This window comes from Bacillus sp. C1 (genome assembly GCF_054570475.1).
In genome coordinates, this window is the sequence record NZ_JBTMZT010000005.1 from 135,109 (window position 1) to 192,779 (window position 57,671).

Annotated in this window: 54 protein-coding genes (1 of these 54 running past the window's edge); 41 read left to right on the top strand and 13 right to left on the bottom strand. The window is 35.4% G+C overall.

The genetic code is table 11. The features are described from left to right. The 8 genes from ACX5JI_RS16720 to ACX5JI_RS16755 form a co-directional block, all read left to right on the top strand. The coding region (locus tag ACX5JI_RS16720) for an SH3 domain-containing protein (protein WP_459502159.1) at nt 1-2,174 on the top strand (2,174 nt) is incomplete at its 5' end. A 63-nt stretch (nt 2,175-2,237) separates the two neighbouring features. Then, nucleotides 2,238-3,116 carry an ROK family protein gene (locus ACX5JI_RS16725; RefSeq protein WP_459502160.1) on the top strand — a complete coding sequence of 293 codons (879 nt, stop codon included), beginning with the start codon at nt 2,238-2,240 and terminating at the stop codon, nt 3,114-3,116. Between the two features lie 128 nt (nt 3,117-3,244). After that, nucleotides 3,245-3,841, top strand: coding sequence for a TerD family protein (locus ACX5JI_RS16730; RefSeq protein WP_459502161.1), 597 nt, complete (start codon nt 3,245-3,247; stop codon nt 3,839-3,841). Nucleotides 3,842-3,864: 23 nt separating this feature from the next. Continuing rightward, the gene (locus ACX5JI_RS16735) at nt 3,865-4,449 is read left to right on the top strand and encodes a TerD family protein (RefSeq protein ID WP_459502162.1); all 585 of its coding nucleotides are present in this window, start codon (nt 3,865-3,867) and stop codon (nt 4,447-4,449) included. Between the two features lie 260 nt (nt 4,450-4,709). Then, nucleotides 4,710-5,288, top strand: coding sequence for a TerD family protein (locus tag ACX5JI_RS16740; protein ID WP_459502163.1), 579 nt, complete (start codon nt 4,710-4,712; stop codon nt 5,286-5,288). A 72-nt stretch (nt 5,289-5,360) separates the two neighbouring features. Next, nucleotides 5,361-6,149, top strand: coding sequence for a TerC family protein (locus ACX5JI_RS16745; protein WP_459502164.1), 789 nt, complete (start codon nt 5,361-5,363; stop codon nt 6,147-6,149). Nucleotides 6,150-6,268: 119 nt separating this feature from the next. Beyond that, on the top strand, nt 6,269-7,900 hold the full coding sequence (locus tag ACX5JI_RS16750) for a YceG family protein (protein ID WP_459502165.1): 1,632 nt from the start codon (nt 6,269-6,271) through the stop codon (nt 7,898-7,900). 18 nt (nt 7,901-7,918) lie between these two features. Continuing rightward, nucleotides 7,919-9,004, top strand: coding sequence for a toxic anion resistance protein (locus tag ACX5JI_RS16755; protein WP_459502166.1), 1,086 nt, complete (start codon nt 7,919-7,921; stop codon nt 9,002-9,004). Between the two features lie 35 nt (nt 9,005-9,039). On the opposite strand, the gene ACX5JI_RS16760 is transcribed toward ACX5JI_RS16755, so the two are convergent. Together ACX5JI_RS16760 and ACX5JI_RS16765 are read right to left on the bottom strand one after the other, a co-directional pair. Further along, nucleotides 9,040-11,706 (bottom strand): cation-translocating P-type ATPase, encoded by a 2,667-nt coding sequence (locus ACX5JI_RS16760; protein ID WP_459502167.1) that lies wholly within the window; start codon nt 11,704-11,706, stop codon nt 9,040-9,042. A 196-nt stretch (nt 11,707-11,902) separates the two neighbouring features. Then, nucleotides 11,903-12,127 carry a DUF1128 domain-containing protein gene (locus ACX5JI_RS16765; RefSeq protein WP_459502168.1) on the bottom strand — a complete coding sequence of 75 codons (225 nt, stop codon included), beginning with the start codon at nt 12,125-12,127 and terminating at the stop codon, nt 11,903-11,905. 171 nt (nt 12,128-12,298) lie between these two features. Between ACX5JI_RS16765 and ACX5JI_RS16770 the strand changes: the two genes are divergently transcribed. Genes ACX5JI_RS16770 through ACX5JI_RS16780 form a run of 3 tightly spaced genes read left to right on the top strand, consistent with a single transcriptional unit; the run spans nt 12,299 to nt 14,151 of the window. Then, nucleotides 12,299-12,763 carry a low molecular weight protein-tyrosine-phosphatase gene (locus ACX5JI_RS16770; RefSeq protein WP_459502169.1) on the top strand — a complete coding sequence of 155 codons (465 nt, stop codon included), beginning with the start codon at nt 12,299-12,301 and terminating at the stop codon, nt 12,761-12,763. A gap of 53 nt (nt 12,764-12,816) precedes the next feature. Further along, nucleotides 12,817-13,275: a DUF4075 domain-containing protein gene (locus tag ACX5JI_RS16775; RefSeq protein WP_459502170.1), complete on the top strand. Its 459-nt coding sequence runs from the start codon at nt 12,817-12,819 to the stop codon at nt 13,273-13,275. A gap of 6 nt (nt 13,276-13,281) precedes the next feature. Next, complete coding sequence (locus tag ACX5JI_RS16780; RefSeq protein ID WP_459502171.1) at nt 13,282-14,151, top strand: YihY/virulence factor BrkB family protein; 870 nt, start codon at nt 13,282-13,284, stop codon at nt 14,149-14,151. A gap of 198 nt (nt 14,152-14,349) precedes the next feature. On the opposite strand, the gene ACX5JI_RS16785 is transcribed toward ACX5JI_RS16780, so the two are convergent. Beyond that, nucleotides 14,350-16,296 (bottom strand): heavy metal translocating P-type ATPase, encoded by a 1,947-nt coding sequence (locus ACX5JI_RS16785; RefSeq protein ID WP_459502172.1) that lies wholly within the window; start codon nt 16,294-16,296, stop codon nt 14,350-14,352. A 250-nt stretch (nt 16,297-16,546) separates the two neighbouring features. Between ACX5JI_RS16785 and ACX5JI_RS16790 the strand changes: the two genes are divergently transcribed. From ACX5JI_RS16790 to ACX5JI_RS16800, 3 genes are all read left to right on the top strand, one after another. Then, nucleotides 16,547-17,497 (top strand): DMT family transporter, encoded by a 951-nt coding sequence (locus tag ACX5JI_RS16790; RefSeq protein ID WP_459502173.1) that lies wholly within the window; start codon nt 16,547-16,549, stop codon nt 17,495-17,497. Nucleotides 17,498-17,627: 130 nt separating this feature from the next. Beyond that, nucleotides 17,628-18,308: a lysoplasmalogenase gene (locus tag ACX5JI_RS16795; RefSeq protein WP_459502174.1), complete on the top strand. Its 681-nt coding sequence runs from the start codon at nt 17,628-17,630 to the stop codon at nt 18,306-18,308. 446 nt (nt 18,309-18,754) lie between these two features. Further along, on the top strand, nt 18,755-19,183 hold the full coding sequence (locus ACX5JI_RS16800; RefSeq protein WP_459502175.1) for a hypothetical protein: 429 nt from the start codon (nt 18,755-18,757) through the stop codon (nt 19,181-19,183). Nucleotides 19,184-19,248: 65 nt separating this feature from the next. On the opposite strand, the gene ACX5JI_RS16805 is transcribed toward ACX5JI_RS16800, so the two are convergent. Next, nucleotides 19,249-22,047, bottom strand: a complete 2,799-nt coding sequence (locus tag ACX5JI_RS16805; protein WP_459502176.1) for a GTP-binding protein — start codon at nt 22,045-22,047, stop codon at nt 19,249-19,251. A 335-nt stretch (nt 22,048-22,382) separates the two neighbouring features. Here ACX5JI_RS16805 and ACX5JI_RS16810 point away from each other — a divergent pair, with 335 nt between their 5' ends. Continuing rightward, nucleotides 22,383-22,979 (top strand): DedA family protein, encoded by a 597-nt coding sequence (locus tag ACX5JI_RS16810; RefSeq protein ID WP_459502177.1) that lies wholly within the window; start codon nt 22,383-22,385, stop codon nt 22,977-22,979. 8 nt (nt 22,980-22,987) lie between these two features. On the opposite strand, the gene ACX5JI_RS16815 is transcribed toward ACX5JI_RS16810, so the two are convergent. The 3 genes from ACX5JI_RS16815 to ACX5JI_RS16825 form a co-directional block, all read right to left on the bottom strand. Further along, on the bottom strand, nt 22,988-23,416 hold the full coding sequence (locus tag ACX5JI_RS16815; protein WP_459502178.1) for an EamA family transporter: 429 nt from the start codon (nt 23,414-23,416) through the stop codon (nt 22,988-22,990). A 120-nt stretch (nt 23,417-23,536) separates the two neighbouring features. After that, nucleotides 23,537-23,686 (bottom strand): BH0509 family protein, encoded by a 150-nt coding sequence (locus tag ACX5JI_RS16820; protein WP_505307673.1) that lies wholly within the window; start codon nt 23,684-23,686, stop codon nt 23,537-23,539. 151 nt (nt 23,687-23,837) lie between these two features. Next, on the bottom strand, nt 23,838-24,254 hold the full coding sequence (locus ACX5JI_RS16825; protein ID WP_459502179.1) for a pyridoxamine 5'-phosphate oxidase family protein: 417 nt from the start codon (nt 24,252-24,254) through the stop codon (nt 23,838-23,840). Nucleotides 24,255-24,441: 187 nt separating this feature from the next. Here ACX5JI_RS16825 and cax point away from each other — a divergent pair, with 187 nt between their 5' ends. Both cax and ACX5JI_RS16835 read left to right on the top strand, forming a co-directional pair. After that, nucleotides 24,442-25,497 (top strand): calcium/proton exchanger, encoded by a 1,056-nt coding sequence (gene cax, locus ACX5JI_RS16830; protein WP_459502180.1) that lies wholly within the window; start codon nt 24,442-24,444, stop codon nt 25,495-25,497. Nucleotides 25,498-25,771: 274 nt separating this feature from the next. Continuing rightward, nucleotides 25,772-26,569 carry a YfkD family protein gene (locus tag ACX5JI_RS16835; protein WP_459502181.1) on the top strand — a complete coding sequence of 266 codons (798 nt, stop codon included), beginning with the start codon at nt 25,772-25,774 and terminating at the stop codon, nt 26,567-26,569. A 33-nt stretch (nt 26,570-26,602) separates the two neighbouring features. Here the strand turns inward: ACX5JI_RS16835 and yfkAB are convergent, their stop codons facing one another. Continuing rightward, the gene (gene yfkAB / locus ACX5JI_RS16840) at nt 26,603-27,730 is read right to left on the bottom strand and encodes a radical SAM/CxCxxxxC motif protein YfkAB (RefSeq protein WP_459502182.1); all 1,128 of its coding nucleotides are present in this window, start codon (nt 27,728-27,730) and stop codon (nt 26,603-26,605) included. A gap of 282 nt (nt 27,731-28,012) precedes the next feature. Here yfkAB and ACX5JI_RS16845 point away from each other — a divergent pair, with 282 nt between their 5' ends. The 9 genes from ACX5JI_RS16845 (at nt 28,013) to truA (ending at nt 36,805) form a co-directional block, all read left to right on the top strand. Then, entirely contained in the window at nt 28,013-28,195 is a 183-nt protein-coding gene (locus tag ACX5JI_RS16845) for an SE1561 family protein (RefSeq protein ID WP_097898737.1), read from the top strand. A 281-nt stretch (nt 28,196-28,476) separates the two neighbouring features. Then, nucleotides 28,477-28,929 carry a hypothetical protein gene (locus ACX5JI_RS16850; RefSeq protein WP_459502183.1) on the top strand — a complete coding sequence of 151 codons (453 nt, stop codon included), beginning with the start codon at nt 28,477-28,479 and terminating at the stop codon, nt 28,927-28,929. Further along, entirely contained in the window at nt 28,910-29,791 is an 882-nt protein-coding gene (locus tag ACX5JI_RS16855) for a tetratricopeptide repeat protein (RefSeq protein ID WP_459502184.1), read from the top strand. The genes ACX5JI_RS16850 and ACX5JI_RS16855 overlap by 20 nt, the downstream gene beginning before the upstream one ends. Before the next feature lie 14 nt (nt 29,792-29,805). Continuing rightward, nucleotides 29,806-31,062 carry an AAA family ATPase gene (locus ACX5JI_RS16860; RefSeq protein ID WP_459502185.1) on the top strand — a complete coding sequence of 419 codons (1,257 nt, stop codon included), beginning with the start codon at nt 29,806-29,808 and terminating at the stop codon, nt 31,060-31,062. Nucleotides 31,063-31,236: 174 nt separating this feature from the next. Next, nucleotides 31,237-32,760, top strand: coding sequence for a class I fumarate hydratase (gene fumA / locus ACX5JI_RS16865; RefSeq protein ID WP_459502186.1), 1,524 nt, complete (start codon nt 31,237-31,239; stop codon nt 32,758-32,760). A 128-nt stretch (nt 32,761-32,888) separates the two neighbouring features. After that, a complete protein-coding gene (gene pdaA, locus ACX5JI_RS16870; RefSeq protein WP_459502187.1) occupies nt 32,889-33,671 on the top strand; it encodes a delta-lactam-biosynthetic de-N-acetylase in 783 nt (260 codons plus the stop codon). Nucleotides 33,672-33,730: 59 nt separating this feature from the next. Further along, on the top strand, nt 33,731-34,594 hold the full coding sequence (locus ACX5JI_RS16875; protein WP_459502188.1) for a DNA-3-methyladenine glycosylase family protein: 864 nt from the start codon (nt 33,731-33,733) through the stop codon (nt 34,592-34,594). A gap of 10 nt (nt 34,595-34,604) precedes the next feature. Then, nucleotides 34,605-35,984, top strand: coding sequence for a 23S rRNA (uracil(1939)-C(5))-methyltransferase RlmD (gene rlmD / locus ACX5JI_RS16880; protein ID WP_459502240.1), 1,380 nt, complete (start codon nt 34,605-34,607; stop codon nt 35,982-35,984). 83 nt (nt 35,985-36,067) lie between these two features. Beyond that, the gene (truA, locus tag ACX5JI_RS16885) at nt 36,068-36,805 is read left to right on the top strand and encodes a tRNA pseudouridine(38-40) synthase TruA (protein ID WP_459502189.1); all 738 of its coding nucleotides are present in this window, start codon (nt 36,068-36,070) and stop codon (nt 36,803-36,805) included. 300 nt (nt 36,806-37,105) lie between these two features. Here truA and ACX5JI_RS16890 read toward each other — a convergent pair whose 3' ends face one another. Further along, nucleotides 37,106-38,512 carry a sigma-54 interaction domain-containing protein gene (locus ACX5JI_RS16890; RefSeq protein ID WP_459502190.1) on the bottom strand — a complete coding sequence of 469 codons (1,407 nt, stop codon included), beginning with the start codon at nt 38,510-38,512 and terminating at the stop codon, nt 37,106-37,108. A gap of 302 nt (nt 38,513-38,814) precedes the next feature. On the opposite strand from ACX5JI_RS16890, the gene ACX5JI_RS16895 reads away from it, so the two are divergent. Both ACX5JI_RS16895 and ACX5JI_RS16900 read left to right on the top strand, forming a co-directional pair. After that, nucleotides 38,815-39,069, top strand: coding sequence for a biotin/lipoyl attachment domain-containing protein (locus ACX5JI_RS16895; protein WP_459502191.1), 255 nt, complete (start codon nt 38,815-38,817; stop codon nt 39,067-39,069). Nucleotides 39,070-39,158: 89 nt separating this feature from the next. Then, nucleotides 39,159-40,580 (top strand): amino acid permease, encoded by a 1,422-nt coding sequence (locus ACX5JI_RS16900; RefSeq protein WP_459502192.1) that lies wholly within the window; start codon nt 39,159-39,161, stop codon nt 40,578-40,580. Between the two features lie 198 nt (nt 40,581-40,778). Here ACX5JI_RS16900 and ACX5JI_RS16905 read toward each other — a convergent pair whose 3' ends face one another. Next, nucleotides 40,779-41,432, bottom strand: coding sequence for a DUF1232 domain-containing protein (locus ACX5JI_RS16905; RefSeq protein ID WP_459502193.1), 654 nt, complete (start codon nt 41,430-41,432; stop codon nt 40,779-40,781). 138 nt (nt 41,433-41,570) lie between these two features. Here ACX5JI_RS16905 and ACX5JI_RS16910 point away from each other — a divergent pair, with 138 nt between their 5' ends. Together ACX5JI_RS16910 and ACX5JI_RS16915 are read left to right on the top strand one after the other, a co-directional pair. Further along, nucleotides 41,571-42,182, top strand: a complete 612-nt coding sequence (locus tag ACX5JI_RS16910; protein WP_459502194.1) for a manganese efflux pump — start codon at nt 41,571-41,573, stop codon at nt 42,180-42,182. A gap of 117 nt (nt 42,183-42,299) precedes the next feature. Continuing rightward, nucleotides 42,300-42,458: a hypothetical protein gene (locus ACX5JI_RS16915; protein ID WP_080743487.1), complete on the top strand. Its 159-nt coding sequence runs from the start codon at nt 42,300-42,302 to the stop codon at nt 42,456-42,458. A 21-nt stretch (nt 42,459-42,479) separates the two neighbouring features. Here ACX5JI_RS16915 and ACX5JI_RS16920 read toward each other — a convergent pair whose 3' ends face one another. From ACX5JI_RS16920 to glsA, 3 genes are all read right to left on the bottom strand, one after another. After that, nucleotides 42,480-42,821, bottom strand: coding sequence for a DUF3969 family protein (locus ACX5JI_RS16920; protein ID WP_459502195.1), 342 nt, complete (start codon nt 42,819-42,821; stop codon nt 42,480-42,482). Nucleotides 42,822-43,021: 200 nt separating this feature from the next. Then, the gene (locus ACX5JI_RS16925; RefSeq protein WP_459502196.1) at nt 43,022-43,558 is read right to left on the bottom strand and encodes an SA1002 family membrane protein; all 537 of its coding nucleotides are present in this window, start codon (nt 43,556-43,558) and stop codon (nt 43,022-43,024) included. A gap of 29 nt (nt 43,559-43,587) precedes the next feature. Then, on the bottom strand, nt 43,588-44,517 hold the full coding sequence (glsA, locus tag ACX5JI_RS16930; protein ID WP_459502197.1) for a glutaminase A: 930 nt from the start codon (nt 44,515-44,517) through the stop codon (nt 43,588-43,590). Between the two features lie 325 nt (nt 44,518-44,842). Between glsA and nagE the strand changes: the two genes are divergently transcribed. From nagE to pflA, 11 genes are all read left to right on the top strand, one after another. After that, nucleotides 44,843-46,345 carry an N-acetylglucosamine-specific PTS transporter subunit IIBC gene (nagE, locus tag ACX5JI_RS16935; RefSeq protein WP_459502198.1) on the top strand — a complete coding sequence of 501 codons (1,503 nt, stop codon included), beginning with the start codon at nt 44,843-44,845 and terminating at the stop codon, nt 46,343-46,345. Between the two features lie 238 nt (nt 46,346-46,583). Beyond that, entirely contained in the window at nt 46,584-47,807 is a 1,224-nt protein-coding gene (locus ACX5JI_RS16940) for a serine hydrolase domain-containing protein (RefSeq protein ID WP_459502199.1), read from the top strand. 90 nt (nt 47,808-47,897) lie between these two features. Continuing rightward, nucleotides 47,898-48,716 (top strand): sugar ABC transporter ATP-binding protein, encoded by an 819-nt coding sequence (locus ACX5JI_RS16945; RefSeq protein ID WP_459502200.1) that lies wholly within the window; start codon nt 47,898-47,900, stop codon nt 48,714-48,716. Between the two features lie 276 nt (nt 48,717-48,992). After that, nucleotides 48,993-49,394, top strand: a complete 402-nt coding sequence (locus tag ACX5JI_RS16950) for an LSm family protein (RefSeq protein ID WP_459502201.1) — start codon at nt 48,993-48,995, stop codon at nt 49,392-49,394. 16 nt (nt 49,395-49,410) lie between these two features. Continuing rightward, the gene (locus tag ACX5JI_RS16955) at nt 49,411-49,605 is read left to right on the top strand and encodes a hypothetical protein (RefSeq protein WP_459502202.1); all 195 of its coding nucleotides are present in this window, start codon (nt 49,411-49,413) and stop codon (nt 49,603-49,605) included. A gap of 12 nt (nt 49,606-49,617) precedes the next feature. After that, on the top strand, nt 49,618-51,162 hold the full coding sequence (locus tag ACX5JI_RS16960; RefSeq protein ID WP_459502203.1) for a glycosyltransferase family 2 protein: 1,545 nt from the start codon (nt 49,618-49,620) through the stop codon (nt 51,160-51,162). Next, nucleotides 51,155-52,399 carry a nucleotide sugar dehydrogenase gene (locus tag ACX5JI_RS16965; RefSeq protein WP_459502205.1) on the top strand — a complete coding sequence of 415 codons (1,245 nt, stop codon included), beginning with the start codon at nt 51,155-51,157 and terminating at the stop codon, nt 52,397-52,399. Before ACX5JI_RS16960 ends, ACX5JI_RS16965 begins: the two co-directional genes overlap by 8 nt. Beyond that, nucleotides 52,396-53,361, top strand: coding sequence for a UDP-N-acetyl-alpha-D-glucosaminuronate decarboxylase (locus ACX5JI_RS16970; RefSeq protein ID WP_459502206.1), 966 nt, complete (start codon nt 52,396-52,398; stop codon nt 53,359-53,361). The genes ACX5JI_RS16965 and ACX5JI_RS16970 overlap by 4 nt, the downstream gene beginning before the upstream one ends. Next, nucleotides 53,354-54,898 carry a glycosyltransferase family 2 protein gene (locus ACX5JI_RS16975; RefSeq protein ID WP_459502207.1) on the top strand — a complete coding sequence of 515 codons (1,545 nt, stop codon included), beginning with the start codon at nt 53,354-53,356 and terminating at the stop codon, nt 54,896-54,898. Before ACX5JI_RS16970 ends, ACX5JI_RS16975 begins: the two co-directional genes overlap by 8 nt. Before the next feature lie 432 nt (nt 54,899-55,330). Further along, nucleotides 55,331-57,580: a formate C-acetyltransferase gene (pflB, locus tag ACX5JI_RS16980; RefSeq protein ID WP_459502208.1), complete on the top strand. Its 2,250-nt coding sequence runs from the start codon at nt 55,331-55,333 to the stop codon at nt 57,578-57,580. 67 nt (nt 57,581-57,647) lie between these two features. Beyond that, nucleotides 57,648-57,671, top strand: partial view of a pyruvate formate-lyase-activating protein gene (gene pflA / locus ACX5JI_RS16985; protein WP_459502209.1) — the 5' end (the start) only. Its footprint extends 708 nt past the window's final position; only the first 24 of its 732 coding nucleotides appear in the window; it begins with the start codon at nt 57,648-57,650; its stop codon lies beyond the right edge, outside the window.

The window sequence follows — 57,671 nt, forward strand, 5'->3', positions numbered from 1 at the left end:
AGTATAAAGGAAAAGAAGGCTATATTTCGCTAGAGTTTGTGAAAGTAGAAGGCGGGAAAACGGAAGAGAAGCCGTCAGAAACAACTGGAAATGGTAAGCAAGAGAGCGGAACGATCAATGCGACGAGCTTACGAGTAAGAAGCGCAGCAAACACAAACAGTGCGATCCTCGGAAGTTTAAAAAATGGAGAAAAAGTAGCGATTGTAGGAAAAGCAAATGGCTGGGCGAAGATAAGTTATAAAGGAAAAGAAGGCTATATCTCGTTAGAGTTTGTGAAAATAGAAGGCGGAAAAGCGGAAGAGAAGCCGTCAGAAACGATCGAGAGTGGTAAGCAAGAGAGCGGAACGATCAATGCGACAAGCTTACGAGTAAGAAGCGGTGCAAACACAAACAGTGCGATTCTCGGAAGCTTGAAAAATGGAGAAAAAGTAACGATTGTAGGAAAAGCAAATGGCTGGGCGAAGATAAGTTATAAAGGAAAAGAAGGCTATATCTCGTTAGAGTTTGTGAAAATAGAAGGCGGAAAAGCGGAAGAGAAGCCGTCAGAAACGATCGAGAGTGGTAAGCAAGAGAGCGGAACGATCAATGCGACAAGCTTACGAGTAAGAAGCGGTGCAAACACAAACAGTGCGATTCTCGGAAGCTTGAAAAATGGAGAAAAAGTAACGATTGTAGGAAAAGCAAATGGCTGGGCGAAGATAAGTTATAAAGGAAAAGAAGGTTATATCTCGCTAGAATTTGTTCAAATTGGAATAGATTCTACAAAACCGACTGTTCCGGAACAAGTTACAGAGGAGAGAGCTGTTGTTAATGCATCTTTATTAAATGTTCGTAAAGAACCATCGACACAGGCTGCAATTATTGGGCATTTAAAAAATAGAGAGAGCGTGACCATTGTAAGTAAAGGAAACGGTTGGGCAAAAATTCATTTTAGCGGTGGTGAAGGCTATGTTTCGCTACAATTTTTGAAATTAAAACAAGGCTCATCCTCTTATGAAATTGTTACTTCATCGCAAAAGATTCAAAAGCCGAACGAATTAGAAGCAGCACAAATTATGCAAGATATGAAAGAAGATGCTTATATTACAAGCGGCGGTAAAACTGTGAATATGAAGCAAGGGTTTGTTCGAGCGAACGGTGTTATTAACATTTACGATATTGCGACTGGGAAGAAGCTTACATATGTAAAAGGTGGAGCTGATTTAAAGTTTATAAAAGCTGTAGGGGATCGTATCCATGTGAAGATTGATGGATTGACAGGATACGTGAATGTAGATGATGTAACATTACATCCAACGATGACAGGTGCAGAAACTTCTTATTATGCAACAAAAAATGGAAAGTTGTATCATTATGTGTATAACTCTTCTACTGGTAAATATGCAACGTATCAAATTGGAAATGCACCAAAGCATTTAAAAGAAGGCGAACGATATGAAGCATTTGATAAAACAAAAATCGGTGGAAAAGATAGTTATCAATATTTTGAATATGTACCGCTACGTGCAACTTCTACATATGTAGGAGAAGAAATTGATAATTTCTTACGTAAATCTAATGCGAATAGTCCTCTTATTGGATTAGGTAAATATTTTGTAAGTGCGGCAGAGAAGTATAAGATGAATGCAGGGTACTTGGTATCACATGCAATTTTAGAGTCTGGCTGGGGAACGAGTCGGATTGCACAAGAAAAGAAAAATTTATTTGGATTTAGAGCAGTAGACTCGGATCCGTATAACGGAGCAACTGCATTTAAAACGTGGGAAGAAGGCATTGATTTCTGCGCAGCATACATCGATAAGCATTATTTAACGCCAAGTGGAAACACGTATAACGGTGGGAACTTAGGTGATAAGGCTCAAGGTATGAACGTTATGTATGCAAGTGATGAGAATTGGGGACAACAAATTGCGTCTCTTATGTATAGAATAGATTCCATGAATGGTAGTAAGGATTTAAATAAATATCAACTTGGAACATTGAAATCAGGTTCAGAAGTATATAAAGGTTTAGCTGGAGAGACAAATGGTTCCACATCTCGAAATATAATGGTAGCGATTAAAGATACGATCCACACTCCGCGAGGATCATATTATGAAATTGTTTCAGATAATAAGGCGTATAGTAGTGTTTATGTAAAAGTTGAATCAGTAAATCTTGTAAACTCTTATTAAGTATGAAATTTCATCATTTCAATGCGAGTAGATAGAAGTCATGATGTTAGAGGAAGTGACGGAATGAAAAAATATATTGCATTTGATATTGGTGGTACGCAAATTAAATATGGGATTGTTTCAGAAGTAGGAACATTACTGGAACACAAAACGGTTTTTACTGAGTCACATTTGGGCGGTGAACAAATTGTTCAAAAGCTAATTTGCTTATCGCAAGAGTTAATGGATCAGCAGTCTATTTTTGGTATCGGTATTAGTACAGCAGGAATTGTTGATATTCATAAAGGAATGGTAACTGGCGGCGTGGATCATATTCCACGCTATGCCAAAATTCCTATTGTTGATAGATTGCAAACTAAGCTAAAGGTCCCTGTTTCAATTGAAAATGATGTAAATTGTGCAGCACTAGGAGAGAAATGGAGCGGCATAGGCAAAAAGAAGAGAAATTTTATTATGCTGACCATTGGGACTGGAATTGGTGGGGCTATTGTTATCAATGAGCAGTTATACCGAGGTCATTCGTTTAGTGCTGGTGAATGGGGAAACATAGTAGTTGAAGGAAAACGATTTGAAGAAATTGCATCTATTTCAGGATTGATCTCCCTTGTGCAGCGATATAAAGGAGATGGTAATTGGAATGGACAAACAATTTTTGAGTTATACGATAAGAAGGATAAAGAAATTGTAAAAGCAGTTGAAATATTCTTGAAACATCTAGCGATTGGAATTAGCAATCTTGCTTATATCTTTAACCCACAAACAATTATTATTGGTGGAGGGATTACAGCGAGAGGTACTAAGTTTTTAGGAGAAGTGAAAGAAGGGGTAAGAGAGTATTTGCAGGCGGATTTTTATAAAACATGTGAGATTAGTCTGGCTCAAAATCGTAATTATGCTGGGATGATTGGTTCTATTTATCACTTCTTACATCCTTATAAGTAAATTGTATAAATGTTTTCATATAATTGAAAATTTATTCTTTTTTTCAATCGACAAATGATGCTACAATATAAGAGAAGAATACAATATTTTCCCATTTGGAAAATACTTTGTAGAAAGGAAGAAACTTCATGCCTATTATTTTAGAAAAAGGACAGAAGATTGATTTAACGAAAGGACAACCAAAAGTAGCGAAATTACAGGTTGGCTTAGGATGGGATCCGATTGGACAATCAGGTGGATTTCTATCGTCTTTATTTGGAAGTAAACCAAACATCGATTGTGATGCATCTGTGATTATGCTAGAAAATGATCGTTTTTTAAATAAAAATGATCTAGTTTATTTTGGAAACAAACTATCCGCTTGTGGAAGTGTTATTCATTCAGGTGATAATGTAACAGGTGAAGGCGAAGGCGATGACGAAACGATTTTCGTAGAATTGCATAAAGTTCCGAACCGTATTAATCGTTTAGTATTTGTTGTAAATATTTATGATTGTGTGAATCGTCGTCAAGATTTTGGGATGATTCAAAATGCATATATTCGTATTCAAAACCCACAAACACGTGAAGAATTAGCACGTTATAATTTATCGGAAAATTATGGTGGGAAAACAACATTAGTTGTAGGGGAAATGTATCGTCATGGCGGCGAATGGAAATTTTCTGCAGTTGGAGAAGGTACGCAAGACAAGAATTTAAGTGAGATTGTATCACGCTATCAATAATACAATTTAAGGAGGAATAATATATGGCATCGATTTCTTTGAAAAAAGGACAGAAGGTAGATTTAACAAAAACAAATCCAGGCCTTTCTAAAGTTCTTGTAGGTCTTGGCTGGGATACAAATCGTTATGATGGACAAAATGATTTTGATTTAGACGTTAGTATTTTCTTAGTAGGAGCAAACGGAAAAGTATCAGGTCCAGAAGACTTTGTTTTTTATAACAATCCAAAGGGAGCAAATGGTTCTGTAGAGCATCTAGGGGATAATCGTACAGGTGAAGGCGAAGGCGATGATGAAGCAATTAAAGTGGACTTGAAAAATGTTCCTGCACACATCGAGCGCATTTGTTTCACGATTACAATTTATGATGGCGAAGGACGTAGCCAAAACTTTGGACAAGTATCTAACTCTTTCGTACGTATTTTAGACGAAGAGAAGAATGCTGAGTTAATTCGTTACGATTTAGGAGAAGACTTCTCTATTGAGACAGCGGTAGTAGTTGGTGAGTTATATCGTCATGCTGGTGAATGGAAGTTTAATGCAATCGGAAGTGGATTCCAAGGTGGATTAGGTGCTTTATGTAATAACTTTGGGTTGGATGTAGAGTAATAAGAATAGATAAATGCAAATGGAAAAATCGACATAAGAGATTTTTTAGGTGGGGGAGCATCTAGCCATGCATAGAAGTGGTCAGATCCTTTTCTGGTTATGCCAAGTGAAAACAACAGGAGAACAGTAAGCGCAAGTTATCTTTTGTTTTCATAACGGCGACTTATACGTCTGAAAATCAAAATGGATTTATATATGATTGAACCGGTATTTTAATTCTGTATATATTTTTAGAATCATAGTATATGAGGTGAAGATAAATGGTTATTCAATTGCAAAAAGGACAGAAAATTGATTTAGGTAAGACAAGCCCAGGTCTTACAAAAGCGGTTATCGGTCTTGGGTGGGATATTAAATCATATGATGGTGGATCTGATTATGATTTAGATGCATCGGCCTTTTTATTAGATGCAAATGGAAAATGTACGAAAGAAACCGATTTTATTTTCTACAACAACTTACAATCTCCATGTGGATCAGTTTTACATACAGGTGATAACCGTACAGGTGAAGGCGAAGGTGACGATGAGCAACTTGTTGTCGATTTAACTAAAGTTCCATCAGATGTGCACAAAATCGCAATTACAGTTACGATTTATGATGCAGAAGGACGCAATCAAAACTTTGGACAAGTTGCAAATGCATTTGTTCGCTTAGCAAACGAAGAAACAAACGAAGAAGTTCTTCGCTTTGATTTAGGGGAAGATTTCTCCATTGAAACAGCAGTTGTCTTTTGTGAGCTATACCGTCATAATGGACAGTGGAAGTTTAATGCAGTAGGAAGTGGATTCCAAGGCGGATTAGGTGCGCTTGTAAGAGCGTATGGCTTGGATGCATAAGAAGGAAACGAACTTCGTTTCCTTTTTTTGACCTTTCTATAAATCTAGCAAAGAATAGGGGAAAACAGTAAGATGAGCATTTTACAAGGAATCCTTGATACATATGCCCAATTTTTTGACTTGGACATGTGGATTAGAGTATTACAAGATCCTGTATCTTGGGGATTAATTGGTACACTTGTTGTACTTGAAGGATTATTATCTGCCGATAACGCCCTTGTGTTAGCGGTAATGGTAAAGCACTTACCAGAAGAAAAACGTAAAAAGGCATTATTTTATGGGTTAATTGGTGCATATGCATTCCGTTTTATTGCAATTGGAATCGGTATGTTCTTAATTAAATTATGGTGGGTAAAAGTTTTAGGCGCATTATACCTTGCATGGCTTTCTATTAAATACTTTATTGATAAACGAAAAGAAAATAGTGAAGAAGAAGAAGAACATGGCATGAATCAAAACAGCGTTCTCTTTAGAATATTTGGTGTATTCTGGGGAACAGTTGTAATGGTTGAGCTAATGGATATTGCATTTTCAGTAGATAGCGTTCTTGCGGCTTTTGGTGTATCTAATGAAGTTTGGATTCTGTTATTAGGTGGAATGCTTGGTATTTTAATGATGCGTGGTATTGCAGGGGTATTCTTAAAATTACTAGAACGTATTCCAGAGCTTGAATCAACGGCATATATTTTAATTTTAATTATTGCAACGAAGATGTTACTATCTGTTATTCATATTGAAGTGCCACACTGGCTATTCTTTGTGATTTTAGTTATCGCATTTGGTGCAACATTTATTCTGCATTACATGCGACAAGGACAAGCTAGAGAAGAGATTGCAGCTACTAAGAAAGAAGATAAATAATTGGAATGGGTTTGCTCGTTATGCGAGCGCCCATTTTTTATAACTTAAAATAGTTTATAATAAAAGAAATACGTATTGTTTATTAGAAAAAAGTAAACGTTCTTTGGAGGTGAACTGTCGTGTTTTCGCGTTTTACACTTCATCCATATACATTAAAAGAAGAAGCAGATTTAAAGCAATTTGAAACGATTTTAGAAAAACGTCCGCAGTATGAATTGACAGAGAGTGAGATGAAATTTAATTATATAGCTTGTCGTATTCTTGGTGTCCCAAACGATGTAGATGAATATTTTAATGAATTATTTGATTATAGTGAAGCAAAAGGAATTCATGTACTGCATGAACAAAATTTAAATAAAGTAATCGATTCTGAGAAGCTTCGTCATATTCAAGAAGTTTTTTCCTTACATCAAGAAGCGCCAAATGGGCTTACGGTAAATAGACTGGTTGCACATTTATCTGGAAAACAATTGTTACCGAAAATTGATAACCCTGATTTGCAACACTATATACACACAACGTTTATTGCTGTATTAAATTTATATGCGAAACAGCATAATCAATCTTTAAAAACAGAAGGTTTTCGACGTTTCTTAATTGATATAATTAAATTAAGCGAAAATTACGTAGCACAATGGTTTTCGACAATTAATTATAAGAAGCAAATGCCCCGCATCGTTTGGTATGGAGATGCAAAGGAGAGTCGTGTTTATTTCTTGTACTTCCTTATTATGCTCGGGTGTGATGTTTTATATTATCATCCAGAAGGAAAAGATGGCTTTGAACATGTTGATGAGGAAGAAAGAACTTTCGTTATTTCTCATCCAGGACGTATTTCACTAGAACCATTTCCAGATCGACGCCGGGAACGTGTCGCAACCGTAGCTTATCAAGCATCGAAAGAAATTGAACAAGTGCTTCATCATGATAACTCTTTATTATATAAACCGTGGCAATTTCGTACATATACACCTGTCGCACGTACGCTAAAAACAACATACGATGAGCTCTTTTTAATTACGAAAGAGAAGGCATTTGTACGCCCAACGTTCTTTGTGGAAAATAAACATATTTATATTCCGTCTTTATTTGCGAAAGTGTCAGGTGTTTCAAAAAATGAGAAAGAATATTTCCAACGATTGAAAGCTGTTACGTCTTTTGATAATAGCTTATTAATTAATACTTTTCCATTTACAAAAGAGCAAAAAGCAAACTTCCAATTTCATTATCGTGATGCATTAGACCGGGCGGGGAATTTGCATCCTGATCAAATTATAAATAGTCATTGGTGGCCGCATAAGCGCTTACCTGAAGGGCTTCAACATGGGATTGCGGAAGCTATTATTCATACGTGTGAAAGTGAACTTTGTAAACCCGTTGGAAAAGAAACGAAACAAGAAGTCGCGCTGTATGTTTTTGCGCAGCTTTCCCAAATTCCACCTAATATTTTAGAGTTGCTTGAGAAATTTGATTATTCGCAAGAAGTACCAAAAATTGTTATATTTAATAATGAAAAGAGTGGAGAATTAACTCGTTCTGATGCTGTCTTGCTGTTATTTTTAAATCAGATTGGAATTGATGTACTCCACTTTAACCCGACAGGAAGAAATGACATTGAACCGTATATTGAAGCGGCGGCATTTGATTCACATTGGTTGGAGGAAGTGAATTTTGATTTAGAATTTCATGGTCCATCTACATATAAAAATTTATCTCAAACAATTAAAGGGCTATTCCGTCCATTTTTATAAAGAAGAGGAGAATGACATATGAATAATAATCCTATCGTATTAGATTCAAAAACAGAATTAAATGAGCAAACTGCGCAAGATCTTCGCATGCAACTGAGAGAAGACACTGAAGTTCAACGTATTTATAATGCTGTTGATATTAAAGATCAATTGGAATTAATTGAGCTTGGTAAAGAGCCTTCTATGGAGATTTCACGTTTTGCGGATCAAATTTTACATACAATGTCTTTATCAAAGATAGAGGATTCTGGTGATTTATTAAAACAACTTGGCAAAATTATGGACAGGTTTGATAGTAAGGATTTTGCAGAGGAGAAAAGTGGATTTTTCTCTCGCATGTTTAAAAAAGCAGATAAAATGATTGAACAAATTTTTAGTAAGTATCAAACGATGGGCCGTGAGATTGACAAAGTATATGTGGAAATTACAAAATACCAAGATGAAATGAAAAAATCGATTGGTACGTTAGATGGTTTATATGAGCAGAACTTAAAATATTATTTAGATTTAGAGAAGTATGTAGTAGCAGGAGAAATGTTACTAGAACGTTTAAATACAGAGTTAGTTCCAATGTATGAAGAGCGTGTGCGTAATAATGATCAGTTGGCAGGCATTGAATTAGAATCTTTGAGAAACTCTGTTGAAATTTTAGAGCAACGCATTGATGATTTAGAGAAAGCACGTATGGTCGCGTTATTAACAGCACCACAAATTCGTATGATTCAGCGTGGTAATAACAAATTAATTGGTAAAATTAATACAGCATTTATTACAACAATTCCTATTTTTAAAAATGGTATTATTCAAGCTGTGAACGCAAAACGTCAAAAGCTTGTTGCGGATTCGATGGCTGAGCTTGATCGTCGTACAAATGAGCTACTTAAGAAAAATGCACAAAATATTGCAACGCAAAGTGTAGAAGTAGCGAGACTATCCGGTTCTTCTAGTATTAAAATGGAAACACTTGAAGAAACATGGAATATTATTTCAAGAGGTATGCAAGAAACGCAGCAAATTGAAGAGCAAAATAAACGTGAACGTGAAGAAAGCCGCAAGCGTATGGCGGAACTTACAGAGAATATAAAAAAAGAATTGCAAGGATAATATAAAAAGGCAATGAGGGGTCCCCTCATTGCCTTTTAATTTTTCTTGAACACTTTTATCATTTCGTTTATAACAAGCGGAATAATACTTAGTAATATAACAAATCCCCAATCTTTTAAAGTTAAAGCATGTACGCCAAATATATTAGCAATTGGTGGGATGGAGATAATACATACTTGCATAAGTACACCGATAAGTAGGGAGAAAACTAAGTATTTATTTGTGAATATACCAATTGAAAAGATTGATTTCGTACGTGATCGTAAGTTAAATGAATGAACGAGTTGAGAAAAACTGAGTACGACAAACGCCATCGTTTGGGCATGTAATAAAGCATCATCATCAATTTGAGATGGGAAGAGTGGGAATATATTCATATCTCCTGTATAGAACTTTGCACCAATAATAAAAGCAATTAAAGTGAGGGTTCCAATCACAATTCCGTTTAAGATAAGAAAAGGAACACTGCCACTAAATAAGCTTTCTTTTGTACGACGCGGTTTTTCTTTCATAACGTCCGGGTCTTCTGGGTCAACCCCAAGTGAGAGAGCTGGGAGTGTATCTGTAATTAAATTCACCCACAAAATATGAATTGGACGAAGTGGAGTAGCCCAGCCGAATAAAATAGCTAAGAAGAGTGCAATAATTTCTCCAAAGTTGCAAGAGAGCAAGAAAAGAATAGCTTTTTTTATATTGCGATAAATATTCCTTCCTTCCTCAACAGCTTTGACAATAGATGAGAAGTTATCATCTGTTAAAACCATGTCAGCCGCACCTTTAGCGACATCTGTTCCTGTAATCCCCATTGCGACTCCGATATCTGCTTGTTTTAAAGATGGCGCATCATTGACACCATCCCCAGTCATAGAAACAATATTTCCTTTTGCACGCAGCGCTCCTACAATTTTAACTTTATGTTCAGGGGAAACACGCGCAAAGACGTTTAAATGATTCATTTCATTTGCTAGTTTTTCGTCTGAAATACAATCTAATTCTGTTCCAACCATGACTTCAGATTCTTTTTCAGCAATACCTAGTTCTTTGGAAATGGCAAAAGCAGTGTCTTTGTGATCTCCTGTAATCATAACGGTACGAATCCCTGCCTTTTTACATTCTGCAATAGATGCTTTTATCTCTGTTCGCGGCGGATCAATCATACCGACAAGTCCGATGAATATAAGGTCTTTTTCTAGATGGTCAATGGAGATGTTTTGCGTGTCGAGCTTTTTGAAAGCGAATGATAGTACGCGTAAAGCTTTTTGAGACATGATTTGAGTAGCTTCTAATATTTGTTTTTTATCTGTATCAGTTAATGGTTCGATTGCACCATCTATAAAAATATGAGAGCAACGAGGTAAAAGCTTATCAATTGCGCCTTTGGTCATACTGTAATAGTTACTACCATACTCATGTAGTGTTGACATCATTTTGCGTTCGGAGTCAAATGGTAATTCGTTCACGCGTCTATATTGGTCTTCTAAAATATCTTTTTGAAGATGAAAGGTGTTGCCGGCAACAAGAAGCGCAATTTCTGTTGGATCCCCAGTTTGTGATTCAGTTGTATAAGATGCGTCGTTACATAAAACCATATTTTCTAATAGTAAATGCTGAGTCGCATTATTTACGTTTAAATTTTCGAGTTTATCGTATGTATGATCACTATAGAAATGAGTAACCGTCATTTTATTTTGTGTTAATGTTCCTGTTTTATCTGAACAAATAATTGTAACAGAACCAAGTGCCTCGACGGCTGGAAGCTTACGAATGATGACGTTTTGTTTAATCATTCGTTGTACACCAATTGCGAGAACGATAGAGACAATGGCTGGTAATCCTTCTGGAATCGCTGCGACTGCCAAGCTAATTGCAGTCATAAACATTTCTAACGTATCTCGGCCTTGGAAATATCCGATGAAGAACATAATGATGCAGATTGCAACGGCTACAAATCCTAAATATTTCCCAACGTGTGCTAAGCTTTTTTGAAGTGGTGTTGTATCGTCGTCAGCTTCATGTAAAAGAATAGCGATTTTTCCAATTTGTGATTTCATGCCTGTTTCAACAGCAACACCAACGCCTCGTCCATAAGTAACGAGTGTGGACATAAATGCCATATTTTTTTGATCACCTAGTGGTACTTGCCCTTCATTTTGGAGAGAAGGATTGTACATTGAATCTTTATCAACAGGAACGGATTCGCCTGTTAAAGCAGATTCTTCAATTTTTAAATTGACAGTTTCGATAAGGCGTAAGTCACACGGAATATAGCGTCCAGCATCAAGCATAATAATATCTCCTGGTACAACTTGTTCGGATGGAATTTCTTTTAATTCACCATCCCGCTTTACAATTGCTTTTGGTGTTGCCATTTTTTTTAATGCTCCTAAAGCTTGTTCTGCCTTCGATTCTTGAATAATACCGATTACAGCATTTAACACAACAACAAGAGCAATAATGCTAGCATCAGCCCATTCACCTACAAAGGCAGAAATAAGAGCGGCAATTAAAAGAACATAGACAAGAACATCATTAATTTGGGAAAAAATACGTTGCCATATAGTTCGTTTTTGTTTTGTGGCGAGTTCGTTTCGACCATATTTTTTTAATCGGATTCCCGCTGTTTCTTCTGTTAAACCATATTGTTTATTTGTTTTAAGTTCAAGTATTGTTTGATCCTTTGTTTTACTATACCAATTGTTCATGAATAAACACCTCCGGTAAACACAGTTAGCAATGACAATACGATACATCTTGCACGGTAAAATGGAATTGGGTGCGTGGTCTATGATGAGGTTCTTTTTTTATTGTACAGCATTTGGAAAATAGATGTAGAAAAGTGAAGGAATGTCATGAAGTTGTTGGAAATAAAAAAGCCCCTTTATATAAAGGGGCTCCTCATTATTTTTTAATTAGCATACCTAATTCTTCTGTAATAGCCTGCATTTCACTAATACTGAATGTTTCACGTTTCATTACATGATCATAAATGTCACGTAGATCTTCATACATCTCGTTGTTAAAGCTTTCAGCTCTCATTGCTCCTGCGTTTACCATACGTAACTTCTCTTTAATAGCCTCTACCATGTATTCAACATTTTCTTTTGATTTTACGGATAAATCCACCGAAGTGTCCCCCTTTGAAATAACATAAGGATATCTTAACATTTTTTATCATTTTCGTTAATGAAACTTTTCACCTCTATTAAATTAGTGGATATTTCCTTTATAATTAATAATTGGTTGTTTATACTATATGTATATATAAGAAGTGCACCAAGAAGGGAAGAAATAAACATGATTCAAGTATTGTTTGTTTGTCTTGGGAACATTTGTCGTTCGCCGATGGCAGAAGCAATTTTTCGTGATCTTGTCGTGCAAGAGGGATTAGAACATAACATTCAAATTGATTCTGCGGGGACGGGTGATTGGCATATCGATCATCCACCTCATGAAGGAACACAAAAAATTTTAAAAGAAAATGAAGTCTCTTTTGAAGGAATTAAAGCACGTCAAGTAGAAAAAGAAGACTTAATAAAGTTTGATTATATTATTGCCATGGATAACAAGAATATAGCCGATTTAGAAAGTTTAGGTAAAGCTGGAGGTTATATTGGTAAATTGTCCGATTTTGTTCCAGACGGTGGCTGGACGGATGTTCCTGACCCTTATTTTACAGGGAACTTTCAAGAAGTATATGACCTTGTAACAGAAGGGTGTACAAAATTGTTAGCATTCATTCGAAATGAGCAAGGAATATGAGAAAGCTTAGAAAGAAATACTTTCTAAAATAAGAAACGAAAGGGTGAAGGAATATGGCAAAGAAGAATAAGATAGCTCGAAATATTGCGATTGGAGTAGCTGCAGGCGTAGCTGTTTCCATGCTTAAGAAAGAAAATCGTGAGAAAGTGAAAAATACAGCAGAAAAAGCAAAATCAAAAATGATTGAAATTGGTGAGAATGCAAAGATTAAAGAAAAAGTGCAAACTGTTACAGATAGAGGACGTGAACTTGCAGATTTTAATGTAGTAAAGGCGAAGGTAGCAGAGATTAAGAAATTGACACCAGCTGTTGTTGAAACATTAAAAGAAACGAAAGAAATTTTTAGTAAGAAGAAGGCTGAGCCAGAAGAAAAGAAAGAAACAATTGAAATTCAAGCAATTTCTCCAGCATTAGAAGAGGTAAAAGGAGAAGAACCAGTGAGTGCTGAGGAAAAAAAAACGGAAGCATATATTGAGTTGAAACAAGATAAAGAAGAGAAGAAAAGCGTATAGAGAAATATGAAAAAATTTCTAGAGAAAGCAAGGGGAAATCATGTTTATTCGTTTGGTAAGGATCTATATGACCGAACGATGCGAGATGACGTAGCGGGCTTAGCAGCACAGCTCGCTTATTTCTTCTTGCTTGCTATTTTTCCTGGGCTTGTTTTTTTAATTACGCTTCTTGGATTTATACCTATTCATACAGAGGATATACTCAGCTTATTAGAGGCTTATGTGCCAGAAGATGCAATGAATCTAATTGAGGTAAATGTTGATAGCGTTGTAAATAAACAAAATGGTGGTTTATTATCATTTGGTTTATTATCTATGTTATGGTTTGCATCAAATGGTGTAAATGCAGTGATGAATGCTTTTAATCGTGCTTATGATGTAAAAGAAACACGTTCTTACATTACAACGAGAGCACTATCTATTGTACTTACGCTAGCAATGATTTTTATGATTGTTTTTGCATTAATTGTTCCAGTGTTTGGCCAAGTAATTGGAGCAGCGGTTTTTAAAGCGCTCGGTTTATCAGAGAGCTTTGCTTTCGTATGGAGCATTACACGATTCGTGGCCAGTTTCTTAGTGTTATTTGCTGTATTCAGCTTTTTATATACATTTGCACCCGATAGAAAGTTAAGAAGAAGAGAGGTCGTATCAGGAGCGTTATTTGCTACGATTGGATGGATTGTGGTATCGTACTCATTTGCTTATTACGTAGATAAGTTTGCAAACTATGCCAATACATATGGTGGTCTTGGTGGTATCATTATTTTAATGTTATGGTTCTATTTAACAGCTTGGGTCATTTTACTTGGTGGAGAAATTAATGGATTACTGCATTTTTATCGAACAAATGACAATAATTCCCGTGATGAAAAATAAAGTTCTGTTCCATAATAAAGAGGAACAGGGGGGATTCAAGATGAGTAACAATAAAAAGAATCATAATAATAAAAACCAGGGTAAACAAAAAAGTAGTTCGCATCCAAAACATAAAACGAGCAGTAGTGCGAATGGACATAATGGTTACCATTAAAAGCTAGATATTAAAGAAAAAAACGGGTTCCCTCTGGGGACCCGTTAGTTATTTACTTTTAATAATCGTAAGCCGTTTAGTATAACAAGGATTGTACTTCCTTCATGACCGATAACACCAAACGGAAGGGCTAAAAATTGCAAGAAGTTAGAGCAAATTAGCATTGCAATTACTGTTAAAGAAAGAATAACATTTTGTTTAACGATACGATTCATTCGTTTTGATAAACGAATGGCCTGTGCAAGGCGAGAAAGTTCATTTTGCATGAGAACAACGTCTGCTGTTTCTAAGGCAACATCTGTTCCTTCACCCATAGCGACGCCAATACTTGCTGTTGCGAGTGCAGGAGCATCGTTAATACCATCGCCAACCATTGCTACTGTACCATATTTTTCTTTTAGTCGTTTCACCGTTTGTACTTTTGTTTCTGGTAAGCATGATGCGTAGTATTCTTTAATGTGGCTTTCCATTGCAATTGCTTTGGCGGTCTGTTCGTTATCACCTGTAATCATGATAGCTTCAACACCGAGGCCTTGTAAATCACGGATAGCAGCAATTGTTTCTTGTCGAAGTGTATCTTTTAAAGCGATAAGTCCAAGAATTCCTTCTGCATTACTAATATAGACAATCGTTTTTCCTTCTTGTTCGAGTGTAGTAGCGATACCGTTATGAAATGTTTTCGTTTCTTCGCCAATAAAATCGGCTTTCCCAATCTTATAAGCTGTACCTTCTAATATTCCTTTTAAGCCAAACCCAGTAACATCTTCTACACTTTCTGGTTTCGTTAATGTAATATCATATGCATGTTTTGCGTACTTGACGATAGCTTCTGCAAGCGGATGTGTAGAATGACTTTCGATAGAAGCTGTAATATACAGTACATCTTTTTCTGTTATTTTATCACGTACGTAAACATCTGTGACAGTTGGTTTTCCTTGTGTTAATGTTCCGGTTTTATCAAAAGCAATTGCTTTCACTGAGGCAAGGCGTTCTAAATGAATACCACCTTTAAATAAAATACCACTTCGCGCGCCGTTAGAAATAGCGGATAATGTTGCTGGTGTAATCGAGGCCACGAGCGCACAAGGAGAAGCAACTACAAGTAAAATCATCGCGCGATAAAATGTTTCGTTCCAGCTCCATTCTAGTAAAAAGTGAGGAACAAATAACATTAGGGCAACGACAATAAGGACGCCTTTTACATATGTTCCTTCAAATTTTTCAATGAAAAGTTGTGACGGTGATTTTTCACTTTGTGCGTTTTGAACGAGACGAATGATTTTTTGGAACAATGTTTGGTCGCTTCTTTTTGTAATTTTAACTTCAATAGCTCCGCGTAAGTTCACGGTTCCAGCGAATACTTCATCACCCAATCTCTTCTCATTTGGGATTGGTTCCCCAGTGATAGCTGCTTCATCGATATTTGTTTCACCACTATGAATGGTACCATCTGCTGGCACGCGTTCACCTGGTTTAATTAAAATGATGTCATTAATTTTTAACTGACCTACTGGAATGCGTTCTTCTGTTCCGTGTGAAATAAGCAAAGCTTCTTCAGGCTGTAAATCAAGCAGTGCTGAGATTTCTTTTTGGCTTTTGCTTAATGTGTAAGATTCCATTGCGCCGCTTAGAGCAAAGATAAATATTAAAATAGCACCTTCTGCCCAATATCCGATCATAGCAGCACCGATGGCAGCGAAGATCATTAACATTTCTACATTTAATTCCTTCTCTTCAATTGTATCTTCAATGCCCTCTTTCGCTTTTGCATATCCTCCAATTATATAAGCGAGGATGTAAAAGGTGATTCCCGTAGTTGTTGCTTCGTTTTTAGTGAATAACCAGCCCGCTAAAATGAAAATACCAGATAAGATAGCAAAGATGAGTTCATGATGCTTTTGAAATGTTTGAATCCAAGATGGACGAGACACATCCTTTTTTGATGGTATTGTTTTTACTTCTGTGTTCATAATTACTCGCTCCTTCCACATTCTGATTGAGAAAAAGAATCATAATCGCAATCCCCATAAAACGACGAAAGCTGCCATCCATACGGATAGCAGCATTTCTATTTAAACCAATTTTATCTATTATTATCTTGTAATTATTCTATAGTATAGCATATGTTTTTAATTGGTGATATGTTTTTGTTTGTGTATAAAATTGAAAAACTTGTTTTTTTTCTTTTCCTTTGGTATATATGAATATTGTTCGTAAAAAGGTCGGAAAGGAAGACAGCAAGTGAAGACAGAGAAATTTTTTACCCATCCGATTGGTGTATTTGTTGCAGCACTGGCAGCGACATTCCTATGGGGAAGTGCATTTCCTTTTATTAAATTAAGTTATGCTGAACTTGGAATTCAGCCACATGAAGTTGGTGAGCAAATATTATTTGCGGGTTATCGCTTTTTCTTATCAGGTGTGATGCTCTTATTCTTTTTTAAAGCGATAGGAAAGGATATGAATTTCAAAAAAGAAACGGGAAAGCAATTAGTACAAATTGGTTTGTTTCAAACATTCCTACAATATGTGTGTTTTTATATTGGAATGAGTTACAGTTCTGGAATTGAAGGTGCTATTATTTCAGGGACATCATCTTTCTTCCAAATTTTAATCGCACATTTTTTGTATAAAGATGATGCATTAAATATTCGAAAAGTGATCGGCGTGTCTATCGGTTTTTGCGGTGTAATTCTTGTGAATGTTCCAAGTGATGGAAGTATGGCATTTCATTTTGGAATTGGTGAATTATTGCTTCTTGGGGCAGCACTGATGTATTCATATGGAAATATATTGGCGAAAGAGGGAAGCAAAACATTAGATGTTGGGTACATGACAGCATACCAGATGATTTTTGGATCTATTGGATTATTATGTATTGGCGTTTGTCAAGTTGGACTTATGCCTTTCATATTCAATATGAAAGCACTATTTATGTTACTATATTTATCCTTCTTATCAGCGGCAGGATTCTGTATTTGGAATACGGTTATGAAATATAACAAGGTTGGCAAAGTATCGATGTATATGTTCTTTATACCAGTATTTGGCGTTTTATTATCCAGCATGATTTTAGGGGAAGCAATTCATTCATTTGTTTTATTTGGCTTAGCGTGCGTGGCGGCGGGGATTATCGTAGTAAATCGAACGCCAAATATACGGAAAATAGAGCAAGAGAAAGAAGCGGCTTAAAGTTAGTGCAGTTATTATAATTTCGTGTAAAAGAGGGACAGAAGTGTCCTTCTTTTTTTAAAATTTTAGAGGATAAAATAAGTTATGGAACGAAAATACATTAGTATCCGTTCATTAAGGAGTATATATTATGAATGAAATCTATATATTATTGATTGGACAAATAATGTTATTTGTTTTCGGTGCGTTTTTTGCAATAAAGCAGACAAAGCAAACTAAAAAAAATGAGCCGTTACCGCTATCAGTTCGGCTCATTCTTAGCTTTTCTTTAACAGGCGGTGCGATTTGGATTTGGTTACAAGATCCAGCTGTAGAATATCGGCAATGGACTGCAATTGGTATGACGTTGTCTACGCTTGGTGACTTGTTTATGGCAGGGCTCATTCCGTTTGGGCATCGTTTAATCGGTGGTATGGTTACATTTGCAATTGCACATTGTTTTTATGTAACAGCATTTTTGCAAACAGGTATTTCATGGAAAGGATTTTGGATTGGGACATGTATATACGGTTTATTTTTAATAATTGGTTGGTTCTTTTTTATTCGGAATCAAAGGCAAGATAAGTTGTTTACAATTGGTGCCCTTGTGTATGGATTATGGGTTGGCGGAATGGCATGCTTTGCGTTTGCCTTATATTATGCAAGTAATGGCATATGGTGGATACCGGCGCTTGGTGGATTGTTATTTGTTATTTCAGATTTTATTATTGGTGTGACGGATATTGGTGGGCGTAAAGTAAAATATGATCCGCTTTGGATCTGGCTTACATATGTTGCAGCACAGATGTGTATTGTTTATACCGAGATATAAGAAATGAAGAACTGCTTATAAGAGCAGTTCTTTTTTTGATGTAATAATTTTATTCAGTATGGGACAGCTTTTGGGGTTTAACGAGCTTACTTACGCTAATCTTTATAGGACATTCAGTTTACTATTATAACTTGTTAGTGTAAGACAAATCGTTTGATTAATTAGTAGGAGGTATGGGATTTATTCACAAAAAAGTTTTATAATAGAAGAAGATAGAAAGAGGAAATAAATAGAAAAGAAAAGTCACTTGCGTGAGCTTTTTGAAATACTGTCCATTACATGCATACTATTTTTTAAAGTGAAAATCTGCGCGTTTTCCCAACAAATGTGCAGGAGGTGTCTATGAGACCCAAGTTGCTAGATGTTAATAAGGTACTTGGGACATTAACTGCAATCTATTATCCGTTTGATCATATGAAAATTGTAAATTAGAAAGAAGGGATAATATGGAGGATATTATTGGACATATTTTAGTAGGAATTGGCCGCGGGGCAATTGCGTTAGGTGAAATATGTGCTGATGCAGGGAAAGGGATTGTTAGAGGAACTGTCAGTGTTGTAAAAGTTGCTGGTGAATTTATGCTAGATGAAGTGGTAGAGGGAACATTAGAAAGATTGGCTGAGCGAGAAGAACGAAAAAAGAAAAGAATAAAGCGGCATCTGGAAAAGCTGAAGCAATATACGTGGTTTAAAGTTTTACATGAGGATAAGCGCTGTCAGGAAGTTTTAAATGATAATGAAATATGTAGGAATTTATTAAATAAACGCCGATATGTTCATAAGTTAATTCATAAAGAAGAAGAGAGAAAAAAGTTCATTGAGCTTGTTAAAATTGAGGCGAAGGTTGAGGATATTATTTGGGAAGAACATAAGTAAAAAACCAAGCAATTGTTACAATTTGCTTGGTTTTTTGCTCATGTCTTGCAATATGGTGCGTTTCTTTAAAAGGTTGGTGTTTCGTCAATGACTACTTTGAAAGGAGGCGTTTCATCATGCTTACTGTTTTTATCTAACATAAATTTGTATTGCAATAGTTGTAATTTAAACAATGTTAAAGGATCATGATATGTTTCCGGACTTGTTCTTAGTATCGTTAATGTACTTTCGTCCTGATCAATCTCTAAATGTGCTGCTTCGACAGTTTGTTTTAATATACTAAGAGGTTCTTTAAAGAACATCATAATGTCACGTTCTAACGCACTCTCGAATAACTCAAATTGCAGGAAGAATTGTTTAGAAATCGTTTTTGTTACTTCGGTATAATCTTCGTTTTCAATATAATCTTTATATTTGTTGTGAAGCATAGATTGATTTTTTTGCATATTTCCAAATAATTTCCCAGCACTTTTTAATAGCAATTGTGTTGGAGTAGAGCGAAGTAATATATTTACATCCGCAACATTAATTCGATTCGTCATCCTTGCAACGTCTCGGCGCCAGTCATCAAGTAATTGGAAATCACATGGTAATTTCATGCGTTCTTCTTTGTATAATTTATTAAATGTCTCACTCATTTCATCTAAATACGATTGACTTTGGATGAATTCATTATGTGCAGTTTCAATCCATTCCTGAATTGAATGAGTAAACTTAGGTAGTATTACTTGTTGTAAATGTTTTTGAATTCTCTCATTCATTGCTACATTGAGCTCTTCGTGAACTTGCTTAAAATCAATGTCTTCCTGAATTAAGTCAGAACAGCTTCGTAATAATTCGGGAATTTGTTCATGAAGATCATGGATAATTGCTTCTTTTGTTAAACGATAGGAATCCGTGATGGAACGAGTTTTATCGTTTTCAATCGCAGTAAGGTTATTAGTAAAGCCGTCTAGTTTCACTAATATATGCTTATTCCAACGAATTGATTTGACTAATGTATTTTCTAATTGTATTCGTTCATTTAAGAGATAAGTAATCGTTTTTTGAATAAACCATAATAGTTTTTTTGTGCGCTCTATTTTTATATCTCTATTTGTAAAGTTTGAAGTGATGGATTCTGTTAAATCACTTAGCTGTTCACTGCTCTCATATAAAGATGAGTAAGGGAATACGCGTGAATTTGGGAAATGTACACGTATTTTAGACTCTGTTTCAATTAACATTGTATTTACTGCTGCATCGCTAACAGTTGTATCGATAGTATTTAAAACAAAGTGAACTTGTAAATTTGGAATGCGTTCCTGCATATACAATAGTGCATCGAGTTCTTTATCTAGTAACGGTGAAGAAGCGTTAAGAATGTATAATAGATTATCAGCTGCATGTACATATTCAAGATTTGCATTTTCTATATTGCTATCTCTGTAAAAATCTGGTGTGACAAAAAATGAGAATTTATTTTTTCGTAAAAATCTACATGGTAATTTAAATTCAATACATTTTTGCTCAGATTCTGATTTTGAAGGAACAGCTGTCATTTCGTAAAATTCATTTAAATTAGAAGTTTTTCGTATTGTTAAATCTGTGAACTCTGTAATTTCTGTCTGTGCATTATCTTTAAACACAATAGCAGATTGAGGGGACACTTCTAGTATGTTTTCTCCTAATATAGAATTAATGAACGATGATTTACTATTATCATCTGTACCTGTAACTAGAATTTGTTGTACATTTATATCAGAAAGTTCTCGAACAAGCCATGTAAAGGAATGGCTTAAGTCCACATCATTTTTCTCCGCCCAAACGGCAATAGTTTCAAAAAGGCTTTTCACTTCGTCCAGGTCAACTGCGTTACATATAGTTGAACTAGAAAGGAGGGTTTCGGCACTTTTTACAAGTAATGTATCAAGGGTCTTAGGTGAAATCTCATTCCATGCTACTGTTGCAGCGCAAACCAATAAAGAATCTTCTGCTTTTGTTAAGCTAAACCAATTCGTTAATAAGTCTGGAATCAGTTCCTGTAGTTCATGCATCAAGTATTGGCCTGCAATTAATTCACAGTATGTTTCTTGATAAAGGGTAACAATTTCATCCAATGCATCGTAAGGATCTACTTCGATGTGTAGGAAAAGATGATTGATTGTTTGGATCCATGCTAAATAAGTTGACTCACCTTTATATATTTTCCAAAGTGATGAGACGAGCTGTTTAAATTGAACTGAATCGACTGTAGATAAAACTTTTAGTGCCTCGTAAAAATAATTTGGTTTCATTTGTTTTGTGAATCCTTGATTCACATAATTTGTTAAAATTTCAAACCAGTGTAATGATTTCGTTCGAATTCCTTCTTGTACAGCAAGGTCAATAGCATTATTCCAATCTTCCTGTTTCTCATAAAAAGAACGAGCAATGGTGGTGATATTTGGATAATCGGGTTGGAATGCAACAGCTTCGCTAATTACTTTAAAAGCAAGCCCTAAACGATTTTGCTCGATGTACAGAGAAAGAAGTTGCAACGAAATTTCCATTGTCAGTGTCGAGTTTTCTGTTTGAATGGATGTATAAATGTCTTCCGCCATTGAAAGAAGTCCTAATTCAAAATAAGAGTCTGCTATATTTTTTTGAGCCCATAGACAAAGTTCATTATTTACTTTTTCCCATTTGAAGATTGCTGTTTCGAAATCTTTATGATGATAATAAATTTCTCCTTGTGCAAAGCGAATGTTAGCGATATTAGAAAACTCATTTTGGGCTTCATTTACATATGCTTCCCCAAGCACTTGAGGAGCTTGAACAGGATCTTGTTCCGTTAAGAATGTTTCATAGTATACTTTGTGAATCAATTGTTTTTCTATGGTCATGTTTTTTCCCCCTGTATAATTTAGAAAAATGATTTGTATGTAAAAGGGTGCATAATACTTTATACGAATAGAAAGTGCAATATATTGTTTCAAAATTTCTTTGGTCACTCATAATCATTTTTCTTGAGAGTCAAACCGATGCTAAATATAACTTTTCTTTATTGTAACAAAAAATCAAGCTTGTGAAGTATAGATTTGTCTACTATATGAATAAATTGAATAGGAGTAGAGTTCATTATAAAAACGATGTATAGTGAATATGTATACCATGTTTGCCTAAAAGAGACAGAGGGCACAATAGGGAATAACGATCGTGCATAGGATGTGTCATCCGAATGGAACAACATATTGGTGAGTTAATCGCACATTATGGATATTTCGGGATTATTATAGCCCTTGCGGGTGGAATAGTAGGTCTCCCAATCCCAGATGAGTTTTTGCTGACGTTTGTTGGTTATAATGTTTCAAAAGGGGTTATGTCAGGGACAGCGGCTTTTTTAAGTGGAATGGCTGGTGCGGTACTTGGAATTACTTTAAGTTACATACTTGGGTTAAAACTTGGACTACCTGTATTAAAAAAGTATGGTTCGAAGATACGGATTAAAGAAAAACAAATTGAAAAAACGCATGTTTTGTTTGAAAAATACGGTCCTTTTTTATTAATAATTGGATATTTTATACCGGGAGTTCGTCATTTAACTGCATATTTTGCTGGGATGTCTAATTTAACGTTTTGGAAATTTTGTCTATATGCATACGGTGGTGCTTTCATTTGGATTAGCGTGTTTATTGGTCTCGGATGGAAGCTTGGAGAGAAGTGGCGTTTTGTTGAATATAGTCTGCATCATTACGGAACGTTGATTTTCATTATCTCAGCAGTAGTCGTATATATTGTATGGCTCTACATAGGAAGAAAAAAAACCGCTAATTAGCGGTTTTTTTAGCTGAAAGCAATGAAGAGAACACCTGCTGTAATACATACAACACCCATGCCAGTCATGAAGTTCAATTTTTCGCCTAATATAATGATTGCAAGAATAATAGAAAAGACAACACTTAATTTGTCTACAGGGGCAACTTGTGAAACCTTCCCTGTTTTTAAAGCGAGAAAATAAAATAGCCATGATGAGGCACCAGCTATCCCACTTAAAGTGATAAACAGAAGTGCTCTTTTATTCAGGAGAACGTCACCAATATTTTGAAATTTTCCTTGTATCATAATGACGCCTATCATGAATAGTGCCATGATAATGGAACGAATAGTTGTTGCCACATTGGCATCGATTCCTTCTAATCCAAATTTCCCAAAAATGGATACAAGTGCTGCAGCAATTGCTGATAATAATGCGAATAATAGCCATGAGCTCATAGTAAAATTCCTCCAGTCTTGTATTATTATATATGAAAATCATTCTCAAGTGTAATGTGTAGCAGGAGGATAATGAGAAAGGCCCACTTAACATTTTTATGTTAAGTGGGCCTTCTTTCATTATTCTGCAATTTCTTCATAGAAAAAGTACGTTACATTATAAATATGTTCTACTTCGTCATCTGTCATAAATAAAAGTTCTTCACGCTCAATTCCTTTTTTCTTTTCAATGAACTCAATCATATTTTTCCGTTCTTCTCTTTTCATCATTTTTTTTCTCCTCCCAATCTGTCTTAATACAGTTTATTTAAGTTAATTCTATTATATAACAGAATCTTTAGAAAGTTCCACCTATTTTATGTTTTTTTTGATTAGAACTTTTCGACAAAACAAGCCCATTTAAAGAGGCTTGTTTTGGGGATTACAGTCGTAGAAACTCTGGCTGAGTCGTACCAGCACTATCGATGTAGTAAATTGTATTTGGATTAATTTTTATTAGTACATAGTTTGGATCTGCAGCACTTAGTAGCCAACGTTTTAAGCTATTATTCCAAAATTTATTTTTTAATGTTTGATCTTCTTCAATTGAAGCGGTGCCTTCTACTTCGATATAATTTTCATCCCATTTTTTTCCTTCTCTTCCGAGTAGTACATGTACATTTGGATTTTGTTCAACATCTGTTACCTTTTGGGAGTTACGATCTGTTGCGACATATAATACAAAGTCTTCATGAAAAAACATCATAAAACAGCTATGTGGCTTATTCTCACGAATGGTAGCTAATACACCCGTTCTTTGTCCTTCAATAATAGTTGCGATTTTTTCTTTGAGATTCATTTTTGTTACCCCTTTCTCCTATCTATAATTTCATCCTGTGAAAACTGATGGCTTAAAATTTTTTATGATCTTTCATACTTTCTTCTTTAATTCCATTTTTTAAACGTATTTGTGATGAAATGAGACAAGTTAGGAAAATAATAATAATAGTAGTGAGAGAAATACATACGATGGAAGGATGGAAAACATGTTCAATAAAATTTTTTTAATACTTGTACTTATTGGTGTACCGCTTTCTATTATTGGAAATACATTACATTGGCCACAAACAATCATGTTTGCTGTATACTGCATTACAATTATTGCTCTCGCTGCTTTTATGGGAAGAGCGACAGAAAGTTTAGCTATTGTTTCTGGACCGAGAATTGGCGGGTTATTAAATGCAACTTTCGGAAATGCAGTTGAACTCATTATTTCAATTTTTGCATTGCAAGCAGGGTTAACAGAGGTTGTACTCGCTTCACTGACTGGTTCCGTTCTCGGGAACTTGTTATTAGTTGGAGGTCTTTCCTTTTTCGTCGGGGGACTTAAATATAAAAGACAAAGTTTCAATGTCTATGATGCAAGACATAACTCTGCTCTTCTTATATTTGCAGTTGTTGTAGCGTTTGTTATTCCAGAAATTTTTTCAATGAAGATGGGGATAGAGAAAACATATCAACTAAGCATTGGGGTTTCCATCATCATGATTGTCATGTATTTAGCAGCACTATTTTTTAAACTGGTTACACATCGCGGTGTATATCAGCATAAAAGCGATGAAGTGGAACATGATGAAGAACCTGAATGGTCAAAGGGAAAAGCATTGCTCATTTTAGCGATTGCAACAGCGGCTGTTGCTTACGTATCAGAAGCGCTTGTTCATACTTTTGAAACGGTAGCGAAATCATTTGGATGGTCGGAACTATTTATCGGGGTTATCATTGTTGCGATCGTTGGTAATGCCGCAGAGCATGCCTCTGCAATTATTATGGCTTATAAAAATAAAGTAAATATTGCGGTTGAAATTGCAGTCGGTTCAACATTGCAGGTTGCGATGTTTGTTGCTCCTGTTCTCGTTATACTTTCAATGTTTTTAACAGTAAAAATGCCCCTTGTCTTTACAATTCCAGAACTTGTTTCCATGATTACGGCGGTCTTTTTAACAATTGCGATTTCAAATGATGGAGATACGAACTGGTTTGAAGGGGGAACATTATTAGCAGCTTATTTCATTATGGGGATTGGTTTTTACTTGTTATAAAAAAGTGGGATAACAATGTCATGGAGAGAAAATAATAGAGATAGTTAATATATAAATTTTGATTTTTGACATATAAATCGTTGCTACAAAGAACAAAGAGTGATCTATACTGGTTGTTTTCATTTGGTATGAGGTAGAAACGGGATCTGACTATTTCTATGCATGGCTGGATGCTATCGCCCACCTAAACAGAAGGAGATTATGTCGATTTTTTAATTTGTATATAGCTATTTAAATGATTTATACACTCTTAAATTAGGAAGGGGTAAAGTAGGTGAAACGAGTGTACAGCATATGTCTTTCAATGATGGTCTCGTTAATTTTATTATTTCCTCATAGTAGTTCTGCAAAGACGACAATAGATGTAAAGATACCTTCATCTGTTTTGAATATTTCAAAGGACAATACGTATTCAAATGAAGTGCGAGATTTACCACGTTTGCAACCAAGTGAACTAGCGAAAGAATTGTTGAAAACATCGACAATTCGAATCGAAAATCCAGACTTAATTCGGATGTTTAATGAAACATCTATTTCAAACGCCCCACTTGCAGTCGGATATAAGGCGAAAATTTACTTAGGTCAATGGCCGCTGAATTATGAATCAACGGATACAACAATAAATTGGGAATATAAGCAGGTGAACCGTAACGTGTATGATAACCGTGGTGTGGATAAAGTATATCCCCTTCGGTACAAACAAGAATCACCGAAAACAATAGAAGGTGGTTTAACCGCTTCTATTAAAGGTGTAGATGATGTTCAAAAGATGATTCTATTAAAGGTGATGGAGAAGGTCCAATTGCCACTTTCTTTTAAAACAACAATTGGTTATGGTACTGGGAATGAGCGTGTATATAATGTTAGCCCAAAACAACTTGGGTATTTATATGCGTATACACCAGCGGTAAATGAAAAAGGAAAAGTTACATTTGGAGAAGTCTATCTTGTTTTAAAGGGAAATCAAAAGAGGCTTGTTATTAAAAATATTGCTTCGCAAGGAATAAGAGCGTCTATTCCTATACAAGATTATGTATTCTTAAAGTTTATTTCATCGCCACATCCACAATAAAAAACGTCAGCGTACGTAGCTGACGTTTTTTTATTATAGGGTAATATTTGTTTCTTTTGTTAAGAAATTTTCGGTTGGATAGTAGCTGTTTTTTACAAGAATATTTGGTCCAAGACATTTTACAGCAGGGCAGTGACAGCTTAATGATTGCGCTGTTTTCGAGTCGCACCATTTGTCATATGCTTCTTGTAATGTGTTTGTTTGTATATTACCGAGAAGTGGAATGTCACCGAAATCTGTCACGATAATATTTCCATCAAAGATATTTACGTTTAGACGAGAACGTCCATCTGGATCATTACGAACAGTGACGTTTTTACTCTCGTGTAATTTCTTTAATGTAGCTAAATCACGCTCATCATCACTACATGCGTAGAAAGGTAATGTACCAAATAGCATCCATACGTTTTCATCACGAATATCTAATAAATGCTCAATTGCACTTCGAATTTCAGCTTTTGTTAAAATTTCAAGGTTGCTAGCAAAATCACTTGGATACATAGGGTGTACTTCATGACGTTTACAACCCATTTCTTCAACGATTTGACGATGAATGTGTTCCATATGCGGCAAGGTACGCTTATTTAACATCGTTTCTGCTGAGACAAGAACACCTGCATCTGATAAAGCTTTACTATTTGTAATCATTCGCTCAAATAGTTTAGCTCGTTGTTCATAGGTAGGTTTGCGCTGCATCATTGCAAAGCCACCTTCAACGAAGTCATCAATGGTTCCCCAGTTATGTGAGATATGCAACACGTCTAAATAAGGGATAATTTGTTCATAACGGGCTAAATCTATAGTTAAGTTTGAATTAATTTGAGTGCGAACGCCTCGTTCATGGGCATATTTTAAGAGTGGCGTTACATAGTTATCGACGGATTTTTTTGACATCATAGGTTCTCCGCCGGTGATACTTAAAGAACGCAAATGAGGAATTTCATCTAATCGTTTTAATAAAAGCTCCATCGGAAGTGCATTTGGATCTTTCGGCTGTAAGGTATAACCAACGGCGCAATGCTCACAGCGCATATTGCATAACGTTGTTGTTGTAAACTCAACGTTTGTTAATAGTAATTTGCCGTACTCTTCAAGGTCCATATACGCTTCCCATGGATCGTAAGAAGGAGTAATCGGCTTCATTGTTTGTGATATACTCATCTGAAATACTCCTTTGACTATTGAAATAACAATTTGTCCATCCTCTATAATAGAAGAATATAGACTTTTTATAAAGTGAAACTTTTCTTAGTAGGGGTTTTTCTCATTCATCATGGAGATTGAGCTTTCATCAAGCAAGAATTTTGTGTAACAATAATTCTTGTTTCTAAAAGTCTTATCTATATAGTGAAATATTTCGACAGAACCGATAAAAATTCATGTCCATGACAATCATTTTTGCGGTATAATAAAAGCAACTCGAATAAAAAGGAGAGTGTCTTCATGGGAAAAGCAATTCATGATAAAGATTCACAACTAGTATATTTAAAAGAACGTTTAAATATGTTTATAGAAGTAATTGATACTATTGAACCAGAAGAAGTAGAACTAGAAGATGTGGATCGCCTTCTTGCAATGTTAGATGAATTAGAACTGAAATGTGAGCAATTTAAAAAAGACGAATAATAGATTAAAGAGGCTGCCAATTATGTATTGGTAGCCTCTTTTTATATGATGGAGGTGTCTTAAAATGTGGTTAAAAACGGTCTTTTAGAAACAGTTTTCTCTTTTTACATTTTATTTAACTGTTGTTGCTAATTGCGAAAGAATATAGCCAATGCAAATAAGGCCATATTTCAGGCTGTTTTTGGGACAGCCATCAAGAAAATCTGCTTTCATCTTTTACTTCATGGTATAAATAGGAAGGAAATATAGTTTATAATATGAAGATGAAGAGGAGGAATTATATGGAATATAATTTGATGGAGCCTATATTACAAGGAAAACGAGCAAAAGAAACAACAACGTACAATATTTATAATTTTTTTATTATCGGACTTATTTTCGGAATTATTCCAGTTATGATTTTAGGAACTTGCAATGCGATTTGGTTAAAAGAGTCTAAGCAGAAAATATACGGGCTCTTTATATTAGGAATAATGACTCTATTTGCCATGTTCATTTGTGCTGCCGTAATTGGTAATACAGATGTGTTGCAAATTGTTTCTCGAATAGCGGCTGCAGTTGTAGCAGGTGCATATATATATGCAATGCGAGAGCGATTTCGAATGCATAGTTTAGTAAATGAAAGAGTAAAGTCATTACGATGGATCGGACTTATTATTGGACTAATCGGTATCATGGCCCAAACTGCATTGTTAGTAGGAGGAGAGATGATATATGTCAACTTCACAGAGTGAGACGATGTTGTTGCAAGAGGCGCAGCATTATTACGAGATTGGTCATATTGAAACAGCACAGCAGAAATTAGAAACACTGCTTTCTTATAATCCGCAGCATGCGGGAGCGTTGTACTTTTTAGGATGCTGCTATGCAGATTTAGAACAATATGATGAAGCAAAAGAGCTTTGCTTATCAGCTTTGCAACATGGTTATAACCCAGAGGAAGTGTACTATACACTTGGACATATATATACAAATACGAATGAACTTGAAAAAGCAGAGCAAAGTTTTTTGAATGTCCTGTATTCAGACCCTTCCAATGCGCAAGCGATGGCGAAATATGCATTTATTTTATTGAAAACAGGTCATATTGAAAAAGCTAAGCAACTTATACAAGAGGCCGTAGAAGTTAATCCGAGCGATCCTACCGTTCTCCATTATCAATTTATTCTATTACTCGCAATAGGAACGAAACGAGAAATAGAGGAATCTTTAAAAGATAATTATTATGTATCAGATAACGAAGTGAATTTTTTAGTGAAGTTAGGACTCCATGCAGCTTCAAGGAAAAGGTATAGAGAAGCATACAAATATTACCGACAAGCGTTCTTATTGGCGCCTAATAATAAAGAATTACTTGAAATTTTAGAAGAAGCGGAAGAGCTGATTCATCCGATTTTCTTTCCAAATGTTCTTGTGGATAAAGTGGGGGGGCCGCTTATCTTTTGGGCAATATCTTTTGGAACAGTAGGTTTATTCGCTGCATTAGAATGGAAAAATGTGTCTGTTTTTGCGATTTTATTTTATTTCATCATTTGTATATGGAGTTGGCTATCTACACCGATGTACAAATTGTATAAAAAAATAAAAAAATCATGACGGGAGAGAATACGGTGAATAAAATTGATGTATTAAAGCAAGTGCTAGCACAAGATGAAGAAAACGGATCGATTTGGTATTTAATTGGAGTCGAGTACAAAGAGCAGGGAGATATAGCAAATGCGCTGCAAGCTTTATCGAAAGCTCTTCAGTATGGTGATCAAGAATGGAAGGATAAAGTTGCGGCTGAACTGGGAGCTTTATCACAGGTGCTTACAAGTTCGAAAGAAACATTACATGTAACAGAAGATGGGAGTCATTTTGAAAAAAACGAGCAACATGTTATAGAGCGAGATCCGGAAAAGGAAAAACAGTCACAGACAGCGTATGTAAACGAAAATATGACGGAAAATGTAATTCAGATGGACGTGCTTCAAGGTGGAAGAAGCCAACAAAGACGTGAGAAAGACCAGATTACATTTGAAGATGTTGGTGGCTTGCATGATGTGAAAAAAGCGATTCAAATGAAAATTATTAAACCGTTTACTTCACCAGGATTATTTGAACGTTTTAAGAAAAAAGTTGGCGGGGGCATTTTATTATATGGCCCTCCTGGCTGCGGTAAAACATATATTGCCAAAGCAACCGCAGGGGAGTGCAGAGCACATTTTGCGACGATGAGTATTACTGATATTCTTGATCCGTATATTGGCGTGAGTGAACAAAATGTACGGGAGATTTTTCGATATGCCCGTTCCAAAAAGCCATGTATTTTATTTTTAGATGAAATGGATGCGCTTGGATTTAATCGGAGCAAAGCGTCGGGAAATCCGACATTAAGAACAGTTATAGATCAATTGTTAACGGAGATTGAAGGTATTGATACGAATACAGACAAACTATTGTTAATTGGTGCGACTAATATGCCATGGGACATTGATCCTGCATTTAAAAGACCGGGGCGCTTTGATAAAATGATTTTCGTTTCTCCACCTGATTTAGAAGCACGGAGCAGTATTTTTCAAATTAAGCTGGCAGGAAAACCGATTTCAACAGTAGATTACGATATGCTAGCCAAAGAAACAGAACTGTATTCGGGTGCTGATATTGAAAATGTAGTAGAACTGGCCATAGAAAATGTTTTAGGAGAAATTATGACAACAGGTGTGGAGCGAGCGATTACAATGAAGGATATAACCGATGCTATAGTAGAAACGAGGCCGTCTACGTTGGAGTGGTTCCGCACAATTAAAAATTATATTAAATACGCGAATGAGAGTGGTGCATACGATGATGTACAAGCGTATTTAAAAAGATATAAAAAAATATAATCCTTTTCAGATACTGTTGAAATAGAAGGGAGCTGGAAAAAAGGGTATAATCAAATTGTGAAAATTCCATTGGTCTTAAGAGTAATGAAATAAAAATAAAGACTTACAGATCTAATGATGAAATTTTCATCTCACAACGTTTTGGCAGCGTTCACAATTGAGGGGGAAGTAACAATGGAAAAGCTTCAAGAAAGCATGTATCAACTCATTGTTGAAACGTCGACGAATTTACCGAAAGATGTTCGTCGTGCGATTCAACGAGCAAAAGAACGAGAAAATGCAGGGACTCGTTCAGCGATGGCACTTGGCACGATTACAAATAATATAAAAATGGCAGATGATAACGTCTCGCCAATTTGCCAAGATACAGGGATGCCAACGTTTAAAATTTATACACCAGTTGGTGTGAATCAATTAAAACTGAAGGAAGCTATTTATAGTGCGCTTGAGCGGGCGACAAAAGATGGTAAACTTCGTCCAAACTCTGTTGATTCTCTTTTTGGCGACAATAGTGGTAACAACTTAGGACCAGGTACACCTGTCATTAAGTTTGAACAGTGGGAAAAAGATTATATTGATGCTCGTTTAATCCTTAAAGGAGGCGGCTGTGAAAATAAAAACATTCAGTATAGCTTACCTTGTGAATTAGAAGGACTTGGACGAGCGGGACGTGATTTAGAAGGAATTCGTAAATGCCTTCTTCATGCAGTGTATCAAGCACAAGGACAAGGGTGTAGTGCAGGTGTAATCGGTGTTGGTATCGGGGGAGACCGCACGTCAGGTTATGAATTAGCAAAAAATCAATTATTCCGTACATTAGATGATGTAAATCCAATTCCAGAATTACAACAGCTTGAGGATTACGTGTTAGAGAATGCGAACAAGCTAGGTATTGGTACAATGGGATTTGGTGGTGAGACAACTTTACTGGGTTGTAAAATTGGCGTATACAATCGTCTGCCTGCTAGTTTTTACGTGTCTGTTGCCTATAATTGCTGGGCATATCGTCGACTTGGTGTAACAATTCATCCTGAAACAGGTGAGATTATCGATTGGTTATATCAAGAGGGTGAAAATACACTTCAGCAAAAAGAAAGTCAAAAAGGCAGTGAACAGCGTGAAATCGTACTGCAAGCACCAATTACAGAAGAACAAATTCGTGAACTCCGTGTTGGTGATGTCGTTACAATTAATGGAATGATGTACACAGGTCGCGATGCGATCCATAAGCATTTAATGGATAACGATTGTCCAGTAGACTTAAACGGACAGGTTATTTATCACTGTGGTCCGGTTGTGGTGAAAGATGAAAATGACAATTGGAAAATTAAAGCGGCAGGTCCAACGACAAGTATTCGTGAAGAACCATATCAAGGGGACATTATGAAGAAATTCGGTATCCGTGCTGTTATCGGTAAAGGCGGCATGGGAGCGAAAACATTGGCGGCACTAGCTGAGCATGGCGGCGTATATTTAAATGCAATCGGCGGCGCTGCACAGTATTATGCTGAATGTATTAAAGAAGTAGAAGATGTGGACTTCTTACAATTTGGTATTCCAGAAGCGATGTGGCATCTGCGTATTAATGGTTTCAAAGCAGTTGTAACGATGGATTCTCATGGGAATAGTCTGCATGCAGATGTAGATAAAACATCACTTGAAAAATTAGCGTCCTTTAAAGAACCAGTATTTAAATAAGTGGAAAAAATGCACCTCAAATGATTTGAGGTGCATTTTTTGGTATATATAGAAAAACATGTTCAGCATGAAAGGTATATTGAAAACAGAAACTACGGGTACGACTATATATGGAAAGGAGACTATTTATGAAACATAAATGGTTATATATAGGTCTCATTTTTTCAATTATGATGGCACTTGTTCCCGTTTCTGCATTCGCTTACACAAATACACCACACAACTGGGGAATTCCACGTCCTAAAAATGAGACAGCGCCTGATGCAGGGAAATTATATACCGATTTGTTACAAAAGAATGGTGGTTTTTATTTAGGGGATACAAAGAAAAAAGATATATATTTAACATTTGATAACGGATACGAAAATGGATATACGGGGAAGATTTTAGATGTATTGAAGGAGAAAAAAGTACCAGCGACTTTTTTTGTGACAGGGCACTATATAAAAACGCAAAAAGAGTTATTATTAAGAATGAAGAATGAAGGCCATATTATTGGAAACCATTCTCGAAGTCATCCTGATTTTACAACTGTAAATGATGAGAAACTTCGTGAGGAATTGCAAAGTGTAACGGATGAAATAAAAAAAGTAACGGGACAAAAAGAAGTAAAATATGTGCGTCCACCACGTGGGGTTTTTAGTGAACGTACGCTAGCTCTTACAAAAGAAATGGGATATTATAATGTATTTTGGTCTCTTGCGTTTCTAGATTGGAAAGTAGATCAACAAAGAGGATGGCAATATGCTCACAATAATGTGATGAATATGATTCATCCGGGCTCTATTTTATTACTTCATGCGATATCAAAAGATAATGCGGAAGCACTTGCAAAAATCATTGATGATTTACGTGAGAAAGGGTATGATTTTAAAAGCCTAGATGATTTAGTAAAAAGCAATCAACCGTAAGCATGTATGCTTACGGTTTTCTCATGCTATAATGATGTGTAAAAAGGATGGGGAAACGTATGTGGAGCGAACATGTTACGTTAAAGTATCCGTACCATTTTGAAGAAGTATTAAAGCGTTTATCTTTTGATCCGCTAAATGTTGTTCAGCTAGAAGAAACGATTGTGTATGTTCCACTTCTCATAGATGAAGAACAGATTGTTGTTCGCGTAGAAGGGATTGGTACGCTGCAAAATCCACAATTTTGGGTTTCAAGCCAGACAGGTGAACAAGAGAGAGTTATGAAACGCATTCATTCCATCTTTCAATGGAATGAATCTTTTCAAAGTATACAAACCCATTTTAGAAATACATCATTACGTCCACTTTTTGAAACATATGCCTATACACCACTTGTTTTAGAGTTCGATTATTTTGCCTGCCTTCTTCGTTGTATTATTCATCAACAAGTTCATTTGAAATTTGCGACTACGCTTACAGAACAATTTGTAAAACGGTATGGAACAGAGAAGAATGGTGTTTTCTTTTTTCCAACACCAGAAAAGGTAGCGAACATTTCAATAGAAGAGCTCAGAAATCAGAAATTTAGTCAACGGAAAGCTGAATATATGGTAGGACTAGCAAAACATATTGTGGAAGGTAAGATCAATTTAGCGGAACTAGAAAAACAAACAGAAGAAGAAGTGTCAGCACAATTGTTACCAGTGCGAGGGATTGGGGCATGGACAGTACAAAACTTCTTATTATTTGGACTCGGTCGGCAAAACATGTTTCCGAAAGCAGATATCGGGATTCAGCGTGCACTTCAAGGGTTATTTCAATTAGAAAATAAGCCAGATGATGCATTGTTAGAAAAAGTGAAACAAGAGTGTGAACCATACTGCAGTTATGCAGCGTTATATTTATGGAAAAGTATAGAGTAGAGGTGTAATCATAGTGCAAAAGCAACACGAGAGTAAGTTGGAAGTTGGTCAAACGTTTCCTGTGACAATTAAGCGTCTAGGGATTAACGGAGAAGGCGTTGGTTATTTTAAGAGACAAGTTGTTTTCATTCCAGGGGCATTACCAGGAGAAGAAGTTGTTGCAGAAACAACAAAAATTCAGCGTGGCTTCGCTGAAGCAAAAGTAAAAAAAATTCGTAAGGCGTCACCGCATCGTGTAAAACCACCATGCCCAGTGTATGATGAATGTGGTGGTTGTCAGCTGCAGCATTTAGATTATCAAGAGCAGTTAAATCAAAAGCGAGATATTGTTGTACAAGCGTTCCAAAAATATATGAAAGATAGCTTGGAAGAAAAAATTCGTCCAACACTTGGTATGGGAAATCCATGGCATTACCGTAATAAAAGCCAATTACAAGTAGGACGAAAAGATGAGAAAGTAATTACAGGATTATATAAACAAAATTCACATCAATTGATTGATATTTCTCATTGTATGATTCAGCATAAAGCAACAAACGAAGCGACAAAAGTTGTACGACGTATATTAGAAAAACTGAACATTTCTATTTACAACGAGAAAAAACAAAAAGGTTTAGTGCGTACCATTGTGACACGTGCTGCAGTTCAAACAGGGGAAGTACAAGTCACATTAATTACAACAAAAGAAGAATTACCAAATAAAGATCAATTTATCGCAGAAGTACAAAAACAAATGCCAACAGTTAAATCGATTATGCAAAATGTGAACTGGCGTAAAACATCTGTTATCTTCGGTGATAAAACATTCAACTTAGCTGGAAAAGAAGTTATTCAAGAAACACTGGGTGATTTATCATTCGAATTATCAGCACGTGCATTCTTCCAGTTGAATCCGGAACAGACGGTTGTTCTTTACAATGAAGCGAAACAAGCAGCTGCGTTAACAGGAAAAGAAAAAATCGTTGATGCTTATTGCGGAGTTGGTACAATCGGACTGTGGCTTGCAAATGATGCGGCAGAAGTACGCGGTATGGATGTGATTCCAGAAGCAATTGCAGATGCAAAGAAGAATGCAAAGCGTCACGGATTTACAAATACAAAGTACGAAGCTGGAAAAGCAGAACAATGGTTACCAAAATGGGTGAAAGAAGGCTGGCGTCCAGATGTAATCGTTGTTGATCCGCCTCGTACAGGTTGTGACGATAAGTTGCTCGAAACCATTTTGAAAGTACAACCGAAGCAAGTTGTTTATGTCTCTTGTAATCCTTCGTCGCTCGCACGTGATGTAAAAACATTAATGAAGAGCTATGAAGTGGAGTATGTGCAGCCGGTGGATATGTTCCCGCATACGGCGCATGTGGAGAATGTGGTGAAACTTGTTAGAAAGTAAAATTCAATAAGGATATGTCCCTCACAAAGCAAGAGCTATGTGAGGGTATATTTTATTTAGCCAATGAAAGTAAGGAGAATCTAATGAATAATTATAAATTGACAATTCAATATGATGGGGCACGCTATAAAGGCTGGCAACGTCTTGGCAATAATGATAATACCATTCAAGGAAAAATCGAAAGTGTATTATCAGAAATGGTCGGAAAAGAAATTGAAATTATCGGTTGCAGCAGAACAGATGCTGGTGTACATGCACTGAACCAAGTAGCGAACTTTAAGGTTGATGAAAAATTAGCAGAGCCGAAAGTGAAAAAATATTTAAATCAATATTTACCAAACGATTTGAGTGTTACTAATGTGGAGTTAGTACCTGAACGTTTCCATGCTCGTTATAATTCAAAAGCGAAAACGTATTTATATAAAATTTGGAATGAGGAACACACAAATCCATTTATGCGTAAATACAGCATGCACGTTCCGAAAAAGTTAAATATTGAAAGTATGAAAAAGGCAGCCCAGTATTTAATCGGTTCGCATGATTTTACTGCTTTTTCAAATGCGAAGTCTAAGAAAAAGTCTATGGTACGGGAAGTATATATGCTTGATGTTGTGGAAAGTGAAGGTTTTATCCAAATTAGAGTGAGCGGAAATGGATTTCTTCACAACATGGTGAGAAAGATTGTTGGGGCGTTAGTAGAAGTTGGGTTAGGTCAGCTTGATGCTGAAGCAATACCACACATTTTAGAGGCGAAACAACGAAATCAAATTAATTGTCTTGCAGATGCGAGCGGATTGTATTTGGAGAAAGTAGATTTTTAGATAATTGGTATAGATATATAAATACAAATTAAAAAACTAACATCAAACCATTCTTTTTAGGTGGATGAGAGCATCCGGCCATGGATAGAAGCGGTCAGTGCCTTTTTTAGCCCCATTCCATGTGAAAACAGAAGGAGAAAACGAGTGGAAATCTCGGTTTGTTCTTTATAACCATAATGTATCTGTTAGAAAATCAAATTGGATTTGTATATAAGACGAAAAAGGAAGGGGGATTAACTCTTCCTTTTTTGATTGTTTTTATAGAAATTGCGAAGAAACTAAGATGGCGCATAGGTTTTCTCAGCTGTTTAAATTATATTTTTTTAGTCGATATTGCAAGTTTTGCCGACTCAGTCCTAAAAATTTGGCGGTTTGTGAGATATTACCGTTATTTTCTTTAAGAATTTGATTGATGTATTCTTTTTCCATTTCTTTTATTGTATGCTTTAACGGTTTAGGTGTATCATTTGTGCTCTGACTAGTTAGTGGTAGATGGACTTCGAATTCTTTTTTTGTTAGTTCATAAAAGCGTGTCGGTATATGGAACGTTGTAATGATTTCTTCATTTTCTATTAAGTTCATAGAGCCTTCAATTATATGTTCTAATTCCCTTACATTACCAGGCCAATCGTAGTTATAAAAACAGGCTTTTACATTAGAATCGGTCCCTTTTACTTTTAAGCCAAATTGAGTATTATATTTTTCAATAAAATGATGAACAAGAATGGAGATATCTTCTTTTCGTTCTCTTAAAGGTGGAAGAAATAAAGTTACAACGCTTAATCGATAATATAGATCTTTTCGTAATCGATTGTGTGTTATGGCTTCAACAGGGTCTTCATTCATGGTTGCTATGATTCGGACATCTACTTCTTTTTCTTGTGCTCCCCCGACTCTTCGGATTGTTTTATCTTGTATAGCACGCAATAATTTAGCTTGAAGAGCTGGACTTAATGAGTTAATTTCATCTAGCAATAAAGTCCCGCCACTCGCTTCTTCAAATAAACCAGGTTTATCTATTGCGCCTGTAAAAGCCCCTTTGTTCGTTCCGAATAATAAGCTTTCCATTAGCGTCTCTGGTATAGCAGCGCAATTTTGTGAGATAAAAGGCTTTACTAAGCGATGACTTTCATTATGAATACTTTGCGCAAATAATTCTTTCCCAGTTCCTGTTTCTCCTACGATAAGAATGGAGGATGATGTACGTGTGACTTTCTTTGCTTCTGTAATGATAGATTGAGTTGCCCTAGAATTACCTATTATATGATTAAAGGTAAATTTAGTGTTTTGTTTTCGAGGAAGACTTGTTTTCAGCATTTGCTTAAATTGGGTAACGTCTTTTGAAATTTCAATAGCCCCTTTGATTTTTCCATTTTTTATTATGGGGAAAGTATCGTTAATTGTTGTAATTTCTTTTCCTTTATTATTAAAATAAGTCTGTTTTACGTTTTTATTTGTTTTTCCAAGTTTTAGTGCCTCTATAAGAGTGCTAGTTTGATCCTCTTCAAATACAAATACTTCTAAAGGATTTTTATATAGTATATCTTTACGATCCATCGATTCAATTTCCATCATTTTTTGGTTGTAGATTATCGTTTTACTTTCCTCATTAATAATATGAATCCCAATATCAAGTTCATTAAGTAAAGTTTCATATAGCATATTCATTTCAACTAATTTTTTGAAATTGATTTCTTCTGTATGCATGTATCATCTTCTCCTTGTTACACCCTATGAAGACTGACTTTTTATAATTTTATTAAAATTCTTGTAAAATCGCAAAGTTTTTTGCACTTTTTCTATTAAAAATTTTAAAATGATAGAAAAATTTTGCGCTTATTAAGTTTTTCACCGTACGAAATTCTAATTTTACATAGAAATTGAAGTTGGTATGTATCTTGCATTAATAGAAGTTAGCATGACTAAATTTAAAGATTAGGGGTGAGTTGAACGTTTTATAAGATGCGTAGTTTTTCAGCAGTACGTAAGAAGAAAGAGGGGGTTACAAAATGAAGGTGGTCATAGAAAATGTGTACAGTCCTTGTTATGGGAAAGTAGAGAAATTATTTGTTACTGAAAGTTCTTATATATATGAGTGGGAGAAATTAGCTTTAATTGAAACAATAGATAAAGAAAAAGTGGAAATTAAAGTGGGAATCAGTGGTGATATCGTATTGTTAGAAGTGGAAGAGGGACAAAGTATTACTGATAAAACACGATTAATAGCAGTAAGAGATGACATGTTAATAACAGGTAGTGATTAATATAATCTGTAGACATTATGTACGAGTTGTTATTGTAATTTTAAAGCGTTTACATTTTTGTTTTTTGCAAAGACAGAAGGGGGATTTATATGACAAATCAAAGCCAGGGATTAAAACGGGAGCTGAAAAGTCGACATTTATTTATGATTGCTCTTGGAGGAGTTATCGGTACCGGACTTTTCTTAGGATCAGGTTATACAATTCATGAGGCTGGACCTGGAGGCGCAATTGTAGCTTATCTTGTTGGAGGATTTGTTATGTATTTAACGATGCTCTGTCTTGGAGAATTAGCAGTTGCTATGCCTGATGCAGGGTCTTATCAAACATATGCTACAAAGTATATTTCACCTTCAGTAGGTTATGTAGTAGGTTGGATGTCATGGTTAAACTGGTCCGCTACGATAGGGATTGAATTGATTGCAGTGAGTATCTTAATGAAACGTTGGTTTCCAGATGTATCATCGTGGATTTGGTGTGTAGTTTTTGCTATTCTACTTTTTGCTATTAATGCATTGTCTTCAAGAAGTTTTGCAGAAGTCGAATTTTGGTTTGCAAGTATTAAAGTGATTACGATTATCGCATTTATTATTTTAGGCGGGGCAGCTATGTTTGGCTTTCTCGATATGAAAGGAAATGAGTCAGCACCAATGTTGTCTAGTTTTACTGATTACGGGGGACTGTTTCCAAATGGGATAACAGCTATTTTAGTTACAATGATTGCAGTTAACTTTTCCTTTCAAGGGACAGAATTAGTTGGTATTGCAGCTGGAGAGAGTGAAAACCCAGAGCAAACAATTCCAAAAGCAATTAATAATACGGTGTGGCGTATATTAGTTTTCTTTGTTCTTTCCATCTTTATACTTGCGGGGTTATTCCCTTGGCAACAAGCAGGATTGGTAGAAAGTCCATTTGTAGTTGTATTTGATAAAATTGGTATTCCTTATGCTGCAGATATTATAAATTTCGTTATTATTACAGCGGTACTATCAGTGGCGAATTCTGGATTATATGCAACTTCTCGTATGCTATGGTCTATGTCTAATCAAGGTATGATTAGTCCGATTTTTGGTAAGTTATCTAAAAGAGGTGTTCCAATTTATGCATTGATTGTAAGTACGATTGTAGGTTGTCTTTCTTTATTATCAGGTATTTATGCAGAGGATACAGTTTATTTATGGCTGCTTTCTATTGCAGGATTCGGGGCAATACTAGTTTGGGCATCTATTGCTTTATCGAATCTTCTTGCTAGAAGAATATATGTAAAGCAGGGTGGAGATGTTAAGGATTTGAAATTTAAAACGCCGTTGTATCCGTTTGTTCCGCTTCTAGCTTTTCTATTAAATATGACCGTTATTGTAAGCATGGCTTTTATTCCAGAACAACGGATGGCATTGTATTGCGGTATTCCATTTATGATTGTTTGTTTACTGTTTTATCGCATTACAAAAAATAAGAAAAACAAGATGGAATACATTGAAAAGAAAGATACAGTAGAAGTACAAAGTTTATGATAAAATTTTAGGTTTGCTTTTTATATAGCTGAGTAATCGGGTTATACAAAATGAGGTGCGTTCAGTAATATGAAAAGTACCTGCCGTAAAATCGTACAAACTTTTAATGTTTGTACGATTTTTTTTAGGAAAGAACTATTTCAAGTACGAGTGAAACTAAAAATTTTGGAATAGTCCTTTTGATTTTAATAAAGCCCTCTAAGTGTTCTTCTTTAGTTCAGCTAATTTCTTAATTGCTAACTCCACTGCAATTGCATCATCTAAATATCCGATTGGAAATATATAATCGGGAATAATATCTGTTGATAAAACAAAATACAGTAGAGCACTTCCGATGATAGCGCGCTCTTTGAGAGGAGTGGATTCTTTACAAAATTGGTGATACATATTTTGTAATTGTTCAATAAAGGGACCTGTGCTATCAATTTGTTCCAGTTTTGTTCGGAAACTCTCATGAATACGTTTTTGGCCCTCTGTTGTTTGTGCATAACGTTCATAGTTTTCAAGTTCTTGTTTCACACGACTTGTTGTGTATTCGTAATCAAATAAGTTAGAGGATTGTAATGTTTGTTGAATCGTATCAAGTGATATGTACATATCTTTTTTTTCTTCTTTTTCATAAAAGGAATCTGTATATAATGCATTAAATAACAGTTGCTGCGGAACCTCTAAACATTCTGCAAATTTTTGGAGGTGTTTTTGTTTTGCTTGTTGTTTTCCATTTATAATTCGTGAAATCGTTGACGGATCAATGTCTGTAAGTATTCCTAATTGACGCATCGAAAGAGCGCGTTCTTTTAATAATTTTTTTAATAATGCACCAAGTTTATCGTTTGCATTTTGGCTGGACATAGTTTGGGCACTCCTTTTTGTTTCTAAAGTGTTGAGAAAATGTAGAGCTTTTTATTACATGTATATGAAGCTGACAGGCACAGTTGCTCAACATTTGCATAATATGCAATGAAAAGTGAACAGAAAGGATGAATGATGATGAGTACAGCTAGTTTATTCCCTATTTTTCTAATTGGAATTGCCTCTAATTTAGATAATGCAGGTGTAGGAATTGCATATGGCATTCGCAAGATTCGAATTTCTTGGTTCAATAATTTTATTATCGCGTTTTTTGGTTTTTTTTTCACACTATTAGCTGGATTTTTGGGGAACTGGATTTCATTGTTTATTTCAGATTTTATGGCAAATGTAATAGGAGCACTTGTCCTTAGTGTAATAGGTGTATTTGTTTTATGTCAGCCATTATTAAGTAAACAAGGTAATAGCTCTAAAAAAAGTGGGAATACGTTTATAGGGATATTACGTGATCCAGAAAGTGCTGATTTTGATAAGTCTAAAACAATCGGCTTTTCTGAAGCGAATGTTTTAGGTGTTGCACTATCAATTAATAATATTGCAGGGGGATTTGATGCAGGAGTAACGAATTTGAATCTGTGGTGGACAGCAATTGTCTCTGGCGGATTTAGTTTCATTTGTATTAGTGTTTTTTCCTATATGGGGAAAAGATTTTTGGCGGAATACTTAGGGAAATGGGCAACATGTATTGCTGGTATGTTGTTAATTCTTATCGGAATTGAGCAATTGATGTGAACTTAGATTGAACAGCAATATTTGAGTATTTCCACGGAAATATAACAAGATACTGCATATATCGACACATGTTTATTCATACTAATAATGATTTCTTTTAAAGAAAGGGGGATGAGTATGGGGCGTGGTAAAGCATTTGATCATAAGAAAAAAGGGCATGATCATCAGCCGCCTAAAGGTGCTCATATTCACAAAGATGTAAATGAGCACACGTTAGAAGAGGAAGAATTGCCTGTTAATATTGAAACGTATAAAAATAGTTTGAAGAAGCATTAAAGCACCTATGTAGGTGCTTTTTTAGCGTATATCGTCAATTAATTGTTGTGATTCTTCATACATGCTATACTCACTTAAAACTTGAATGCAACGCCATTTTAATTCCTCAATACTGTGTTCGAATTCTTCGGGGAGTACATGGAGAATATCTTCAAGTCCCATTCCAAAATGAATAAGTTCTAACACTTGATCATCAATATTTCGGTCCATTAATAATTCTAATACTTCTAGGTTGAATATGTATCGATAAGCTTCGTCGGGTGAAACAACTTTTAGTTTTAAGCTTTCCACAATACTAAGTATAAAAAGAAGAATAGTTTTCTCGAGAACAGGTTTCTCGGCCATTTGAAAAATAAGTTTCATATCCTTTCCACCTCCACCGTATAGCGTTAGGTTGTACTATATTATTCAAGAAGGGGGGATGAATATGCATAATAAAAAAGTTATCCTGTCTAAATAAACTAGGATAACTTTTTATCTCGCACGACTTCCACTTCAAGATGTGGAAAGGAACGAGTCATATAGGTGTGGGGAATGAAAGCCCGGGAGCTTTCAAATTTATTTTATTTGTGAGAATTTGTAATCCGTATTTTATGCATGACGACTGCAATCCACACTGACAATAGGGAAATGAGTAATGAAAATACAACGTAATCGGGATTGTCAAAATTAGAAAAAATATTTTTCAAGGAACTTTCTCCATTAATTAAGACACCAAAAAATAATTGATAAAGTGTTAAATAAATAGTTGTCCATTGAATGAAATATTCAGCAACTTCCAATAGGTCGGTTGATAAGTCTACGAAACGACCGAATAAGTGAATGAAATAGAATAATGCAATAGCTGTTAATAAAATAGCCATAAAAGATAGATATACAATAGAATCAACCTCGATTTTTCCGAAGTTTGAGTTAACAAAAATCGATAAGAGAATCGCGAGCATTATTATGAGAAAAAGGGAGGCGATACAGAGAAATACAAGAAAAAATAAAGATATAATATATGTTTTTACTTTATGCAAATGCAGTTTGTTATAGGTGAGATAACCAATGAAGATGAGTAATATTCCAATAATCGTTAAATAAAAAAATGTATACAAGTTTTTTCAGTCCTTTTAATATGTAATAATTAAAAAATGCTCCATCCTTCTTGAGCAGAAAGAAGTTCTAATATTTTAAAGCCAGCAATACTATTTCCATTTGCGTCAAGAGCTGGTCCAAAAATTCCGATTCCCATCTCTCCTTTTACGCACCCGAAAATGCCGCCAGCAACACCACTTTTTGCAGGAATCCCAACACGAATTGCAAATTCTCCAGATTCGTTGTACATGCCGCAAGTTACCATAAATGTTTTACAAATTTTTGTTATATGCTTAGGAATGATTTGTTTTTTCTTATATGGATCATAGCCATCCATTGCAAAAATTAAACCGATGCGTGCCAAATCAATGCAGTTCACCTCAATTGCGCATTGACGTGTGTATAAATCCATAAGTGCTTCAATGTCATTATCAATGATGCCGTTTTGCTTCATATAGTAGCAAAGTGAACGATTTAAGTAAGCTGTCTCTAATTCCGAGCTGGCCACTTTGGAAGAGTAATGAATTGTAGGATTGTCCGTTATATCACGCACAAAGCGAAGGATGCGTTCCATCTTTTCTTCATTCGTATTCCCTAATAGCATGCTTGTAATAGCTAATGCACCTGCATTAATCATCGGATTAAGGGGTTTCGAGGGGCTTGTTGTTTCTAGTTTAATAATAGAATTAAACGGGTCACCAGTTGGCTCCATTCCAACTTTAGAGAATACATACTCTTCACCACGATCTAAAAGGGCAAGAGCAAGGGTAATGACTTTTGAAATACTTTGAAGAGTAAAGAGGGTTTGTGCGTTACCAGCATGAACATACTTGGTCTCTTTATGATAGATAGCAATTCCTAAGTCATCTGGATTTGCATTGCCTAGTTCAGGGATATAAGTAGCAAGTCTCCCTTTTTTCGTATATGGTTTTACTTGTTCTAATAACTGTTGTAAATTGTTTGTTTCAACACACTGCATAGTACCAACGCTCCTATTTCTTATTAACTAATTTTACTGTTCCCATGTAGAACCGGAAATAAATAATAACATGAAAAAGAGGAATGATAAAATGAAAGTTCTGTATGCTATAATAAGTTTTTTCGTATACATATTGTAGGGCTAAAAAAAGAGAAGTTTCCTTTTATATAACAGATTTTTTATGGGGGGAATTTCCATGAAAAGTTCAAAAATAAAAGCTACACATCTATACAACTATATGTTATTATGGTTATGTGATAGAAAGCGTTTTCTAAATCAAATTTATAATGATAACGATTTCATAAATTGAATAGGAGGAGTTACAATGTTGCAGTTTTTACAACGTATTGGTAAAGCGTTGATGCTTCCAATCGCAGTTCTACCAGCGGCAGGACTATTGCTTCGTTTAGGTCAACCAGACGTATTTGATATTCCTGTTATGGCACAGGCCGGTGCAGCGATTTTTGATAACTTAGCACTTATTTTTGCAATTGGTATTGCAATCGGTCTATCTGTTGATGGTAGTGGTGCCGCAGGTCTTGCTGGTGCGATTGGTTATCTTGTTATGAAAAATAGTATTGATGCACTTAGTAAAGGGTATTCTACTGCAGAATTACAAGATAAATTAGGAAAAGTTCAAGATTTAGTAGGTAATAGTGCAAACGTAGATCCATCTAAGCTTGCAGATACAATGACACAAGTATCGAAGGCTGCCGAGTTATCGACAAAAGTTGATATGAAAGTATTAGGCGGTATTATTGTAGGGATTATTGCAGGATTACTATATAATAAATTCCATAAAATTAAACTTCCAGAATGGTTAGGATTCTTTGCTGGAAAACGTTTCGTTCCAATTATTACATCTGTTGTGATGTTAATATTAGGAATTGTATTTGCACAAATTTGGCCAACAATTCAGAGTGGTATTGATGCATTGGCTCATGGCATTGTTAACTTAGGAGCAACTGGTGCAGGTCTATTTGGATTCTTAAACCGGTTATTAATTCCAATTGGATTACATCATGTAATGAACACATATTTCTGGTTCGTATTTGGTGACTTTACAAATGCAGCGGGGAATGTTGTAAATGGTGATATTGCTCGCTTCCTTGCAGGGGATAAATCAGCAGGTATGTTTATGACTGGTTTCTTCCCAGTTATGATGTTCGGTTTACCAGCAGCATGTTTTGCAATGATCGCAGCTGCGAAACCGGAAAAACGTAAAATGGTTACAGGTATGTTAGGTGGACTTGCATTAACTTCATTCTTAACTGGTATTACAGAACCAATTGAATTCTCATTCATGTTCTTATCACCAGTATTATACGGTATCCATGCTGTATTAACAGGTATTTCTTTATTTGTTACAACAACACTTGGTATTCATGATGGTTTCACATTTAGTGCTGGTGCAATTGATTATGGATTAAATTTTGGTATTGCAACAAAGCCGTTATTATTAGCGGTAGTTGGTTTAATTTATGCGGTTATTTACTTTGTAGTATTCTACTTCTTAATTAAGAAGTTCAACTTAAAAACTCCAGGTCGTGAAGATGATGATGAGTTAGTAGAAGAAGGCGATGCACCAGTTGCAGGTTCTATTGGTGAAACTTATGTTACAGCATTAGGCGGAAAAGACAACTTAACAGTTATTGATAACTGTGCAACTCGCTTACGCTTACAAGTAAAAGATGCAAACTTAGTAAATGAGCCAGCGTTAAAACGTGCTGGAGCAAAAGGTGTTATGAAATTAAGTAACACAAGTGTACAGGTTATCGTAGGTACAAACGTTGAATCTGTAGCTGATGATATGAAAAAACATGTATAAATGATTGTGAAAGAGGATGCCCAAAAAGATTCGTAAAAGTAATCTTTTTGGGAACATCCTCTTTTTTTATGGGAATCTTACCTTTGGCAATCTTCTTTTTCTTTTTGATACATATTGGTTGGTAATACATTCTTCACATGATAAAGTAAGGGGGATGTAAAGAAAATTTCCATTAGTTAGAAGAAACTAGAAGCAATTTTTTATGACTTAATTATTGGTGAATAAGGGGAAAATAACCATGAAAGAAGAAAAAGATAGCGGAAGTAGGAAAGTTCGTCGTAGACCAGTTACATATATAAAAAGAATCGTTATTTTCGGTGTATTGTGTTCGCTTATATATTTAGGATACACAAAAATCACTTCACATAATAAAAAAGAGAATACGTTAAAAACAACTACAGCAGTAAAGAAAGAAACGGAACAAAAACAAGCAGAACAAACACAACCAGAACAGACCTCAGAAGCGCCGCAGCAAGTTAAGGCAGAACAACCTGCTGAAGGACCACCGCAAGAAATTAATGAGAATGCTAAGTTAGATGAGTATTTAAAGAGCAAAAATTTTAGCGGAACAGCCGTTGTTGTGAAAAATGGAAAGATACTTCTGAATAAAGGATACGGGCTAGCAAACCGCGAGAAAAACACCCCAAATAATTCTGAAACAACATTTTACATTGGTTCGATTTCAAAAGCATTTGTAGCGACAGCAATTATGCAATTAAAAGAGCAAAATAAACTCCAAACAGAGGATTTGATAGCAAAATACATTCCTGATTTTCCTAAAGGTAGCGAAGTTAAATTAGTCCATTTATTGACACACACATCTGGAATTCCTGAATATGAAGCAGGGACAGGTGATATTTCTCATGAAGAACTGTTAAAACGAATTGGACAGCAAAAACGTTTATTCAATCCAGGGGAAAAATGGGAATATTCAGATTCCAATTACTCAATACTCGGTTATATTGTGGAAAAAGTTAGCGGACAGCCATTAGAAGAATATATAAAACAACATATTTTTGATGTGGTAGGTATGAAGAATTCAGGCTTTGGTACTGCACTCGAGAAAACAAAGTACCCATCTACGGGCTATAAGATTGTAAATAATAATATGACAGTACCTGCTGTTCCAAACATGTCACAATTATATGGAAATGGTGACATATATACGAGTGCAAATGATTTATATTTATTTAATGAAGCACTATTTTCTGGGAAGCTACTATCTAAAGAAAGCTACGATCAAATGTTTACGCCATTTAAAAAAGATTATGGGTTTGGATGGTATGTTAATCCAGGAAGTTACTCTAATCACGGCGTAATGCCGGGATGGAATTGTTTAAATGGGTTTAGTAGAAGCGGGAATGTGTATGTTGTTTTATTATCTAATATTCAAAACAATATTAAATCATTTGGCACGCTTAATAATGATATTTATAGTATGTTGCAGCATATTGAAGTGTAAGAGACTATCTTTTGGGATAGTCTTTTTTTATATGAGTTGAGGACGGAGATATTTATTGGGATAATAAAAAAATGGGAAAAGGAGGATGTTATGAGCATTCATAAGCACCATGCACGTAATGCAAGGAGAATATTATTTTTAGCTATTATTGTATGGATTATTATCATGATTGGATTGGTCTTGGAATATCAAAGCGGAACACTTTTTCGTTCAGAACAGAATAATCTTAAATTAATAAGTATCGTATTACCAGCGTGTATGTTACTAATTTATAGTTTGGTAGAAAGAATCAGAGCTAAAAAGATAGAAAAAATTATTAAAGATAAAGAAAGCTCTTTATTGTTGGAACAGCGGAGATTTGTCGTTCGTAGAGAAACCAGTATGTTTACGACAGTTACATACTTTGGACTAGATGGAAATACAATGGGGATGCTCAAAGAAAAATATGATTCCCATATTCAAAAGGTATGGAAGTTTTTCTTATCCTTTTTCTTTAAAGGAATGTATGGGCAAAAATTTTATTTATTTAATGAATTAGGAGAAAAGGTGTTGATAATTAGGAAGAAAAGAGGTGTACGGAATTCGTATATATTTTATAGCATAATGGGAGAGAGAATTGGTGAATTACATCAATTGTTGAGCTTAACAAAATGGGAATGGCACTTTTTATTAGCTGAAGGAATAGAAATTGGGAAAGTCACAGGGGATTTATCAGGAACATTACAAAAAGGAAAGTGGCAAGATGGTACTTATATCGATGTGAAAGAAGATGGGATTCCACTAGAAGCGATTCAATATTTATCTGCAAGTGGAGGATCACTTGTTACAGTATCGATAGGGGAGTATGCGGAATTACAAAAGGCGGTATATTACGCTGTAGCTGCTATTATAACTTTAAAAAATGAATAAAAATGGAAAAAAGCAGATGAGGAGTCATCTGCTTTTTTTCATTTTTATTCTTATTTTCATTTGGTATGGAGCTAAAAAAGTCTTAATTACTTCTATGCATGGGCGGATGCTCTTTTCTACCTAAAAATCGAGTTTTCAGTCGAACAGATTGTATATACAACTACCATTTTCTATAAAATGTACGATTTACCTATCACAGAAAAATCCTAATTGTATACATTAAGATGTATAGATGTAATATCTATCAAATCTAATATAAAGTAGGAGGAAAGGAATATGTGTCTATTTACGAGATATTGGAAGAAGCTAGAGGCAGTTTTTAATAGGCAATTGGATAACTTTTTAGATCGCAAGCTAGTACCTGCCTTTGAAAAGATTTTGTTTTCAAGAAAATTCTCGGAATTTATTCAGAGAAGCTCTAAGCAAGCTACGGAAGAATTTGTTGAATCAAATAAATTTCAATCTATTATTTGTGCGATTTTAAAAGAATGTGTGACTTCACCGTTTAAAGAAATCGCTGAACAACTCTTAGGAAAAGATGTAGAAATAGTGACAACGGTTGGTCAGTTAACGGGTGTGATTGTAGAAGTAGGAGATGATTTCCTGACGCTGCAAGAAAGTATAGGGACGACAGTTTTATTACCATTTACAAGTATTATCTCAATTCATGAGATATAAGAAAGGAGAGTTCTTTATGTTATTTATCAATGAGTTACGTAAACATGTTGGAGAACTTGTGCAAGTTGTAACAGTTGTAGAAGTGGTAGTGGGAATTCTTTTATCAGTAACAGATGGAGTAGCAATCGTTCGTACGTCTCCATCTTATGGTCCACCAGAAGATGTACTTGTACGGATTCCTGTTATTGCGTATGTTCGTTTGGGGGGCTAAGGGGGATAGGTTATGAGGATATCGGTTATTATTCCTACGCATAATGAAGCTGAAACGCTGGGAGCAGTTTTAGAAGAAGTAAAGAAATTGCATCCATATGAAATTATTGTTGTAGATAATGGGTCAACAGATCGGACGAAAGAAATTGCATTAGATAATGAATGTCATGTCATTCATTATAAACATTCATTAGGTAATGATGTAGGACGAGCAATTGGCGCTAGAGAAGCGATTGGTGAAATTGTGTTGTTTTTAGATGGTGACATTGTAATCAGTAATTATGATTTACAGTGTTTTGTGAAAGGAATTAAACAGGGACATCAAATCATCGTGAACAATTTAAACTGGTCTGTGTATTTAAAGATGCGCCCTCATTATACAACAGTTGGAAAATATATGCTTAATCGTTATTTAAATCGAAAAGAGTTAGTTATAGGTTCTTTAATTGCAATTCCTCATGCGATGAAGCGAGAAGTAATAGAACAAATTGGCTGGTGGAATTTAGCGGATCCAGCATTATTTCAAGCGATGGCTGTATCGAAAGGAATCTGTATTGCTGATACTGCCTCAGTTGATGTTATTCATACAAATAAAGTTCGTCCCGTTCATACTGGGACTTCTCCTGGTTCTCCTTTTCCAAAAGCTACAAGTCGTATTATGGGAGATCATTTACGGGCATTACAATATGTAATTGAAATTTATGGTGCACGTGGAGGTTTTTCTGAAGGAAAGCGGGATCGAGATTTTATAAAGAAATGTGAACCTAGGATATTAAAAAATAAGAAAGCAAAATATAGTGCAATAATCCCTGTCGCAGAAGAAAAAATGACGATACGATCAGTTATAAAAGAAGTAAAAAAAGCCGGTGTTGATGAAATTATTGTTGTTGCAAATGGAGCAGATCAGGAAACGGTTAGGCAAGCAGAATTGGAACATGTTACGGTGATTCAATTTCCAAATGCGCTTGGGCATAATGTTGCGCGAGCGATTGGTGCGATGCATGCTACGGCTGATATTTGTTTATTTGTAGATGGTGACTTTGCTATTCCTGCAAAAAAACTCGTCCCTTTTTTAGAAGCTGTTGAAGCTGGTACTGATGTTGCACTAAATGATTTGCAAATTTTGTTAGATACTTTTCAACCAGCTGACCCAATTAGTATGGGGAAATATTTTGTGAATTTGGTCGCAAAGCGTCCGGATTTGTGGAATAACTCATTAACTGCAATCCCGCATGCTATGCATAAAAAGGTAATAGAAGAAATAGGGTATGATTCTTTAATCATTCCACCGTTGGCTCAAATGAAGGCCATTTTAGCAGGATTTACTATTAAAGCGGTGCAATTTGTAGATGTAATAAAAACCAACCGCATTCGCCCTGATCAGCATGAAATTGTAGACGGTCGCATTCCGGCGTTTGATCGTATTTTTGGTGATCAATTGGAGGCGATTTCTTATTTATTACAAAATACAAATGAGCGAGGTAGTTTTACCGATGGAGAAAGAAATAGAAAGATTATACAGCAATTGAGAAAGGAAGAAGAAAATACAAATGAATGATAGTAGCATTGTAACAATCATTGGTTTAGGATATGTAGGTCTTCCTTTGGCAGTTCATTTTGCTGAAAGAGGATATACGGTAATCGGATTAGATAAAGATGAACAAAAAATAAAATCAATTACAAAAGGGGAAAGTTATATTCCGGACGTCCCTTCAATTATGTTAAAAAGTTTAATACAAAATAAACAATTAGTAGTGCATACACCGAATGACGGTATAAAAGATTTTCAAAATAGTACGTATGTCATTGTTACTGTACCAACACCTATGGATGAAAACAAGGAACCAGATTTGACTGCCCTTGTCGCAGCCTCACATTATATAAAAGAAAACCTTCAAGTAGGACAAACCTTCATTTTTGAAAGCTCCACATATCCAGGTACGTTAGAAGAAGTTATTATTCCTATTATCTCTCAAACAGGTAAACAGGTAGGCGTAGATTATTATATTGGCTATTCTCCTGAACGAATAGATCCAGCGAATGATCAATATACAGTACAAACAATTCCAAAAGTAATTAGTGGTCAAACAAAAAAATGTAGAGGAAAAATACAAAATCTGTATAGTCACGTATTTGATACAGTAATTCCAGTTAGTTCTCCAAAGGTAGCGGAGATGTGCAAAGTGTTTGAGAATATTCAGCGTTTAGTTAATATTTCGCTTGTGAATGAGCTGGATATATTATGCGGGAATTTGAAAGTGGATTTTCGTGAAGTACTTGAAGCAGCTGCGACAAAACCGTTCGGTTTCACACCATATTGGCCTGGGCCAGGAATTGGTGGACATTGTATTCCTGTTGATCCGTTATATTTTCAATGGAAAATAAGCCAACTGGGATTATCAAGTCAATTGATTGAAGCAGCTCATGTTATTAATGAAGAGATGCCAGGAGAAATTGTCAAAAAAGTGAAAGGTGTGATAGGGTCTCCTGCGACTGTTTTTATTGTTGGGATCGCTTATAAGAAAGATGTGAATGATTTAAGAGAATCGCCAGCCCTTCCGATTATTCAATTATTAACGAAAGAGGGATATAAGGTGCAATATTATGATCCTCATATTTCCTCTGCAGAAATTGGAGAAATCATCTATCAGTCAGTTCCATTAGAAGAAAAGGTATTAAAAGAAGCTGATTGTGTTTTAATTTTAACAGATCATTCTAGTATTGATTGGAAGTTATTTGAAGGATTACCTCATGTAGTAGACACACGAGGTATCATAAAGAAGGTGAATTTATGAGTAAGCGTTGTTTAATTACAGGTGGAGCAGGATTTATTGGATCTCATTTAGCAGAAGAACTTCTTAAAAGAGGGCATCAAGTAACAATAGTTGATAATTTTTATAAAGGAAAAAATAAATTTCATTTAGAGCTAATGCAGTCTATTCCAATTATTCCAATTAGTATTTTAGATAAAAGTGAAATTGATGAATTGGTAGGTCAACATGATGTTGTATTTCATTTAGCAGCCATTTTAGGTGTGAAAGCGACAATGGAAAAAAGCATAGAGTTGATTGAAACAAATTTTGATGGAACACGTAATATTTTACAAGCTGCATTAAAAGGAAAAAAGAAAGTTATTTTTGCATCTACTTCTGAAGTATACGGAAAAGGAAAACCACCTTTTTCAGAAGAAGGTGATCGCCTATATGGTGCAACATCAAAAATACGCTGGAGTTATGCACTTTGTAAAACATTAGAAGAAACGCTGTGTTTAGGGTATGCGTTACAAGGGCTCCCTGTCACAATCGTTCGTTATTTTAATATTTATGGTCCAAGAGCAAAGGATGGTCCATATGCTGGAGTCATTCCAAGATTTGTTCGTGCGGCATTGCAAGGTGAAGATATTCTTGTATATGGGGATGGAAAGCAGACACGCTGTTTTACGTATGTAAGTGATGCGGTAGAAGCAACAATTTGTGCAATGAATGAGAAAGTAAATGGAGAAATCATTAATATCGGTTCCGACAATGAAAAAAGCATACAAGAAGTAGCACAAGATGTTCAAAGATTCACGAATTCTTCTGCAAAAATCGTGCATATTCCATTTGAAAAAGTATATCCGCATGGTTTTGAGGAGATCCCGAATAGAAAACCAAATGTAACAAAATTAAATGAGGTATTGCAATTCCAACCTAGTGTGTCATGGGAACAAGGATTGAAGAAGACGATTGAGTGGTTTCGTGAGGGATATCATGGCTAAATCATTATCTGTTATTATTCCGGTGTGTAATGAAATTGATAGTATTGCTGATGTTATTCATTCTGTCCAACTTTTACAGCCGTTAGAAATTATTGTAGTAGCGAATGGGTGTACAGATGGTACGGATAAAATAGCTGGAAATTTAGGATGTACAGTTCTTGTATATAAAGAAGCACTTGGAAATGATGTTGGCCGTGCCATTGGTGCGAAATGTGCAAAGGGCGATGTTTTATTGTTTTTAGATGGGGATTTTGTGATCAAAACTTCTCAATTACAATTATTTCTCAATCCAATTTTGTATGATCAAGCGGATGTAGTGCTAAATAATTTTGATGCATTATTTTCAAAAAAACAAAGGCCGCACTCTATTACTGTATGGCGTCAAATCTTGAATGCAATGTTGGAGAGAGCAGATTTAAAAATTGATTCCATTTTATCGGTTCCTCATGCATTTACAAGAGAAGTAGTACAGAGCATAGGGTATGATGCTTTAGAAAATCCGATTGTAGCACATGTTCGTTTATTGCAGAACAAATGGAGGATTAGCCGTCATCATCAAATAGATGTAATTACCCCAAATAAGTTTCGTCCTGCCGAGCATGATGCTTACGGAACAAATCTTTCTCATGCAGAACAAAGAATGATTGGTGATCATATAGAGGCAATAGCAGGGTGGATAGAAATACGAGATACACGTGGTGGGTATTGTGATGGGAAAAGAAAAAGAGAGAGCATTTATCATACTTTAGAGTTTGCAAAGTTTTATCAGGGATGGGGCGTACAATCGAAATTATATAAAGGAAAACAGTTATCTATTGTTATTCCTGTACAAAATGAGGAAAGCACGATAGGTAAGGTGATAGAGGAAGTTCGTAAAATTGAACCATTAGAGATTATTGTTGTTGTCAATGGATCTTCAGATAAGACGGCAAGCATTGCTAGAAAAAATGGGGCAAAGACAATTGTGTATGAAGAGGCGCTTGGGAATGATGTAGGTCGTTCGATGGGTGCATATTTTGTCAAGGGTGATATTGTTCTATTTATAGATGGAGACTTCATTATCCCAGCACGTGATCTATATCCGTTTGCTAAAGCAATAGCAGATGGAAAAGATGTTGCCTTAAATGATTTAAATCATTATTTAGATTTACGAATTCCACTTCATCTTGTAACAGCATTTAAATATGCAATAAATCTTGCATGTAATCGAAAGGATTTAGGTGTGGGTTCTCTTATTGCTGTTCCGAATGCATTTAGTCGTAAGTGTTTAGATGGCATAGGATATGATTCTTTATTATCCCCATGTGTCGCACAAATAAAAGCGATTCTCTCGGGCTTTGAGATTTCGTGTGTAAGCCGCATTGATGTAGATGGGATGAATCGTATTCGTCCCAATCAACATTTCTCACCGATAGGACATCCTCCAGCCGTATTACGAATCATAGGTGATCATATAGAAGCGATAGATCAATTGGTGGAGATAAAAGGTATTAGAGGTGGATTTCATGATGGAGGAAGAAACAGAAAGGCACTATAATTTTTGGAACTCTTTTTTGTAGGGAAGAGTCTTTTTCCATCTTAGTTTTGTTATTATTGTAAATTAGGCATTAAAAGTAAGTCGTATTCACTATGAAAAGAAGTGTACCAAACAGGTACACTTCTTTCTATTCTGTTTCAAAAAATATAACAGAATAAGATATAAGGGTATTACAGTTTAAAATGGGTATGACTCTCTATCCTACAGAATAGGATTCGATTATAAGGATACCAAAAAAATACAATTAAAGGAAGAGGTAATTTTAAAGAGTTTAAAATGAATTTAACACTATGTGCATAGTACTTTGCTCAACATTTCACAAACATGTCACAACTATCTCGTTCGCTTTTTCAAAAAAGTAGTATTCTAAATGTATAAGCTGTTATATAAAAAATCTTAGTCCTGTACTAATCAAAAATGGAGGAGATTAGGATGACTCAAGTATTAGAAAATGTAAAAAACGCATGGACAAACTTTAAAGGTGAAAAGTGGAAAGTAGAAATTGATGTTCGCGATTTCATTTTAAATAATGTAAACGTTTACGAGGGGGGCGAATCTTTCTTAGCGGAAGCAACAGAAGCAACGAAACAACTTTGGGATCAAGTAATGGATTTAACAAAACAAGAACGTGACAATGGTGGCGTACTTGATATGGATACAAGCATTGTTTCTTCTATTACATCTCATGGTCCTGGATATTTAAATAAAGATATTGAAAAGGTAGTTGGTTTCCAAACAGATAAACCATTTAAACGCTCTTTACAACCTTATGGTGGTATTCGTATGGCAGAGCAGGCTTGTGAATCTTATGGATATGAAATGGACAAAGAATTAAGCCGTATTTTCAGAGACTGGCGTAAAACGCATAATCAAGGTGTATTCGATGCTTATACTCCTGAAATGAGAGCAGCTCGTAAATCTGGTGTTATTACAGGTCTTCCAGATGCATATGGCCGTGGACGTATTATTGGTGACTATCGCCGCGTAGCATTATATGGTGTTGATCGTTTAATCGAAGCGAAAAAAGAAGATTTAAATTTAACTGGTGGTGTAATGAGCGAAGATACAATGCGTTTACGCGAAGAATTATCTGAGCAAATGCGTGCACTGCAAGAATTAAAACAAATGGCAGCTTCTCACGGTTTTGATATTTCTAAACCAGCAACAAATGCACAAGAAGCATTCCAATGGTTATACTTTGCTTATCTTGCAGCAATTAAAGAACAAAACGGGGCAGCAATGAGCCTTGGACGTACTTCAACATTCTTAGATATCTTTATTGAAAGAGATCTTGAAAATGGTACATTAAATGAAGAAGCGGCACAAGAGATTGTTGATCACTTCATTATGAAATTACGTCTTGTGAAATTTGCAAGAACACCTGATTACAATGAATTGTTCTCTGGTGATCCAACTTGGGTAACTGAATCTATCGGTGGTATTGCCCTTGATGGTCGTCCATTAGTAACGAAAAACTCATTCCGTTTCTTGCACACATTAGATAACTTAGGACCAGCTCCAGAGCCAAACTTAACAGTTCTTTGGTCTAAACAATTACCACAGAACTTTAAAAACTACTGTGCGAAAATGTCTATTAAAACATCTGCAATTCAATATGAAAATGATGACATTATGCGTGCAGACTATGGCGATGACTACGGTATTGCTTGTTGTGTGTCTGCAATGAGAATCGGTAAGCAAATGCAGTTCTTCGGAGCTCGTGCAAACTTAGCTAAGACACTATTATATGCAATTAATGGCGGTATAGATGAAAAATCAAAAGAACAAGTTGGACCTGAATTTGCACCTATCACTTCTGAAGTATTAGATTATGAAGAAGTTATGCATAAATTTGATATGACAATGGAATGGCTAGCAGGTTTATATTTAAACACATTAAATGTTATCCATTATATGCACGATAAATATAGCTATGAGCGTATTGAAATGGCACTTCATGATACAAATGTTCTTCGTACAATGGCAACAGGTATCGCTGGATTATCTGTAGTAGCTGACTCTTTAAGTGCAATTAAATACGCAAAAGTAAAACCAATTCGTGATGAAAATGGTATTGCAGTTGACTTCGAAATCGAAGGTGATTTCCCTAAATATGGTAACAATGATGATCGCGTAGATGAAATTGCAGTAAATCTTGTAAAAACATTTATGAACAAGCTTCGTAAACATAAAACATACCGTAATTCTGTTCATACAATGTCAATCTTAACGATCACATCTAACGTTGTATACGGTAAGAAAACAGGTAACACTCCAGACGGTCGTCGTACTGGTGAACCATTTGCGCCAGGTGCAAACCCAATGCATGGACGCGATACAAAAGGTGCATTAGCATCACTATTATCTGTTGCAAAATTACCATATGAAGATGCACAAGATGGTATTTCTAACACATTCTCAATTATTCCAAAAGCGCTTGGTAAAGAAGATGATGTACAAGTTAAAAACTTAGTATCTATGCTTGATGGATATGCAGTGAAGGAAGGGCATCATTTAAATATTAACGTATTTAACCGTGAAACATTAATGGATGCAATGGAACATCCTGAAAAATATCCACAATTAACAATTCGTGTATCTGGTTATGCTGTTAACTTCATTAAATTAACTCGTGAACAGCAAATTGATGTAATTAACCGTACAATGCATGAAAGTATGTAAATAAAAAGTTTCCCTCTGCCTTTTATAACAAGCAGAGGGGGACTGTTTCGATAGAGGAGGAAGTAACATGGTAAAAGGAAGAATTCATTCT

Coding starts and splice junctions, on each gene's coding strand:
- ACX5JI_RS16725 (WP_459502160.1), top strand. CDS start 2,238: ATGAAAAAATATATTGCATTTGATATTGGTGGTACGCAAATTAAATAT.
- ACX5JI_RS16730 (WP_459502161.1), top strand. CDS start 3,245: ATGCCTATTATTTTAGAAAAAGGACAGAAGATTGATTTAACGAAAGGA.
- ACX5JI_RS16735 (WP_459502162.1), top strand. CDS start 3,865: ATGGCATCGATTTCTTTGAAAAAAGGACAGAAGGTAGATTTAACAAAA.
- ACX5JI_RS16740 (WP_459502163.1), top strand. CDS start 4,710: ATGGTTATTCAATTGCAAAAAGGACAGAAAATTGATTTAGGTAAGACA.
- ACX5JI_RS16745 (WP_459502164.1), top strand. CDS start 5,361: ATGAGCATTTTACAAGGAATCCTTGATACATATGCCCAATTTTTTGAC.
- ACX5JI_RS16755 (WP_459502166.1), top strand. CDS start 7,919: ATGAATAATAATCCTATCGTATTAGATTCAAAAACAGAATTAAATGAG.
- ACX5JI_RS16760 (WP_459502167.1), bottom strand. CDS start 11,706: ATGAACAATTGGTATAGTAAAACAAAGGATCAAACAATACTTGAACTT.
- ACX5JI_RS16770 (WP_459502169.1), top strand. CDS start 12,299: ATGATTCAAGTATTGTTTGTTTGTCTTGGGAACATTTGTCGTTCGCCG.
- ACX5JI_RS16775 (WP_459502170.1), top strand. CDS start 12,817: ATGGCAAAGAAGAATAAGATAGCTCGAAATATTGCGATTGGAGTAGCT.
- ACX5JI_RS16780 (WP_459502171.1), top strand. CDS start 13,282: ATGAAAAAATTTCTAGAGAAAGCAAGGGGAAATCATGTTTATTCGTTT.
- ACX5JI_RS16785 (WP_459502172.1), bottom strand. CDS start 16,296: ATGTGGAAGGAGCGAGTAATTATGAACACAGAAGTAAAAACAATACCA.
- ACX5JI_RS16795 (WP_459502174.1), top strand. CDS start 17,628: ATGAATGAAATCTATATATTATTGATTGGACAAATAATGTTATTTGTT.
- ACX5JI_RS16800 (WP_459502175.1), top strand. CDS start 18,755: ATGGAGGATATTATTGGACATATTTTAGTAGGAATTGGCCGCGGGGCA.
- ACX5JI_RS16805 (WP_459502176.1), bottom strand. CDS start 22,047: ATGACCATAGAAAAACAATTGATTCACAAAGTATACTATGAAACATTC.
- ACX5JI_RS16810 (WP_459502177.1), top strand. CDS start 22,383: ATGGAACAACATATTGGTGAGTTAATCGCACATTATGGATATTTCGGG.
- ACX5JI_RS16815 (WP_459502178.1), bottom strand. CDS start 23,416: ATGAGCTCATGGCTATTATTCGCATTATTATCAGCAATTGCTGCAGCA.
- ACX5JI_RS16820 (WP_505307673.1), bottom strand. CDS start 23,686: ATGATGAAAAGAGAAGAACGGAAAAATATGATTGAGTTCATTGAAAAG.
- ACX5JI_RS16825 (WP_459502179.1), bottom strand. CDS start 24,254: ATGAATCTCAAAGAAAAAATCGCAACTATTATTGAAGGACAAAGAACG.
- cax (WP_459502180.1), top strand. CDS start 24,442: ATGTTCAATAAAATTTTTTTAATACTTGTACTTATTGGTGTACCGCTT.
- yfkAB (WP_459502182.1), bottom strand. CDS start 27,730: ATGAGTATATCACAAACAATGAAGCCGATTACTCCTTCTTACGATCCA.
- ACX5JI_RS16845 (WP_097898737.1), top strand. CDS start 28,013: ATGGGAAAAGCAATTCATGATAAAGATTCACAACTAGTATATTTAAAA.
- ACX5JI_RS16850 (WP_459502183.1), top strand. CDS start 28,477: ATGGAATATAATTTGATGGAGCCTATATTACAAGGAAAACGAGCAAAA.
- ACX5JI_RS16855 (WP_459502184.1), top strand. CDS start 28,910: ATGTCAACTTCACAGAGTGAGACGATGTTGTTGCAAGAGGCGCAGCAT.
- fumA (WP_459502186.1), top strand. CDS start 31,237: ATGGAAAAGCTTCAAGAAAGCATGTATCAACTCATTGTTGAAACGTCG.
- pdaA (WP_459502187.1), top strand. CDS start 32,889: ATGAAACATAAATGGTTATATATAGGTCTCATTTTTTCAATTATGATG.
- ACX5JI_RS16875 (WP_459502188.1), top strand. CDS start 33,731: ATGTGGAGCGAACATGTTACGTTAAAGTATCCGTACCATTTTGAAGAA.
- truA (WP_459502189.1), top strand. CDS start 36,068: ATGAATAATTATAAATTGACAATTCAATATGATGGGGCACGCTATAAA.
- ACX5JI_RS16890 (WP_459502190.1), bottom strand. CDS start 38,512: ATGCATACAGAAGAAATCAATTTCAAAAAATTAGTTGAAATGAATATG.
- ACX5JI_RS16895 (WP_459502191.1), top strand. CDS start 38,815: ATGAAGGTGGTCATAGAAAATGTGTACAGTCCTTGTTATGGGAAAGTA.
- ACX5JI_RS16900 (WP_459502192.1), top strand. CDS start 39,159: ATGACAAATCAAAGCCAGGGATTAAAACGGGAGCTGAAAAGTCGACAT.
- ACX5JI_RS16905 (WP_459502193.1), bottom strand. CDS start 41,432: ATGTCCAGCCAAAATGCAAACGATAAACTTGGTGCATTATTAAAAAAA.
- ACX5JI_RS16910 (WP_459502194.1), top strand. CDS start 41,571: ATGAGTACAGCTAGTTTATTCCCTATTTTTCTAATTGGAATTGCCTCT.
- ACX5JI_RS16915 (WP_080743487.1), top strand. CDS start 42,300: ATGGGGCGTGGTAAAGCATTTGATCATAAGAAAAAAGGGCATGATCAT.
- ACX5JI_RS16920 (WP_459502195.1), bottom strand. CDS start 42,821: ATGAAACTTATTTTTCAAATGGCCGAGAAACCTGTTCTCGAGAAAACT.
- glsA (WP_459502197.1), bottom strand. CDS start 44,517: ATGCAGTGTGTTGAAACAAACAATTTACAACAGTTATTAGAACAAGTA.
- nagE (WP_459502198.1), top strand. CDS start 44,843: ATGTTGCAGTTTTTACAACGTATTGGTAAAGCGTTGATGCTTCCAATC.
- ACX5JI_RS16940 (WP_459502199.1), top strand. CDS start 46,584: ATGAAAGAAGAAAAAGATAGCGGAAGTAGGAAAGTTCGTCGTAGACCA.
- ACX5JI_RS16945 (WP_459502200.1), top strand. CDS start 47,898: ATGAGCATTCATAAGCACCATGCACGTAATGCAAGGAGAATATTATTT.
- ACX5JI_RS16950 (WP_459502201.1), top strand. CDS start 48,993: ATGTGTCTATTTACGAGATATTGGAAGAAGCTAGAGGCAGTTTTTAAT.
- ACX5JI_RS16955 (WP_459502202.1), top strand. CDS start 49,411: ATGTTATTTATCAATGAGTTACGTAAACATGTTGGAGAACTTGTGCAA.
- ACX5JI_RS16960 (WP_459502203.1), top strand. CDS start 49,618: ATGAGGATATCGGTTATTATTCCTACGCATAATGAAGCTGAAACGCTG.
- ACX5JI_RS16965 (WP_459502205.1), top strand. CDS start 51,155: ATGAATGATAGTAGCATTGTAACAATCATTGGTTTAGGATATGTAGGT.
- ACX5JI_RS16970 (WP_459502206.1), top strand. CDS start 52,396: ATGAGTAAGCGTTGTTTAATTACAGGTGGAGCAGGATTTATTGGATCT.
- ACX5JI_RS16975 (WP_459502207.1), top strand. CDS start 53,354: ATGGCTAAATCATTATCTGTTATTATTCCGGTGTGTAATGAAATTGAT.
- pflB (WP_459502208.1), top strand. CDS start 55,331: ATGACTCAAGTATTAGAAAATGTAAAAAACGCATGGACAAACTTTAAA.